The sequence below is a fragment of the Streptomyces humidus genome (assembly GCF_014649655.1).
Taxonomy (GTDB): Bacteria; Actinomycetota; Actinomycetes; order Streptomycetales; family Streptomycetaceae; genus Streptomyces; species Streptomyces humidus.
Genome location: NZ_BMTL01000034.1, coordinates 1 through 57,413, shown reverse-complemented (window position 1 = coordinate 57,413; position 57,413 = coordinate 1). Strand labels below are relative to the sequence as shown.

Here is a 57,413-nt window from a genome sequence, read left to right as displayed (position 1 = left end):
GACGCCCACCTGGTGCACCGGATGCCGTCGGCCGCCCTCGTCCTGCTCGCCCTCACGCTGGTGTACGCCGGATGGGAGCGGCCCGGCTGGCACTCCGACGGCCGCCTGCCGGGCGACGCCGCCTTCGGCGCGCTCGCCCTCGCGCAGGGTGCGCTGGTCGTCGCGCTCGCGGTCGTCGCCCGCCTGCTGCACCGCTGCCCGCAGGAGCGCGCGACCGCGGCGCGCCGCGGTCCGGCGACCGCCCCCGGAACACCCGCTGCCGGTGCGGACGCCCCGGAAGGGACCGGCGTCGGCCTGCGCGGGGTGTCCCTGTCCCGTGACCCCGGCCCGCTCGCCGTCGTCCTGCGAGAGGCCGCGGCGCCCCGCGAGGCGGGCCCGGCCGCGGCCGGCCCGCCCGAAGGGGCACGGCCCGCCGACCCGGAACCGCCCGGCGACGACGCCGCGGGGCGGAACGTGGCGGGCCCCGAAGGGAGCGCCGTCGCCTGGCTGGAGCGCTGCGCGCTGCACGGGCTCGGCGGGCCCGCCGTCGCGATGCTGGCCTGCGCGCTGGGCGGGGTGATGTCCGGAGGCGTCGCTCAGCGGGTGTCGGACTGGCTGGACGGCACCGGGACCGGCCTCGACGGCCCCCCGGTGGTGCTGACCTGGCAGGCGTCCGTGATCCCCGTGCTGCTCGTCGTCCTGCTGGTGCTGTGCGGACTGCTCGGCCGGCAGACCTGGCTGCTCACCCGGGCGGAGCAGGCCCAGGTGCTCCAGGACTACGGGCTGGAGCACGGCGACCCCGCCCGAACCCGCCGGATCGCCCGGGCCCGCGCCATGGCCGCCCTCACCGACCGCTGCCCGCTCCTCGTCGCCGTCGTCTCCACCGCGACGCTGCTGCTCGGCGCGGGAGCCGTCGTCGGCGCCCTCGGCACCGGCAGGACACCGGCCCGGGCGGCGGAATCGGCGCAGCCCTTCGTGCACGGCGCGGCGCAGGCCGCGCAGGCGCTGGGATCCTGGCTCATCGGACTCGGCTTCGTCCTGTTCGTCACCTGGGGCCGGCGCGCCTACAAGGACGCCTCGGCACGGCGCACCATCGGCATCCTCTGGGACGTCGGCACCTTCTGGCCCCGGGCCGCGCACCCGTTCGCCCCGCCCTGCTACGCCGAGCGCGCGGTGCCCGACCTGACGTGGCGGGTGGCCACCTGGACCCGTGCCACCGGCGGCCGCCTGGTCATCTCCGGCCACTCCCAGGGCAGCGTCCTCGCGGCCGCCGCGGCCTGGCAGCTCAAGCCCTCCGACCGCAAGCGGGTCGCCCTGCTCACCTACGGCTCCCCGATCGAGCGCCTCTACGGCCGCTGGTTCCCGGCCCACTTCGGCCCGGCCGCGCTCGCGGCGCTGCACGAGGACATCGCCTGCTGGCGCAATCTCCACCGGCTCACCGACCCCATCGGCGGCCCGGTCCGGCTGTCCGGTGAACATCGCGGACCGCAGGTCGACCGTCCGCCCCTCGCGGACCCGCTGGCGTACGGCCGGGACGCCGGACACCCGTTGCCCGCCCCCGTCCTCGGCCACTCCGACTACCAGGCGGACCCCGCGTTCGCGGAGGAACGCGAGCTGCTGCTGGGGCGGTTGCGGTCCCAGGTCCCGGTGCAGCGCGCGTGAACGGGGCGAGGCGAGCCGGTCAGGGCAGCTCGGGCAGGTCCTCCGCGTACAGCAGCGTCAGGTCGTCCTTGGTCGGCTCGGTCACCTGCGCGACCCGGCTCGCGTGCCGCTCCACCATCGCCTCGAAGGTCTGGCGCGCGGTGCGTCCGTTGCCGAAGGCCGGGCCCTTCGGGAGCTCCGTGAAGTACTTCAGCAGGGCGTCCGCGGTGCTCGGGCCGAGCCGGTACTCGTGCTCCTCCGCCTGCTGCTCCACGATCCGCAGCAGTTCGCCGGGACCGTAGTCGCCGAAGGTGATCGTCCGTGAGAAACGGGACGCCACACCGGGGTTGACCGACAGGAACCGCTCCATCTCCGCCGTGTACCCCGCCACGATCACGACGACGGAGTCCCGGTGGTCCTCCATCAGCTTGACGAGGGTGTCGATGGCCTCCTTGCCGAAGTCCCGGCCGGCGTCCTCCGGCGACAGCGCGTACGCCTCGTCGATGAACAGCACCCCGCCGTGCGCCCGTTGGAAGGCCTCCTGGGTGCGGATCGCCGTGGAGCCGATGTGCTCGCCGACCAGGTCGACGCGGGACACCTCGACCAGGTGTCCCTTCTCCAGGACGTCGAGCGCGGCGAGGATCTCGCCGTAGAGACGCGCGACCGTCGTCTTGCCGGTGCCCGGGGAGCCCGTGAAGACGAGATGCCGCTTGACGGACGCGGCCTTGAGCCCCGCCTGCTGACGGCGCCGGCCCACCTCGATCATGTCGATGAGCGCCCGCACCTCCCGCTTCACGCTCTCCAGGCCCACCAGCGCGTCCAGTTCGCCGAGCACGTCCTGGGAGTCCCGCACCGACGTGCCCGGTCCGCCCTCGAGCTGCTGCGGCTCCGGCGCGGTGGCCCGCTGCTCGGGGATCATGCCGAGGAGCCCCGGCGACTGGGCGGTCGTCTGCACAGCCGCCTCCAACGCCGCCGGCAGGCCCGGGGTGCGCACGCCCGCGCTCTCGTCGCTGCTGCAGTCCTCGACCACGGGCCCGGAACCGGACGCGGCGTCCGCGCCGGCGTCCGCGAACTCGTAGCCGCCTCGCGCGCAGCGCTCTGTACGGCACTTGCGCAGCGTCGTGCGACTGCCGTCTATCACGTGGAAACCGTAGCCGCCGCTGTTGGTCACCCGGCAGTTCAGGAAGCTGCCCCGGCCGCCGGCCGACACATAGAACCCGGCCTCGGCGGGGGAGTCGACCGTGCAGCGCTCCACGGTGGGGTCGGCGCCCTTGGTGACGATCACGCCGGTCTGCGTGGCGTCCACGGTGCAGTTGGCGAGGGTGCCGCCGCTGCCGTGGTCGCGGAACCACGCGCCCGTCGCCGCGTCCCGGATGCGGCAGTCGTCGAGCTGGGCCGTCGCTCCGTCGCTCACCGACACGGCCGTGTTGCGCACCTGGAAGAGGTCGCTGTCGACGACGTCCGCGCGCGAGCCGCGGTCCAGGACGAAGAGAGCGTCCGGCACGTCGTGCACCCGGCAGGAGTCCAGCACGGCCGTGGCGCCGTCGCTGACCCAGACGGCCGGGTAGTCGCCGGTGCTGTCGAAGATCTCGCACTGGTTGGCGTCCACGCGCGTGCCCGGGTCCCACACCGACAGCCCGTTGCGGCCGAACTGACGCACCGTCGTGCGCGTCAGCGTCAGCACGGAGCGTGAGCGCAGGTCGACCGCGTTCTCCGGGATCTCGTGGATACGGCAGTCGGCAAGGGTGAGCACGGCGTCCGTGTCGAGGGTGACGCCGTCGGCGGTCGTGCGGTGCACGTCGCAGTCGGTGAGGTGCGCGGTGGCCCGGGAGGTGACCTGGACCCCGCTTCCCCGGATCTCGTAGATCTCGCAGCCCACCGCCTCCAGCGCCGAGTTGTCGCCGGTCGCGCTCAGTCCCGCGCCCGAGGCGTGGTGCACCCGGCAGCGCTCCAGCCGGGGATGGGCGCCCCCGCGCACGGCCACGCCGGCCTGCCCGGCAGCGACGATCTCGCACTCCTCGAAGACACCGCCGCCGCCGTCGACCACGGCGATGCCGATGCCGGCCGGATTGTCGACCGTGCACCGCCGCACCGTCGGGCGGGCGCCGCCGCGCACCTCGACCCCGGCCGAGGACCGCGTGACGATCCGCAGGTCCAGCAGCTCCGGGGCGCCCTCCTCGACGAGCACCGCGGGCGACGCGGCGTCCTGGCCCTCCACGTGCAGGTCCTGGATCACCGCCGAGGCGCGCACGGTCAGCGGCACGCCGTCCGCGGGAGCCAGGCGGACCGAGCCGGGGGAGCCCTCGGGGCCGCGCAGGGTCACCGACCGCTCCACGACGAGGTTCTCCCGGTAGGTGCCGGGAGCGATGGTGAGGACGTCGCCCTCGGCCGCGGCCTCCAGGGCGGCGGCGAGCGATGCGTACTCACCCGTGCGGCGCCGCCACCGCGATGTGCCGGTGTGCGTCACCTGGACCGTGCCCTGTGCCATGGCGTTGCTGTGCCCCCACCTCGTGGTACGCGCTGTGATGCCGAATGGTTCGGCCGGACCACCGTAGCGTGCGCGCGGGTGCTGGGTTGACCAGAGCGGGAAGGCCGTCAACTACCGGCGCCTGTGCGCCCCCAGTCCGGACCTGCCCGGTCCCAGGCCTGGTCCCAACGGGCGTACCGGCGGCGGACCATGCGCCACACGATCACCCGCCGTCCGCCCTCGACGGCGCCCGCGGTCAGCAGGGCCGCGCCGAGACCGGCCAGCACGGCGTGCGTCGTCGCCCTGACGGAGTCCAGCGGGCGGGGCACCGGACGGCCGTGTACGTCCGTCCATATCCCGAAACGGTCGCCGCCGTGCGGGGAGTTGAGGCCGGACAGGACGGTGCCGTGCCGCGCGGTGCCGTCCGGGGCCGTCCAGGCCGCGACGACTCTGGTGCGTGCCTCGCGGCCGGTGTCCGTCTCGGGATCGGCCTCCAGCGACGAGCCGGCCGCTCGACGCACCACCGTGGCCGTCACCTCGTGGCGGGACTCGTGCTGCTCGCGGACCGACTGCTGCAGGACGCCCTGCGCCGCGCCGCCGACGAGGGAGCCCACCACGGGCGCGACGAGGCAGATCAGGAGCAGGGCGGACAGTGCCACCCAGGCCTCCGCCAGATCCGTTCGCCGGCGCAGCGGGTTGTGCCGCCAGCGCCAGACTCCGCCGATCGCTCGCACCGTCCCCACCCCCTTCCCGCTCCGTGGCAACTCCCGTCGGAGTGAGTTCACGCGTGGGCGCGGTGAAGGAGAGCGACGTCACCACGGCCCCGGGACCTCTCATGAACTTCTCACGCAATGCCAACGCTCCGCAGCCGTGCGGTGGTTCCCGAGGGCCGCCCCGGTCGCCGGCCGCGGCGGGAACTACGCGAGGACGCGCACCGGATCGCCGACCCTGACCGTGCCGCGGGAAAGGGGGACCAGGTTCTGCCCGAAGACCAGCTTGCCGCCGAGGCGCCGGTGCCGGCCCAGGGTGGCCAGGGGCTCCCTGCCGCGGCCTGCGGTGTCCTGGTCGGTGGTGGTCACCACACACCGGCCGCAGGGCTTGGCCACCCGGAACCCGACGTCGCCCACGAGCAGGCGTGACCAGTCGTCCTCGGCCCAGGGTTCGGTGCCCGTCACGACCAGGCTGGGCCGGAAACGGTTCATCGGCAGCGGTCCCTCCCCGGGGTGGTCACCCTGTTCGATCAGGGAGTTGAGGGCGTCGAGGGAGGCGGCCGAGACGACCAGCAGCGGATAGCCGTCGGCGAAGGAGACGGTCTCGCCAGGCAGGGCGTACTCAGGATCGACCGGCCTGCGGACCGACGGGTCGTCCATGTGCACCAGTCGCACGTCCGCGCCGACGTGGGCACTGCACCAGCGGTGCGCCTCGGCGTCGGCGAGGACCGCCTCCACCTTGTCGCCGAAGAGCTCCATGGACACGGTGGCGACGGGCTCGGGAACCGGCACGGTCAGCGGTTCGAGACCGGGCGCGGACAGACGAACGCCGCCGCCGGGCGCGAGCTCGGCGGCGGCCAGTGCGAGGCGCGGCTGCCGGCGTTGGGTGACGACCTTTCCCCCGTCGTCGATCAGCGCCCATCGTCGGTCTCCGGCCAGCCCCCAGGGCTCCACGAGGGCCTCACGGGGCGCCTGTCCCCGCAACGCCTTGACCGGATGGACGTGTATCGACAGCAGTTCCGCATTCCCCATGGAGTCATCCTGCCAGGCGGCGAAGACCCCGGGGCGGTTCAGTAACCCCCGGCGGTTCAGTAACCCCGGTACTGCTGGTTGTTGTACGGGTCCTGGTACTGGGGTGCGGCCGGGCGGGGCGCGGCGGGCCGCATCGCCTCGTAGCCGGAGGGGGCGGCGGGGCGCATCTGCTGCTGCGCCTGCGGACCCGGGTAGCCGCGCGGAGGGCCGGCCTGCGGCGGGATGTACGCCGCCGGGGCCTGCTGCAGCGGTGAGGGCTGCTGGGCCTGCGGATAGCCGTAGGAGACCTGGGACGGGCCCGCCGGGAGCGCGGGGAGGGCCGAGGGGAGCGCGGGGAGATGGCTCGCGCCCATGTCGTACGCGGCGGGAACCCGGATCGGGGCGATCTGCGGGGTGCCCCGCTCGGCGACGAGCGAGTCGTAGATCGGGGTGTCCGGGAAGGAGGCGGAGTAGTAGCCGCCGCCATAGGTGGAGCGGGGGGAGGTCATGGCACATAAGTTAAGCCCACGATGTGCTGGTTGGGGAGACCGATAAGAGGGTTGATTTCCGTGTCGGCAGTGCCCTTGGATCCTCAATGCGACTGAACTTGGGAGAAAAGGGCGGCAAACGCTACGTAGATCGTGTAAAGCCCGAGTTCCGAGCGGGTTACCCGCGGTCCGCCGGGGCCGTTCCCGCGCTCCCGGTGGGCGTGAGTCGTGCCGCGCAATAGGTTGACGGGTAGACAACCCGAGAAGTGCCGGCGCGCCGCCCGGCGCACCGACTGACGATGGGGGCCTACATGCCCATGCCGAAGGGCTCCAATGCTCCGGTGCCGACCACGGCACTGCGGGTCGAGCTGGGCTGGCGCCAGGGACCCGGCGTTCCGGACGTGGACGCGTCGGCACTGGTCCTCGTGGGGGGAAAGGTCCGTTCCGACTCCGACTTCGTCTTCTACAACCAGCCCGCCCATTCCTCCGGCGCGGTCCGCCACGAGGGCAAGCGCGACGCCGGCGGACGGACGACCGACAGCCTGCTCGTCGACCTCGCGCGCGTGGAGCCCGCCGTCGAGACCGTCGTCGTGGCCGCTTCGGCGGACGGCGGCTCGTTCGGCCGGGTCCCCGACCTCTACATCGAGGTGCGGGACGCCGCGCAGGACACCGTCGTGGCACGGTTCGACAGCACCGGCGCCACGGTCGAGACGGCCTTCGTGCTGGGCGAGTTCTACCGACGCCAGGGCGCCTGGAAGTTCCGGGCCGTCGGCCAGGGGTACGGCAGCGGCCTCGAGGGACTCGCCACGGACTTCGGCATCACCGTCGACGAGCCGCAACGCACCGCGACCCCCGCCCCGCCCGCAGCGCCTCCCGCGGCGACGCCTCCGCCCCCGTCGCCGACGCTGCCCGCCTTCCCGGCCACGGTCCCCCCGCCCGTCCACCAGACCCCGCCTCCGCCGCCGGCCCCGCCCGCCGCTCCGGTGCGGCTGACCAAGGTGACGCTCACCAAGGCCGCCCCCTCCGTGTCGCTGACCAAGCAGGGCGGCACCTCCGGCACCCTGGGCGTCAACCTCAACTGGGAGGTGCGCAAGCAGTTCTCGGGGTGGGGCGGCAAGCGCGGCCGCGCGGTCGCCCTGCACAACGACCTCGACCTCGACCTGTGCGCCCTGTTCGAACTCGCCGACGGCCGCAAGGGCGTCGTCCAGGCCCTCGGCAACGCCTTCGGCTCCTTGCACCAGCCGCCGTACATCCATCTCGACGGCGACGACCGCACGGGAGCGGTGTCGAGCGGCGAGAACCTCACCGTCAACCTCGACCGCAGGAACGACCTCCGGCGCATCCTGGTGTTCGTCACCATCTACGAGGGCGCCCGCTCCTTCGCCGACCTGCACGCCACGGTCACGCTCCGACCCCAGTACGGCGCGCCGATCGACTTCTCGCTGGACGAGTGCACGGTTCCCTCCACCGTCTGCGCGCTCGCGCTCATCACCAACCACGGCGGCGACCTCGTCGTCCAGCGCGAGGCCCGCTACCTCGTGCCGGAGCGCGGCGTGAGTCCGCAGCGGACCGTCGACCACGCCTACGGGTGGGGCATGAACTGGACACCGGGCCGTAAGTAGGACCGGCCCCGCGCCCGCGAGGGCCCGAGACGGCCCGCGAAGGCTCAGCTCTCGTCGGCGACGGCGTCCGGACGCGCGTAGGTGCGACCCTTCCAGGCCGCACCGCGCCCCCGGTAGTGCTGCACCGCGGAGTCGACCGTCATCAGCAGGTAGAGGAACGCGGTCAACGGCAGCAGAGGAGCGAGCCACGCCGGCTGCCGGTAGTAGCGGAGCATCGGCATGTACGTCCCCGTCATGACCAGCCACGCCAGACCGCCGCACACCGCGGCCGGCGCGCTGCCGACGGCGAGCCCGCACAGGAGGGCGAGCGGCGGTACCAGGTACACCAGGACCAGGCCGAGCACCGTGCCGGCCAGCAGGAGCGGTCGGTGCCGCAGCTGCGCGTAGGCGCTGCGCGAGACCATCCGCCAGAGGTCGTGCAGCCGGGGGTACGGGCGCACGCTGTCCACGTGGACGGCCAGTCCCAGCCAGATGTGACCGCCGCCGCCCTTCACGGCCCGCGCGAGCGCCACGTCGTCGATGACGGCGTGCCGGATCGCGTCGGGGATCCGCGCCCGCTCGGCCGCGTCGCCGCGCAGCAGCACGCAGCCGCCCGCCGCGGCCGCCGTGCGCGAACCGCGCCGGCCGATCCGGCGGAAGGGGTAGAGCTGCGCGAAGAAGTAGACGAAGGCCGGCACCACCAGCCGCTCCCACCGGCTCGACACCCGCAGCCGTGCCATCTGGGAGACGACGTCGAAACCGCCGGTGTGCGCGGCCGCCACCAGCTCGCGCAGACTGCCGGGCGCATGCGCGATGTCGGCGTCCGTGAGGAGGAGGTACTCGGGCTCACGCGCGCGTGCCAGCGCGATCCCCTGACGGACCGCCCACAGCTTCCCGGTCCAGCCCGCGGGCGGCTCGCCGGGCGAGGCCACGGTGAGCGGGAGTCCGCCCTGCCGGCGGGCGAGGGCCCTCGCCACGTCCGCCGTGCCGTCGCCGCTGCCGTCGTCGACGAGGAAGATCTCCGCCCGGCCCGGATAGTCCTGCGCGAGCAGGGTGGGCAGGCTCGCGGGCAGCACGGCGGCCTCGTCGCGCGCGGGCACGACGACGCAGACCGAGGGCCATCGGCGGGGCGCCGTGCGCGGGGGCAGCCTGACGTCCGTGCGCCAGAAGAAGCCCTGACAGAGCAAGAGCCACAGCCAGGCGGCCAGGGAAACGGCGGCGATCCACACGACGGCGCTCACGCGCGCAGTCTGCCCCACCCGGCCGTGCCGTACGGGCACATCGTCTATGGTGGCCGGGTGAAGATCGCGCTCATGGACTCCGGAATCGGCCTGCTGGCAGCCACCGCCGCGGTACGACGCCTGCGGCCCGACGCCGATCTCGTGCTCTCCCTCGACCCCGACGGCATGCCCTGGGGACCGCGCACCCCGCAGGACCTCACCGAGCGGGCCGTGGCCGTCGCCGAGGCCGCCGCGGCCCACCGGCCCGACGCCCTGATCGTCGGCTGCAACACGGCCAGCGTGCACGCCCTGCCGGCCCTGCGGGCACTCCTCGAACCAGCTGTCCCGGTGATCGGGACCGTCCCCGCGATCAAGCCCGCCGCGGCCGGCGGCGGCCCCGTCGCCATCTGGGCCACGCCCGCCACCACGGGCAGCCCCTACCAGCGGGGCCTGATCGAGGACTTCGCCGACGGCGTCGCCGTCGCCGAGGTGCCCTGCCGGGGGCTGGCCGAGGCGGTGGAGCACGCGGACGAGGCGGCGATCGACGCCGCGGTCGCCGCGGCCGCCGCGCTCACCCCCGACGAGGTGACGACGGTCGTCCTGGGCTGCACCCACTACGAGCTGGTCGCCGACCGCATCCGTGCCGCCGTGCGCGCTCCCGGGCGTCCCGCGCCGGTCCTGCACGGGTCCGCCGGCGCCGTGGCCGCGCAGGCGCTGCGCAGGACAGGCGCCCGTCCCGAACCCGAGACGGCGACGCTCGGCACCGTGACGGTCATCCTCAGCGGCCGCCTGGGCGACCTCCCCGCGTCCGCCCTGGCCTACGCCGAAGGCCGCCTGCTCCAGGCCGTCGCCCCCGTCAGGTGATCGATCCTCCCGTCCGCTGATCGAAGCGTCCCGGGCGGCCCGCCGGGCGGAGCAGTCACCCTGCGCCACGTGCTACCGGCGCAGCGAAACCTGAGTAACCTCGTGGATATGAGGGACCACCCCCACGACGAGAGCACCCCGCCTCCCGACGTCCCGCATAGCGACGTACACCATCCCGACATCTGGACCGGCCGGGCCACCAACCGCGTCCAATGGCTGCTCGCCCTCGTCGGGGCCGCCTTCATGGCGCTCGGCGTGGAGCTCGCCGTCGACTCCGCGTGGACGTCCGGCACCGCTCCTCTCGCCATGTCCGTCGTGGGCTGCATCGCCGCCGGTCTGCTGGTCCTCTTCGGCACGCTCGCCTTCGTCCACGTCGACCTGAAACTCGACGGGGAGTGCCTCGAAGTGCGCTGCGGCCACATCGGCCTCCCGCGCCGCCGTATCCCGCTGGCCCATGTCGCCGGCGCCGACTTCGAGCCCCTCGTCACCCCACGCCACTGGGGCGGCTGGGGCTATCGCTGGCGGCCGGAGAAGGGGACCGCGGTCGTCGTGCGCCGGGGCGAGGGCGTGGTGCTGAGGCTCTGGGACGGACACACCTTCACGATCACCGTGGACGACGCGGAGTCGGCCGTCCGCGTCATCAGGGACCGGCTGCGCACGGCCGCCGCGGGCGCGGCACACTGACGGCCCGCGCGCGGCGCGTCCTCGGGCGGCCTGGCGACGGGAGGTCCGCCCCTCAGACCGCGCTGTCGGCCAAAAGGTCGCCCGCCGTACACTCCCGGAGTGACCGTCACCGCAACTTCCGTGGGCCAGCCGGACCAGCTGGAGCCCCCGACCGCGCCCGTCTCCCGCGGCGCGCGGCTCCTGCGTCTCGTCCCGGCCGCCGCCGCGGCGCTCTCCGGAGTGCTGCTCTACGTCAGCTTCCCGCCGCGCACCCTGTGGTGGCTGGCGCTGCCGGCCTTCGCCGTCCTCGGCTGGGTACTGCGCGGGCGCGGCTGGAAGGCGGCCTTCGGCCTCGGCTACCTCTTCGGCCTCGGATTCCTGCTGCCGCTGCTGGTGTGGACCGGTGTGGAGGTCGGCCCCGGCCCCTGGCTCGCCCTGGTGGCCATCGAGGCGGTCTTCGTCGCGCTGGTCGGCGTGGGCGTCGCCGCCGTCTCCAGGCTCCCGGCCTGGCCGGTGTGGGCGGCGGCGCTCTGGATCACCGGCGAGGCGGCACGCGCGCGGGCGCCGTTCGGCGGCTTCCCCTGGGGCAAGATCGCCTTCGGCCAGGCGGACGGCGTCTTCCTGCCCCTCGCCGCGCTCGGCGGCACCCCCGTGCTCGGCTTCGCGGTCGTCCTGTGCGGGTTCGGCCTCTGCGAGCTCGTGCGTCTGATCCTGATCCGGCGGCGCTCGGGCGAGGTGCGGCGGTCGGCGGCCGCGGTCGCCCTGCTCAGCATGGCCGTCCCCGTCGTCGCGGCCGTGGCCTCCCGCACCCTGGTCAGCGACAAGGCCGAGGACGGCACCGCGACGGTCGCCGTCATTCAGGGCAACGTCCCCCGGCTCGGCCTGGAGTTCAACGCACAGCGCCGGGCCGTGCTCGACTACCACGCGCGCGAGACCGAGCGGCTGGCCGCCGAGGTCGAGGCGGGCAAGAAGGCCCGGCCCGACTTCGTGCTGTGGCCCGAGAACTCCTCCGACATCGACCCCTTCGCCAACGCCGACGCCGCCGTCGTCATCGACCGGGCGGCCAAGGCGATCGGCGTGCCCATCTCGGTCGGCGGAGTCGTCCGACGCGACGGCAGGCTCTACAACGAGCAGATTCTGTGGGACCCGGCGAAGGGACCCACCCAGACCTACGACAAACGCCAGGTGCAGCCGTTCGGCGAGTACCTTCCGCTGCGTTCCCTCATCGGAGCGATCAACAGCGACTGGACGTCGATGGTCCGCCAGGACTTCAGCCGGGGCACCAAGCCGGGCGTGTTCGCCATGGACCCGGCCAAGGTCGGCCTGGTCACCTGCTACGAGGCCGCCTTCGACTGGGCCGTGCGCTCCGAGGTCACCGACGGCGCACAGCTGATCTCGGTGCCCAGCAACAACGCCACCTTCGACCGCAGCGAGATGACCTACCAGCAGCTCGCCATGTCCCGCGTCCGCGCGGTCGAGCACAGCCGGACCGTCACGGTGCCCGTGACCAGCGGGGTCAGCGCGATCATCATGCCGGACGGCGAGATCACCCAGAAGACCGGCATGTTCGTTGCGGACTCCCTGGTGCAGAAGGTGCCCCTGCGCTCCTCGGAGACGCCTGCCACGAAGCTGGGGATCCTGCCCGAGATGCTCCTGGTGCTCGTCGCGGCGGCCGGTGCGGGATGGGCGACCGGCGTCGCGGTGCGGGCCCGGCGGAACACCACGAGCTGATCAGCGCGCCAGGTCGCCCGTTAGGCTCGGGCCATGCCGACTCCTGACTTCATCACCGAGATCCGGGCCTCTGCCGGGCACCACCTGCTCTGGCTTCCCGGCGTCAGCGCCGTCGTCTTCGACGACCTGGGGCGGGTGCTGCTGGGACAGCGCGCGGACAACCGTCAGTGGACCGTGATCAGCGGCATCCCGGACCCCGGCGAACAACCCGCCGACTGCGCGGTGCGGGAGGTCTACGAGGAGGCGGGCGTGCACTGCGTTCCCGAGCGCGTCGTCCTGGTGCGCGCGGGAAGGCGGGTGGAGTACCCGAACGGCGACCGCTGCCAGTTCATGGACGTCACCTTCCGCTGCCGGGCCGTCGGCGGCGAGGCGCGGGTCAACGACGACGAGTCCGTCGCCGTCGGCTGGTTCGCGCTGGACGCCCTGCCGCCGATGCACGAGCGGCAGGTGTTCCGCATCAAGCAGGCGCTCTCCGACGAACCCACATGGTTCGAGACCACCGCTTCCGAGCCGACTATGGGCGACGACCACATGGGGCCGGGGTCCGGCTCTGCCTAGGGTCGAGGCATGACTTCGTCCCAGGTCACCGCCTTCGGCCCCGCCGCCCCCTCACTCGACCTCGGAGGCCGCACCGCCCTCGTCACCGGCGCCGCCGGCGGCATCGGACGCGCCTGTGCGCTGCGGCTCGCGGCGGCCGGAGCCAAGGTCCGGGCCGTCGACCGGGACGAGGCCGGTCTGACGACGCTCACCGAGAGCGCCGTCGGACTGCCCGGATCGGTCGAGCCGTACGCCCTGGACCTCACCGACCTGGACGCCGCCGAGCAGGCCGCCGCCGGGACCGACGTCCTGGTCAACAACGCCGGACTGCAACGGGTGGCTCCCCTGGAGGACTTCCCGCCCGACGTCTTCCACACGGTGCTCACCGTGATGCTGGAGGCGCCCTTCCGGCTCATCCGCGGCGCCCTGCCCCACATGTACGGACAGGGCTGGGGCCGCATCGTCAACGTGTCGTCCGTCCACGGGCTGCGGGCCTCCGCCTACAAGTCGGCGTACGTGGCGGCAAAGCACGGACTCGAAGGACTGTCCAAGACCGCCGCCCTCGAAGGCGCGCCCCACGGCGTGACCTCCAACTGCGTCAACCCCGCCTATGTACGCACCCCGCTCGTCGAACGCCAGCTCGCCGACCAGGCGCGGACGCACGGCATTCCCGAGGAGCGTGTGCTGGCCGAGGTCCTGCTGCGCGACAGCGCCGTCAAACGGCTCATCGAACCGGAGGAGGTCGCCGAGGCCGTCGCCTACCTGTGCGGCCCCCAGGCCTCCTTCGTGACGGGGGCCTCGCTCGTCCTCGACGGCGGCTGGACCGCCCACTGAACGGCCCGGCCGACGCCGCAGGCAAAGTTGTCCACAGGGCTGACGGGCCGGCCGGGCGATGAGGAATCCTGTGCACATGTCCCGCGATCACCTGCACGGCGCCGTCACGGCCCCCGGCGTCACCGCCCACGACGCCGACGCGCCGTTCCTCGAACTGCTCGCCCGCGGCGCGGCCGCCGAGGCCTACGACCGGCCGGTGCTGCTCGCCCGCGCCGAGAGGGCGCCGGACGAACGGATCGCGGCGCTCGAACACGCCCGGCTGCTCGCGCTGCGGGTCCGCGCGGAACTGGAGGGCCGGCGTCGCCGCGAGGCCGAGCTGTCGGCGCTGTTCGAGACGGCCCACGACCTCGCCGGCCTACGCGACGTGGACGCCGTGCTGCAGGCGATCGTGCAACGGGCCCGCTCCCTGCTCGGCACCGACGTGGCCTACCTGAGCCTCAACGACCCCGCCAGGGGCGACACCTACATGCGGGTCACCGAAGGCTCCGTCGCCGCCCGCTTCCAGCAACTGCGCCTCGGGATGGGCGAGGGGCTCGGCGGTCTGGTCGCCCAGACCGCCCGTCCGTACGTCACCGACGACTACTTCCGAGACGACCGCTTCCGGCACACGGCGGCCATCGACGCCGGAGTGCGCGACGAAGGGCTGGTGGCGATCCTCGGAGTGCCCCTGACGCTGGGACCGAACGTCATCGGGGTGCTGTTCGCCGCCGACCGGCGCGCCCGGGTGTTCGAACGGGAACAGATCGCCCTGCTGGGATCCTTCGCGGCGCTCGCCGCGGCCGCCATCGACACCGCCAACCTGCTCACCGAGACCCGTTCGGTCCTGGCCGGTCTGGAGCGCGCCAACGAGATCATCCGGGACCGCAGCGCGGTCATCGAGCGTGCCTCCGACGTCCATGACCGGCTGGCCGAACTGGTGCTGCGCGGTGGCGGGGTCCAGGACGTGGCCGCTGCGGTGTCCCACGTACTCGACGGAGCCGTGGAGTTCACGGACACCGCGCCCGCCGACGCCCTGGAGGCTTCCCGCGGGGAGGGCCACGCCGTACGCCATGGGGACGACTGGGTCGCGGCCGTGACGGCGGGCGGGGAACTGCTGGGCGCCCTGGTGCTGCACGGCCACCCGGGACTCGATCCGGTCGACCAGCTGACGCTGGAACGCGCCGCGATGGTGACCTCCCTGTTGCTGCTGGCCAGACGCTCCGCGGCCGAGGCCGAACACCGTGTGCGCGGCGAACTCCTCGACGACCTGCTCGACGCACGCGACCGCGACCCGCGCCTGCTGCGCGAACGCGCCGCCCGGCTGAGCGCCGACCTCGACGCCACCCACGTCGTGCTCGCCGCCCGGCTCGACGCCGTCGCGCCCGACGCCGGCCACGAGGCGCCCGCCCGCCGCCGCCTGTGGGCCGCCGCCTCCCATCTGGCCGCCACCGGGCACGGCCTTGCGGCGGTCCGCGACGGGGGCACCGTCCTGCTGCTGCCCCTGGAACCCGGTGACAGCGCGACGGAACTGGCCCGCCGTACCGCCCTGCATCTGGGCGGCGCCGTCCACGAGGCGGTCACCGTCGGCGCGTCCGGCCCGGTGCGCGACCTCGCCGGGACGCCGGACGCGGTGGTCGCAGGGTACGAGGAGAGCCGCCGGTGCCTGGACGCGCTGAGACTGCTGGGCCGCCGCGGTGACGGGGCGGCCGCGGAGGACTTCGGCTTCCTGGGACTGCTGCTGGCCGGCGAGCGGGATGTGACGGGCTTCGTGACCCGCACCATAGGCAAGGTCGTCGCCTACGACGAACGGCGTGGCACCGACCTGCTGCACACCCTGGACGCGTACTTCGCCTCCGGCATGAGCCCGGCCCGCACCAAGAACGCACTCCACGTCCATGTGAACACGGTGGCCCAGCGTCTGGAGCGGGTCGGCCGCCTCCTGGGCGACGACTGGCAGAGCCCGGCCCGCGCGCTGGAGATCCAGCTGGCCCTTCGGCTGAACCGGTTGGCGGATCCGCCCCGGCACTGACCGCCTGCGGAGGCGACCGCGACAAGGGAACGAGCAGACGCGCTCCCGCCCCTGCGCGGCGTCCGCCCCTCCGTAGTTCCCCTCCCGGGAGTTCCCGCCCCTGCCCCTCTGCCCCCTGCCCCTCCCGGTCCGCTCGCTGCCCCTGCACGCTGAAGTCGCGTACGGGGGCAGGAGGAAGGGCGCAAGGGCGGGATCGGAGGCGGGGAGGGAAGGGGGGAGAAGAGGAGGGGAGAGAAGAAGGGAGGGAAGAGGGGAGCGTGGAGCAGGCGCACGCCGGACGAGGGGCCGTTCGGTGTCAGACGGTGCGCGCGTCCGCGGCGGGAGCCGGCTCGGCCTCCCGGTCCGTGGCGGGTTCGACGTCGGCCAGGTCGCGGTGCCGGGTCTCCTGGGCGACTCCCACGGCAAGGACCGTCAACAGCGCCGCGGCGATCACGTACAGGGCGATCGGAGTGGAACTGCCGTAGTCGGCGAGCAGGGCGGTGGCGATGAGCGGAGCCGGCGCGCCCGCCGCGACCGAGGCGAACTGGGCGCCGATGGAGGCCCCGGAATAGCGCATCCGGGTCGCGAACATCTCGGAGAAGAACGCGGCCTGGGGCGCGTACATCGCCCCGTGCAGCACCAGGCCCACGGTCACGGCGAGCACGAGGCCCCCGAATTCGCCGGTGTCGACGAGAGAGAAGAAGGGGAACATCCAGAGCCCGATGCCGACCGCCCCGAGCAGGTACACGGGCCGCCGCCCGATCCTGTCGGACAGCGCACCCCACGCGGGGATCACCGCGAAGTGCACGGCGGACGCGACGAGCACGGCGTTGAGCGCGGTCTGCCTGGAGACGCCGGCCGAGGTGGTCGCGTACACGAGGATGAACGCGGTGATGACGTAGTAGGAGATGTTCTCCGCCATGCGCGCGCCCATCGCGACCAGTACGTCTCGCCAGTGGTGCCGCAGCACGGACACCAGCGGCAGCTGCTCGGAGTCGGCCGTCCGCGCCGTCCTGCGGGCCTCGGCCCGCGCCAGTGCCTGCCGGAAGACGGGTGATTCGTCGACGGACAGCCGGATCCACAGGCCGACGACCACGAGCACCCCGGACAGCAGGAACGGGATCCGCCAGCCCCACGACGCGAACGCGGAGTCCGAGAGCAGGGCGGTGAGCAGGGAGAGCACGCCGGTGGCGAGCAACTGCCCGGCGGGCGCGCCGGTCTGGGGCCACGAAGCCCAGAATCCCCGCCGCCGCGCGTCTCCGTGCTCGGACACCAGCAGAACGGCTCCGCCCCACTCGCCGCCGAGCGCGAAGCCCTGGACCAGCCGCAGCGTGGTCAGCAGTACCGGCGCGGCGGTTCCGACGGTCGCATGGGTGGGCAGCAGCCCGATGGCGAAGGTCGCCCCGCCCATCAACAGCAGGCTCAGGACCAGGAGTTTCTTCCGCCCGAGCCGGTCCCCGTAGTGCCCGAAGACAAGCGCCCCGAGCGGCCGCGCGGCGAACCCGACGGCGTAGGTCAGGAACGACAGGAGCGTGCCGACGAGCGGATCGGAGTCCGGAAAGAACAGCTTGTTGAAGACGAGGGCGGCGGCGGAGCCGTAGAGGAAGAAGTCGTACCACTCGATGGTGGTGCCGATGAGGCTGGCGGCGACGATGCGCTTGAGACTGGCGGGGGTGCCGGGCGTCGGTGGAGCGGATGCTGCGGAGGCCATGTGCGCCACTTCCTCGTGTGCGATGGGGACGGGTACGTGTCGGCACACCGTAGGAAGAGGCAGGTCAGGCGGACATGTGGTGGGACTACATAGTTCGGGGGTGGAGTGTGCGTGCGCCCCCTATGCCTCCACTTCGAAGTCCGAGTGAGGAGTCTTGAACCCATCACATAGCGTCACGACGGTACTGGGCAGACCTGGGCTTTGTGGGCGGCCGGCCTTTGTTCAGGCGTCGTACGCGTAGAAGCCGCGGCCGTTCTTACGGCCGAGGTGGCCTGCGGCGACCATGCGGCGCAGCAGTGCCGGCGGGGCGTACAGCGGTTCCTTGAACTCCTCGTACATCGACTCGGCGACGGCTTGGGCGGTGTCCAGACCGATCAGGTCGAGCAGGCGGAGCGGGCCCATGGGGTGGGCGCAGCCGAGTTCCATGCCTTGGTCGATGTCCTGGGGCCGGGCGCCGCCGGACTCCACCATCCGGACCGCGCTGAGCAGGTAGGGCACGAGGAGGGCGTTGACGACGAAGCCGGAGCGGTCGGGTGCCTGGATGGGCTGCTTGCCGAGTTGCGTGGCCAGGTCGCGGGTGCGCTGCACGGTGTCCGGGCTGGTGGTGAGGGCGGGAACGAGCTCGACCAACCTCTGCACTGGAACGGGGTTGAAGAAGTGCATGCCGATGACCTGGCCGGGCCGCTCGGTGGCGACGGCGAGATCGACGACGGGGATGGAGGAGGTGTTGGTGGCCAGGATCGCCGAGGAGTCTTCGACCGCCTTGTCCAGGGTGCGCAGGACGTCGGTCTTGATCTCGCGGTTCTCGGCGACGGCCTCGACGACGAATTGACGGTCGGACAGGTCACTGAGGTCGTGGGTGAACGAGAGCCGGGCGCGGGCCTGGTCGCGCTGTTCCTCGGTGATCTTGCCGCGCTGCACGCCTCGGTCGAGGGAGGCGGTGACTCGACGGCGGCCTGCCTCGACGGCGTCGGGGGTGGCTTCGGCGACACGGACGTCGAGGCCGCCCAGGGCGGCGACTTCGGCGATGCCGGAGCCCATGAGGCCGCAGCCGACGACGCCGAGACGGGTGACGGAGTCCATGTGATGTCCAATCCGGTCAGTGGTGGTCAGACGTTGCGGCGGTATTGGCCGCCGACCTCGAAGAAGGCGTCGGTGATCTGCTGCAGCGAGCAGACGCGGGCGGCGTCCATGAGGACGGCGAAGACGTTGTCGCCGCCCACCGCCGCGTCCTTGAGGGCAGCCAGGGCGGCGTGGGCCGGCTCCTGGTGTCGGGCCTGGAAGTCCTGTACGCGCGCCAGTTGGGAGTGCTTCTCCTCCTCGGTGGCGCGGGCGAGTTCGATGACGCCGGGCTCGGCGAAGCCGGCGTGGGGGGTGCGGAAAGTGTTGACGCCGATGAGGGGCAGGGTGCCGTCGTGCTTGCGCTGTTCGTAGAGCATCGACTCGTCCTGGATGCGGCCGCGCTGGTAGCCGGTCTCCATCGCGCCGAGCACACCGCCGCGCTCGCTGATCCGCTCGAACTCCTCCAGGACGGCTTCCTCGACCAGGTCGGTGAGTTCGTCGATGATGAACGAGCCCTGGAGGGGGTTCTCGTTCATGGCCAGGCCCCATTCCCGGTTGATGATCAACTGGATGGCCAGGGCACGGCGGACGGACTCCTCAGTGGGGGTGGTGACGGCCTCGTCGTAGGCGTTGGTGTGCAGGCTGTTGCAGTTGTCGTAGATCGCGATGAGCGCCTGCAGGGTGGTGCGGATGTCGTTGAAGTCCATCTCCTGGGCGTGCAGCGAGCGGCCCGAGGTCTGGACGTGGTACTTCAGCTTCTGACTGCGCTCGCCCGCGCCGTACTTCTCCTTCATCGCGACCGCCCAGATACGGCGGGCCACGCGGCCGAGGACGGAGTACTCGGGGTCCATGCCGTTGGAGAAGAAGAAAGACAGGTTCGGGGCGAATGCGTCGATGTGCATGCCCCGGGCGAGGTAGGCCTCGACGTAGGTGAAGCCGTTGGCCAGGGTGAAGGCGAGCTGGCTGATGGGGTTCGCGCCGGCTTCGGCGATGTGGTAGCCGGAGATGGACACCGAGTAGAAGTTGCGGACCTTCTGTTCGATGAACCACTCTTGGATGTCGGCCATCATCCGCAAGGAGAACTCGGTCGAGAACAGGCAGGTGTTCTGGCCCTGATCCTCCTTGAGGATGTCGGCCTGGACTGTGCCGCGCACGTTCGCCAGCGCGTCCGCCCGCAGCTCGGCCGTCTCCTCGGGCGACGGTTCGCGGCCCTCGGTGGCCCGGAAGCGGTCGAGTCGCTGGTCGACGGCGGTGTTGAGGAAGAAGGCCAGGATGGTCGGCGCGGGCCCGTTGATCGTCATCGACACCGACGTCGTCGGGGCGACCAGGTCGAAGCCGTCATAGAGCGCCTTCATGTCCTCCAGCGTGGCCACCGAGACGCCGGAGGTGCCGACCTTGCCGTAGATGTCGGGGCGTTCGTCGGGGTCGCGGCCGTAGAGGGTGACGGAGTCGAAGGCGGTGGACAGGCGGGTGGCGGGCTGGCCCTCGGAGAGCAGCTTGAAGCGGCGGTTGGTGCGGAACGGGTCGCCCTCGCCGGCGAACATCCGCGCCGGGTCCTCACCGTCACGCTTGAAGGGGAACACCCCGGCGGTGAAGGGGAAGCGGCCGGGCAGGTTCTCCCCGCGCCAGAACCGCACCAGCTCCCCGTGATCCGTGAATCGGGGCAGGGCGACGCGGGGGATCCTGTTGCCGGAGAGCGACTCGCGGGTCAGCTTGGTGCGGATCTCCTTGTCACGGACCTTCACGACCTGCTCGTCGCCGGAGTACGACGCCACCACGGCGGGCCAGTTCTCGATCTGCTCGCTGATGTCGTGCGGCAACTGCCTGCGGGCCTTGTCGAGCAGCGACTGCACGTTCTCGGCGTCGGAGCCGGCCTCGACGAGCTCGCCCCGGACCGCGCCCAGGCGCTGCACCCGCCGTGCCGCCTCGGCCAGTTGGGCGGTCTCGCCGTGGTAGGCGCGAACGGTGTCGGTGATCTCGGCGAGGTAGCGCACCCGGTCCGCGGGAACCACCTGCCGGATGCCGGAGGAGTGGCGAATGCCGACCGGTGCCAGCGTGCCTTCGGACAGCGGCAGTCCCTTCTCGGCCAGGGCGGTCTTCAGATGCTGATGCAGCGCGGTGACCCCGTCGTCGTTGAAGGTGGCCGCCGAGGTGCCGTACAGCGGCATGTCCTCGGGCCGCATGCCGAACACCTCGCGATTACGGACCAGTTGGCGGCCCACGTCGCGCAGCGCGTCCTTGGCGCCGCGCCGCTCGAACTTGTTGATCGCCACCACGTCGGCGAAGTCGAGCATGTCGATCTTCTCCAGCTGCGAGGCGGCACCGAACTCCGGCGTCATCACGTACAGCGAGGTGTCGACGAACGGCACGATCGCCGCGTCGCCCTGGCCGATGCCCGGCGTCTCCACGATCACCAGGTCGAAGCCGGCGGCCTTGACCACGTCGATCACGTCGGACAGATGCTCGGGCAGCTCGCGGCTGCCTCGGGTGGCCAGGCTGCGGAAGAAGACCCGGCTGCCGTCCAGGGAGTTCATCCGGATCCGGTCACCGAGCAGGGCGCCACCGCCGCGGCGACGGGTCGGGTCGACCGCGATCACTGCGATCCGCAGCTTGTCCTGCTGGTCGACACGGAACCGGCGCACCAACTCGTCGGTCAGCGAGGACTTCCCCGAACCACCGGTGCCGGTGATGCCGAGCACCGGAACCGAGCCGGCGGCAGCCGTGGCACGCAGCTGTGCGAGGAACTCCGGGGGCAATTTGCCGAGTTCCGCACCGGTGACGGCGCGGGCGATCGCGAACCGGTCACCGGCCAGTACGGCGGCCGCGTCGGCCGGCTTGCCGTCCCAGAGGTCGAAGTCGCAGTCCCGCACCACCGAGTTGACCATCCCGGCCAGGCCCATCCGCTGGCCGTCCTCCGGGGAGAAGATGATCACCCCGCTGTTGCGCAGCCGGGCTATCTCGTCGGGAACGATGACGCCCCCTCCGCCGCCCACCACGCGGATGTGGCCGGCGCCCTGCGCACGCAGCGACTCGACCAGGTACTCGAAGTACTCGACGTGCCCGCCCTGGTAGGACGAGACGGCCACGCCGTGCGCGTCCTCCTCCAGCGCCGCGTCCACGACCTCCCGCACCGAGCGGTTGTGGCCCAGGTGGATCACCTCGGCACCCTGGGACTGGAAGATCCGCCGCATGATGTTGATCGACGCGTCGTGCCCGTCGAACAGAGCTGAAGCGGTGACCAGGCGAACAGGGTGCACGGGCCGGTGCAGATCGCTCATGAGGGCCTTCCCGGACGGAGCGGGGGTATTGCTGACGCCAGAGATACTAGGACGTCCTAGTAAATTGCTGGAGGTGATCGCCGTCACAGGTCGAGGACCAGGCGAGGCCCGCACGAGCGGGAGACACAGATGAGCATGGTGTCGCCGGCGGCCCGCTCGTCCTCGTTCAGCAGCGAGTCGCGATGGTCGGGTTTGCCGTCCAGTACGTCCGTCTCACAGGTGCCGCACGTGCCTTCCCGGCACGAGAAGTCCACCGCGACGCCTGCCTCCTCGACGGTTTCGAGTACCGAGCGGTCCGACGGCACGGTGAGGGTGAGCCCGGAACGAGCGAGCTCCAGCTCGAAGGCCTCGGCCGGGCCGGACCCGTTTGGCTGCGCCGGGGCGAACCGCTCGACGCCCAGCGTGCCGGGGGGCCAGCCCGCGCACTGCTCCTGCACCGCCAGCAGCAGGGGTTCGGGCCCGCAGGCGTGCACCAGGGTGCCCTCCTCGGGTACGCCGAGGTGGGCGGCGAGGTCAAGCAGGCCGTACTCGTCCTGCGGACGGATGAGCACGCGGTCCCCGTGCGGGGCGAGGCGGTCGAGGAACGCCATGGAAGTGCGGGTGCGGCCGCCGTACAGCAGAAGCCAGTCGTCTCCCGCGGCCTCGGCGGCCTCGACCATGGGAAGTATGGGTGTGATGCCGACGCCGCCGGCGATGAACAGATGGCGTGCGGCGGGCCGCAACGGGAAGTTGTTCCGCGGTCCGCGGACCCGCACGGTGGTGCCTTCGCGCAGATGGTCGTGGACGTACGCGGAACCGCCCCGGCCCCGCGGCTCGCGCAGCACGGCGATCTGCCAGGCCGCACGCTCGGCCGGCCGGCCGCACAGGGAGTACTGACGGATCAGGCCTCCCTCTCCACCGTCGTCGCCGTCCAGGAGTACGTCGATGTGGGCGCCCGGCGTCCAGGCGGGAAGCACACCGCCGTCGGGACGGCGCAGGGTGAGGGAGACGACGCCGTCGGCGGCGGGGGTGCGGGTCGTCACGGTGAGGGTCGTCCAGGCGGGCAGTTGGTCGTTCATGGTGGGTCAGCTCCGGGGTTCAGGCCTGCGTCGGCACATGAAGCAGCAGCGCGTCGCCCTGGCCGCCGCCCCCGCACAGGGCCGCTGCTCCGCTGCCGCCTCCGCGCCGTCGCAGTTCGGTCGCGAGGGTCAGCACCAGCCGGGCTCCGGTCATGCCGACCGGGTGCCCGAGCGCGATCGCGCCGCCGTTGACGTTCACCTTGTCCAGGGGGATGTCCAGCTCCCGTACGGAAGCCAGGGCCACCGAGGCGAACGCCTCGTTGATCTCGAGCAGGTCCAGATCGGCGCACTTCAGCCGGCCGTACCGGGACAGGGCGTCGCGGACCGCGCCGGCCGGCTGGACGAGCAGTGAGGGGTCGGGGCCCGCGACCGTGCCATAGGCGCCGATCTCGGCGAGCGGGGTCAGGCCCTCCCGGCGGGCGAGCTCCGCGCTCATCACGACGACGGCTGCGGCGCCGTCGGAGAGCTGTGACGAGTTGCCCGCGGTGATGGTGCCCGCGCCGGAGAAGGCCGGCTTGAGCCGGCCCAGGCTCTCTGCGGTGCTCCCCGGCCGTACCCCCTCGTCGGTGTCGACCACTGTCTCGCCCCGGCGTCCGGCCACGGTGACGGGGATGATCTCCTCGCGCAGCGCACCCGACTCCTGCGCCTGGGCGGCCCGTTGATGGGACAGCGCGCTGTACTCGTCCTGCTCCTCGCGCGTCAGGGCGTACGGCTGCTGATGGCGCTCGGTGGCCGCACCCATGGACTCGTCGTCGAAGGCGCAGACGAGGGCGTCACGGTCGAGGGCGTCCTCCACCGCGGTCGAGCCGTACTTCCACCCGGTGCGTGATCCGCGCAGCAGGTGCGGGGCGCCCGACATGGACTCCATGCCACCGGCGACGACCACCTCGTGCCGGCCGGAGGCGATCATGAGGTCGGCCAGGGCGATGGCGTGCAGACCGGACAGGCAGAGCTTGTTGACGGTGCTCGCGGGGACGGAGAACGGAATGCCGGCGCGGATCGCGGCCTGCCGTGCCGGGTTGGGGCCGGCCCCGGCCTGCACGACATGGCCCATGACGACGGCTTCCACGGCTGCCGGGTCCAGGTGCACGGCGGCCAGCGCCGCGCCGATGGCATGGGCGCCGAGGTCGACGGCGGACACCGTGCTCAGGGCGCCCATGAGTCTGCCGATGGGCGTCCTTGCTCCGGCGACGATGACGGATCCGGGCATGGCCGGGACCTCCTGGGGAGTGGGACGGGGTCAGGCGGCCGCGTCGACGGCACGTCGGGCGATCATGTGGGCCGTTTCGTTCACCGAGTGCAGAACGATCCGGCCGCCGGGCATGCGCCGCACCCGGCTGACGGACGTGTAGCCGGGATGGAACCAGAACATCGTCGGCAGGCCGAGCACCGTCGCCAGGTAGGTGTTGGTGATCCCGCCGTGGCACACGACCGCGACCCGCCCGCCGGGATGGGCGTCGAAAATGGTGTCCATGGCCCGTACGGCTCGCGCACGGAAGGCGTCCCAGTCCAGATCGGGCACGAAGTCCTCGTAGCGTCCCTCGGCGAGTGCCGCCCCGCGGGGGTCCTCCGCGCCGATCTGCTCCGGTGGCATGTAGGGGTGGGAGACGTCGGTGTCCCACTCGCGCAGGTCGTCGAGGACGGTGGCGGTCATGCCGGTGAGCCGTTCCAGGGGAGCCACCGTCTCGCGGGCACGCAGGAACGGGCTGGTGTACATGGCGTCGACGTCCTCGTGCACGAGCCAGGCGGCGAGACGCTCCGCCTGGGCGCTGCCCTCCGGCGACAGCCCGGGGTCGAACACGCCCGCCAGGGGGAGGCCGTGCCGGACGAGGAGGAGTTCGGTCATGGGTGATCCTTCGTACGCGTGAGGGACAGGCGGGTCGGCTCAGCCGGCGATGGTCCGTTCCGAGCTCCAATAGGGGCGCCGCATCGCACGCTTGTCGAGCTTGCCCATCGCGTTGCGCAGCAGCTCGGGGACGAACTCGTACGACTTCGGGCACTTGTAGGCGGCGAGGCGGTCGCGGCAGAACCGGTCCAGGTCCTCGGTCGGCGGCTCGTCGGCCGCGGCCACGACCAGCGCCCGCAGCGACTCGCCGAGGTCCGGGTCGGGCACGCCGATGACGGCGATCTCGGCGACCGCCGGGTGCTGCCGAAGGACCGCCTCGCTCTCGGCCGGGTACAGGTTCACGCCGCCGGAGACCACGACGTCCGCGGCCCGGTCGGTGATGAAGATGTAGCCGTTCGCGTCGACGTAGCCGATGTCGCCGAGCGTGAAGACGCCGGGGGAGAGATAGGCGGACCTGGTCTTGTCCGGATCTGCGTGGTAGCGGACGCCCTGGTCCTCCGGGGCCCGGAAGGCCAGCAGTCCTTGTTCGCCGGGCGGCAGTTGCCGCCCGGCGTCGTCGGTGACCAGGACCTCGAACGGGGGCCGGACACGCCCGACCGAGCCCGGGTGCGCCAGCCACTCGGTGCTGTTGATGCGGGCGACGGTTCCCGCTTCGCTGGCGCCGTACGACTCCGTCAGCACCGGGCCGAACCACTCGATCATGGCTCGCTTCACGTCCGGCGGGCACGCGGAGCCGGTGTGCGAGACCTGCCGCAGGCTGGAGACGTCGTAGCGGCCGCGGACCTCTTCCGGGAGGGCGAGCAGCCGTTGGAAGTGGGTGGGCACCATCACCGTCGAGGAGACCCGCCACCTGTGCACACGGCTGAGGAACGTCTCCGCGTCGTACCTGCCGAGGACGATGACCGGCTGACCGGCCGTCAGATGCCGCAGCGAGGTCAGCGGCGCGTTGTGCTGCAGCGGGCCGCACACCAGGTGCGGTCCCGGCGGGAATCCCGGCCGGGCGGCCATCGCGGCGAGGTAGGCGGAGCTGTCGGCGACCGGGCCGCTCACCCAGCGCACCTCGGTGCCCCGCGCCCGTCCGGTGGTTCCCGAGGTGTAGACGAGCGGAGGCCGGGCGGGCCGGTCCGCCGGGACGGTGCGCCCGGCGGGCGCGGCCGCGAGCCACGCGTCCCAGGCGAAGGCGTGCCCGACCGCCGGGGTTCCGTGCATCACGACCGGAAGGCCCAGTTCCCGGGCCGCGTCGAGGGCGGCACCGGCGCCCACCGGTCCGGCGATGATTCCGGTCACGCCCGCGTCGATGATCTGGTCGACGAGTTCGCCCGACGTGAGATTCCGGGATGTGGCCACGGTCCCCACTCCGGCACGCAGGCCCGCCAGATGGGCCACCAGCGTTGGGGTCGCGTTGTCGCCCAGGACTGCGACCCGGTCGTCGGGGCCGGGCGCGAGCTCCAGCAGCCGTGCCGTCGCCCGCGCCACCTGGTCGGCGAGGCCCGACCAGGACAGCACGCCCAGGTCGTCCGCCAGGGCGGGCTCGTCGGGTGTCTCCTGGGCGCGACGGTCGAGTGGCAGCAGCGACATGGCTCCTCCGGCGGCTCCTGGGCCTCTCCCGATTCGCAGGGAGAGGAGATGCTGAGACTGTAGCGTTTATCAAGAAAGTACGGAACACTCTGGTTCCAGGTGGAGTCATTTCCCCAAGTTTGAGAGGTGGGGGCGGTGTACTCCCGATCATTGTTACTCAAACTGCCGTCTGGTAAGTATTCGAGGAGGAGCCATGTCCCAGCCCGATCCGGACGCATGGCGCACACAGGTCCGGCAGTGGCTGGCCGGCGTGCTCGAACCGGCGCGGACGCCGCAGTCCGCCACAGAGGCGGCCGACCTCGCCGTGTTCCACAACCTCTCGGAGGACGAGGAACGCCTGCTCCTGGAGCGCTGCCGCGTCTACCAGCGCGCCCGTTTCGACGCCGGGTACCAGGCACTGACCCTCCCCGAGGACAAGGGCGGCGCGGGCCTGACCGCCGCCCATGCGGCGGCCTTCGCCGAGGAGGAGTCGGCCTTCGAGGTGCCGCCGTCGACCGAGCTGATCAGCGTCACGGTGCGCCTTGTCGGCATGGCGGTCTCCCTGTTCGGGACGGCCGAGCAGCGTGACACGTACGCGCGCGAGTTCCTGCGCACCGACCTGCTGGCCTGTCAGCTCTTCAGCGAACCCGGTGCCGGATCCGACCTCGCGGCCCTGCGCACCCGTGCCCGCCAGGAAGGCGACGAGTGGGTGATCGACGGTCAGAAGGTGTGGACCTCGGGCGCCCAGTTCGCCGACCACGGTCTGCTGCTCGCCCGCACCGACCCGGACGTGGTCAAACAGGCCGGCATCACCGCCTTCCTGGTCCCGATGGACGCCACCGGCGTGGAGGTGCGCCCCATCCGTCAGATGAGCGGCGGCGCCTCCTTCAACGAGGTCTTCCTCAGCGGCGTCCGTGTTCCGGACCGGCTGCGGATCGGGCGACCGGGCCAGGGATGGGAGGTCGCCACCGCCACCCTCGCCTTCGAGCGGACCGCCTCCGGCGGCGGCAACCGCCGCAAGGGCGGCACGTTCGCGGACGTCCTCGCACTCGCCCGCTCCCTCGGCCGCACCGAAGACCCGCTGGTCCGCCAGCGCCTCGCCGACCTGTACGTGCGCGCCGCCCTGCGCGCGGCCACCGTGGACCGCGTCGCCAGGACGAGCGCCGCCGGCGGCCGGCCGGGCCCGGAGGCGTCGCTGACCAAACTCATGGCCTCCGACCTGCTCACCCGCACAGGACAGGTCGCGGCAGAGCTGATGGGCGCGCGGATCAGCGCCGACACCGGGGAGGCGGGCACCTTCGCCTGGGCGCAACACCTGCTCGGCGCCCCCGGCTACCGGCTGGCCGGAGGCACCGACCAGATCCAGCGCAACCTGATCGGTGAACGCGTGCTGAAGCTGCCGCCGGAGCCGCGGGTCGACCGGATGCCGTTCTCGCAGCTTCCCGGCAACTGAGGCACCGGGATCTTTTCGGCAGTCGCATTCGGCAGTCGCATTCGGCAATCACAAAGGAGTGACATCGATGGATCTGGGACTGACAGGCGCGAAGGCGCTGGTGACCGGCGCGAGCCGGGGCATCGGCCGGGCGATCGCCACCACCTTGGCGGCCGAGGGCTGTGCCCTGGCGCTGTGCGCCCGGGGCGAAGAAGGACTGGCCAAGACCGCCGCCGAACTGCGCGGCGAGGGCGCCACGGTGTTCGTGGAGCCGGTCGACGTCACCGACCCGGCCTCGCTCGCGGCCTTCGTGCAGCGCGCGGCCGGTGAACTCGGCGGCCTGGACCTGCTGGTGTCCAACGTGTCGGCGGGCAACGTGAAGGGCCCCGAGTCCTGGGAGGCCAGCCTGCGCGGCGACCTGATCCCGTTCGCGGGACTCGTCGAGGCGGCCCTTCCGTACCTGGAGGCCTCCGACCGGGCCGCCGTCGTCGCCATCGGCACCACGAACGCCTCCGACACCGCGCGCCCGGCCGGAGCGAACTCGTACTCCGCGCTCAAGGCAGCCGTGGTCCAGCACGCCTCGGCCCTCGCGCACGCCCTCGCGCCGAAGGGCATCCGCGTCAACACCGTCTCGCCCGGCCCGATCGACTTCCCCGGCGGCGCCTGGGAGACCATCCGCGCCAGCCGCCCGGAGGTGTACGAGGAGGTGCTCGCCAAGCTTCCGATCGGCCGTTACGGCACCGCGGAGGACGTGGCAGCGGCGGTGGCGTTCCTGCTCGGGCGGACCGGCTCCTTCTGCGTCGGGGTCAACCTCGTGGTGGACGGCGGGCTGCTCACCCGCGTCCAGTACTGAGCCGTGGCGGGCCCGGCCGGCCGCCTGGACGCCGTGTTGGTCTGCGGCGGCCGCTGGCACGACTTCGACTACGCGCGGCTCCGGCTGCTGGAGCTGCTCGGTGAACATCCACAGGTGCGCACGAGCGTGTATCAGGACTACGACTGCGTGGCCGCGCTCGAGAAGGCCGACCTGCTGGTCACCTACACCTGTGACGTCCGGCCCCGCCCGGCACAGCGGGCCGCGCTGGCACGGTTCGTCGAGCGGGGCGGGCGCTGGCTCGCCCTGCACGGCACCAACTCGGTGATCGAGCCGTCGGCGAGTGACGGACCGCGGGTGTTCACGACCCCGCGGCTCCTGGGGGAACTGGCGCCGGTGCTCGGCAGCCAGTTCCTGGCCCATCCGCCGATCGAGCCGTACGAGGTTCGGGTGACCCGGCCCGAGCATCCGCTGGTCGCCGGGGTCGGCCCGTTCACGGTCACCGACGAGCTGTATGTGTGCGAGTTGCACGGGGAGTTGGAGGTGTTGCTGCACGCCGAGTACACGGGACCGTGCCGCGGTTTCGCGGAGGGCGACACGGCGGCCCTCGACGCCGCGCCCCGGCCGGTGCTGTATCTCAAGCGGCACGGCCTCGGTGAGGTCTGCTACTTCACCCTCGGGCACTGCAGGGGCCGTTACGACGTACAGGACCTGGGCGTGGACGACACCGGCCGGGTGGATCGTGGGCCGTGGGAAACGCCGGAGTTCATGACGGTGCTGCGGCGGTGTGTGGCGCGGACGGTGAGTGGGCGAAACCCGGCAGAGGAGCGGGCCGGCACCTGAGCGGGGCTCGGGCGCCGGCCCTGCACGGGTCGCGGCTCAACCGTGCGGCAGTACTACCGCGCGGCCGTTGATGTCGCCGGCGTGCAGACGCTCGTAGGCCGTCGGCGCCTCGTCGAGTGTGAAGGTCTCGACGTGGGAGGAGACCAGCCCCTGTCGCGCCAGCTCGACGACCTCCATGAGTTCCGGGCGAGTGCCCCAGTAGGGGAACGAGGCGGCGACCTCGAACGGCAGCCCGCCGCCGAAGCCGACCGCCAGGGTGCCGCCGCCGATGCCGACGATCGTCACGTCGCCCGCCACCGCCACCGATGCCGCGGCCACCGCGAGCGTCGCCTCTGCTCCCACGAAGTCCAGCACCACGTCCGCTCCCGTCCCGCCGGTGAGCTCCCGCACCCGTGCGGCCGCCGCGCCGTCGGAGAGGAGCGTCTCGTGGGCGCCGACGGTGCGTGCCAGCTCGAGCTTCTCCTTGCTCACGTCCAGGGCGACCACCCTGGCCGGTGTCAGAGCGCGGAGCAGCTGTACGGCGAGGTGACCCAGGCCGCCGACCCCGATCACCACCGCCGTGCTGCCCGGGACCAGTTTGGGCAGTGACCTCCTGATCGCGTGATAGGGCGTCAGCCCCGCGTCGGTGAGCGGGGCGGCCTGAACCGGGTCCAGTCCGTTCAGCGGCATCAGGTGGCGGGGCGAGTCCACCAGCATGTACTCGGCGAGCGCACCGGGGTAGCCGAGTCCCGGCGGCAGGATGCCGAGCCCGGCAGCACGCGGGCAGCAGTTCTCCTTGCCCTGGGCGCAGTTGCGGCAGTGCCCGCAGCCCCACGGGCCGTACACCGCCACGTCGTCGCCTTCCGCCACTGCGGTGACACCGCTGCCCACGGCCGCGACCGTGCCGACACCCTCGTGGCCGAGCGTCATCGGCAGCGGGTAGGGGAACTGCTCTTCGGGCCAGCCCATGACCGCGAGGTCGGAGTGGCACAGCCCCGCCGCCGTCACCTTCAACAGCACCTGGCCCGGGCCCGGTCCGGGCACGGGAACGTCGACGACCTCGGGGGCGTGTCCCACCCTCCGGTATTGCACAGCCTTCATTGTCAGGTCTCCTTGCCGGTGACAGGCGGGGTGCCGCTCTCCGCGGGAGTCCCGGCGCCGGCAGTCGAGGGGATTCCCTTGCGGCGGCGCAGCACGGCAGGCAGGGCGATCCGGCCACCCGTGAGGACCAGCGCCACGATGAGGACCGAGCCGGTGAACAGGCTCGCGGCCCACTGCGCGCTGGTGGCGAGCCCGAGTCCGGTGATGCCCGTGCCGAGCAGGAGGACCGCGAGCACCGTGCCCCAGGCGTTGAAGCGGCCCGCGCGCAACTGGGTCGCCCCGACGAAGGCGGCGGCGTAGGCCGACAGCAGATACGGGGTGCCCGCGGTCGGTGAGCCTGATCCGACCGAGGACGCGAAGACGATGCCGGCGAAACCGGAGAGCAGCGCGGAGGCCACCAGGGTCAGAAAGCGCAGCCGGTCGGTGCGCACGCCCTGCAGTCGGGCCGCGTCGGCGTTGAAGCCGGTCGCGTACAACCGGCGCCCGGTGGCGGTGTGTTCCAGCAGGAACCAGATGGCGAGCGCGGCGAGCAGCAAGTACAGCACCGGCAGGGTGATGCCGTCCGCGTCCAGCTGGGCGATGCTCGCGAACGGTGTGGCGAGCAGCTGCACACCGGTGATGGAGCTGTCGTTGGTGACCATGGTGATCAGTGACTGGATCAGCGCGCCGGTGGCCAGGGTGGCGATGAACGAGTCGACGCGCAGGACCACCACCACGATCCCGTTGACGACTCCGATCAGCAGTGCGGCGGCCATCGCCAGGGTGATCGCCGCGCCGGGACCGAGCCCGGCGGAGACCAGGAAGCGCGCGGTCAGCACGCTGGTGAGCGACATGGTGTAGGCGACCGAGAGGTCGAAGACGCGTGCGGCCAGTGGCGGTACGACGCTGAGTGCCACCAGGCCGGCCACGGCGTTGCCGTTCAGTACCTGCTTGACCGTGATGATGGTCGGGAACGTGTCCGGCGCCCACACGGAGAAGAGCACGACGATGACCAGCCACACGTATACGGCGCCGATGTTCCGGAACGACAGGGCGGCCACCGCCCGCCGGCCCAGTGCGCCGGGGACGAACACCGCGGACCTGTGCGGTGCGGACGGCGGTAGCTCCGCCGCCCGGGTCGGTGTGGATGTCATGTCAGAGGGTCCCTTCCAAGACTCATGTCACTCGGTTCCTTCCATGGCGTGCACGAGCGCGGGCTCGGTGATGTCCCGGCCACTGATCTCCCGTGCGATCCGGCCGTCGCGCACCACCAGGACACGGGTGCACAGCGCGAGCAGGTCCTGCGTGTCGGAGGAGCACACGATGACGCCCATGCCCTCGTCTGCCTGACGCTCTATCAGGTCGTACAGCTGCAGACGGGTTGCGACGTCCACGCCCGCCGTGGGTTCGCACAGAGCCAGCACCGGCGGCCGCTGTGCCAGACAGCGGGCCATGACGACCTTCTGCTGGTTGCCGCCGCTCAGGGTGGTGATCCGCGCCCCTGGTCCGGCCGTGCGCACCCCGACCCGCCTGATCCAGTCCTCCGCCAGGGCGGACTCGCGACGCCGGTGCAGTCGCCCGGCCCGGGCGCGCAGTCGGTGCAGGAGCGGGAGGGTGAGGTTCTCGCCGACCGAGAAGTCGCCGATCACCCCCTCGCCCGCCCGGTCCGCCGGGACCAGGGGAAGGCCCAGGGCGCCGGCGTCACGCGCCTCGGTCCACCGCTCGGAGCGTTCCGGCAGCCGCAGCCTGCCGCTCACCGGCCCGGCATGGGCCCCGCACGCGACGTACGGCACGACCTCGTGGCCGGAGCCGACCAGACCGGTGATGCCCAGACGCTCGCCCCTGGCCAGGTCGAGGTCGACTCCCCGCAAGGGGCCGGCCCACAGGTCACGGACCTCCAGCACGGGGTCGGCGGCACCGGCGGAGGGCGCCGGGCGGTGGTCGGTCTCCGTCTCCTCGCCCGCCATCAGTTCCGCCAGCGAGCGCGGAGTGAGCTCGGCGACCCGGCGTGTGGCGATCCGGCGTCCGCCGCGGATGACGGTGACCCGGTCGGCGAGCGCGAAGATCTCGTCCATCCGGTGCGAGACGTACAGGACGCTCGCACCGGCGTCGCGGAGCTCCCGCACGATGTCGAAGAGGCGGGCCACCTCGCCGGGCGGCAGCACGGCGGTGGGCTCGTCGAGCACCAGGACACCGCGGCCGCCCTCCCAGCCCTGCAGCGCGGCGGCGATGGCCACCACCGCGCGCTGCACGGGGGTCGCCGTCACCAGGGGACGGCGTACGTCGATGCCGAGACCGAACCGTTCGACGAGGGCGGTCGTCCGTCTCTCCATCTCCGGCCAGCGGATGTTGCCGAACGCCGTGCGGGCGAAGCCGTGACTGAGCGCCAGGTTGTCGATGGCGCTCAACTCGCCCACCAGCCCCAGCTCCTGGTGGACGAAGCGGAGCCGGTCGTGGCGGGAGGCTGTGACATGGCCGAGGTCGAAGGGCTCACCGTCGAGTTCGGCCACCGCACCCGGCTCCGCGTGGTGGAAGCCGGCGAGGATCTTGATGAGGGTGGACTTGCCGGAGCCGTTGGGCCCGATGAGGGCATGGATCTCGCCGGACGCGACCTCGAGATCCACGTCCCTCAGTGCCTGGGTGCCGCCGAATCGCTTCGACAGGGCGGCCACCCGCAGTGCCGGCCCGGTCAACTCAGGCCCCAGAGCGCCTTGAACTGCTTCTGGTAGCTCTCGACGATCGGGAAGTCGCCGTCGACGGAAGGCAGGTTGTCCTTGGTGACGAGCATGTTGGGCAGCGCCGCCTTCTGGTCCACGGCCATGGACTGGCCGGTGAAGTGCCGGGCCAGCGCGTCGACCTGGAGCCAGGCCGTCTCATGGGAGTTCAGTGCCATCGCGCCGTCGGTGAGACCGCTCTGGATGTACTGGTAGTTCTGCGCGTCACCGACGTTGACCACGATGTGCCTGCCGGTGAGGCCGGCCGTCTTCAGCGCGGAGGGCACGCCCACGTTGAGCAGGCCCAGGGAGAAGACCACATGGGTCACCTTCGGGTGTGAGCGGAGATACGACACCACGCGGTCCGGCATGTCCTTGCCCACCGCGGTGATCGGGACGTCGACGTTGTCCAGCGCGCAACCGGCGCACCACTCCTTGTAGTTGGCCGCGAAGGAGTCCTTGACGGGCTTGAGGATCGTGTACGCCGGCAGATCGAAGTACACGGTGTTCGCCTGGGCGCCGCTGTTCGACACCACCCACGAGGCGAGCATCCGGCCCTGGACGCCGACGTCCTTCGGCCCGTTCTTCAGCAGGGAGATGCCGTCGCCCACCACGTCGTCGGCGTTCGACTGGATGACGGGGATACCGGCCGCCGTCAGTTGTGCCAGCTGCTTGGCGTAGACGGCACGGGGGAAACCGGAGGCGACGACGGCGTCCGGCTTGTCGCGTACGGCCTGTTCGTAGGCGGCCTGGACGGACTCCGGCGTGCCCTGGGTGGCGATCTGCTTCACCTTCCAGCCGAGTTGTCCCGCGGCGCCGGTGAAGAAGTCGGCGAGGTCCTTGCAGGACTGGACGCCGCACAGGATGAAGTCGATCTGCTTTCCCTTGGGAATCTTCTTGCCGACCGGCTGGGTGACGGAGATCGCGGCGGGGCGCTGCGCATACGTCTTCAGAGCCGCGCGGGCCGCCGTCAGGCCGGGCGATCCGGGCGCCGCCGCCTGCGAGGAGTCGGCGGCCGGGGTCGTGCCGCTGCCGCACGCCGTCAGGGTGAGCAGGGCGGTGACAGGAACGATCGCGGTGAGGGCGCGGCGGACCGCGCGACCGGGTCTGGAACTCATCGTTGAGTACTCCCGTGGTGTGGCGCACGCAAGAGGTGCTGGGGGATGCAGGGCTGCGTCGATCGCCGGAGTGGGGCACGGCGGGGGCCACCGGGGTGAGAGCCCCGGGGCGCTGGGGCCGGGACGGGTGGAAGACCGTTCCGGAGCGGAGAAACTTATGAGGCACTACAGCCTCAAGTGGGTCGGAGTGTGACATGCCCCGGCGTGCTTGGGGAGAGGGTCGCCGCGAGAAAATCCAGGATCTGAAGCTGATTCCTTGATGACCTCGGGAAATACGGGCGCGTTCACCGTCGCGAGTGTTGCTCCGGACCGCAACCGGTAACTACACTCACTCTAAAGTTTCTGCCGGAGGAGAGATGATGGACGAAACATCGGAGCTGGGCACGGCGCGGTGCCCCGGGCCCAGCGTCCAGGAATACCTCGACCAGGACAGCCGCCCTGTTCCCCCCGCCCTGAGGTACGAGCGGAACGACCACCTCGGCAGCGAGGACATCGACACCTCCCGCTTCACCTCCCGTGAATGGGCCGAACGCGAGATGCGGCAGGTGTGGCGCCGTGTCTGGCAGTTCGCCTGCCTGGAGAGCGAGATTCCCGAGGTCGGCGACCACGAGGTCTACGAGATCGGCGACGACTCGCTCATCGTCGTGCGTACGGCCCCCGACGAGATCCGCGCCTTCGTCAACGTCTGCCTGCACCGCGGACGCAAACTGCGCACCGGCGGCGGCAATGTCAGCGAGTTCCGCTGCTCGTTCCACGGCTTCGCTTGGAATCTCGACGGCACGATGCAGACCCCGCCCTGTGCCTGGGACTTCCCACACGTCACCCCGGAGAAGTTCGCCCTCCCCGAGGCCCGGGTGGCCACCTGGCGCGGCTTCGTCTTCATCAACATGGACCCGTACGCGGAGTCATTCGACTCCTACCGCGGCACCTTCGACGACTACTACATCTGGCCACTGGAGAACCGCTACAAGTCGCTGCACATCGCCAAGGTGCTGCCCTGCAACTGGAAGATCGCACAGGACGCCTTCATCGAGTCCTTCCATGTGATCGCCACCCACCCGCAGATGCTGCCGTGGCTAGCCGACGCCAACTCCCAGTACGACGTCATGGCGGACCAGCCGAACTGGAACCGGATGATCAACATCCAGGGCGCGCCCAGCCCGCACGTGGCGGAGTCCGTCACGGAGGAGGACGTCCTCGAAACGTTCTACGACTCGCGTGCGTTCTACGCCGCGGCCCAGGGCCGTGACCTGGTGATGCAGGAGGGCGATGAAATGCCGGCGATCCCGCCGGGCGGCACCGCCCGCCAGGTCCTCGCCGAGCGGATGCGTGCGCAACTGGCGGCCACCTCGCAGCAGGACTTCTCGCAGACGGCCGACACCGAACTGCTGGACGCCATCAACTACTTGCTGTTCCCCAACTTCAACCCCTGGGGTGGCGCCAAGTCCAACATCATCTACCGGTTCCGGCCCAACGGCCTGGACCCGGACTCCTGCACCGCGGAGATCATCTTCATGTCCTCCCCGAAGCAGCCCGGCGAGATGCCGCCCCCGGTGAAGATCCGCTGGGTGCCGGAGGACATGCTCTTCGCCGACATCCCCGAACTCGGCGTGCTCGGCCCCGTCTTCGACCAGGACTGCGAAAACCTCCCCTACGTCCAGCAGGGCCTCAAGGCGATGCGCAAGCCGGGCATCACCCTGGCCAACTACCAGGAGAGCCGCATCCGCCACTTCAACCGGACGCTCGACCAGTGGATGGACCAGTGACCCACTCCGTGGCGGTCAGACCCCTGGGCGTCGAGCTCGAAGTCCTCGACGGCGAGGACCTGTTCACCGCCGCCCAGCGGCTCGGTTACCGCTGGCCCACCGTCTGCGGCGGCAAGGGCACCTGCCGTACCTGCTTCGTCCAGGTGGAGGACGGCGCAGAGAACTGTTCCCCCGTGGGCCCGTTGGAGCGCGAGGGCATCGAGGCCCTGCCCAGGCCGGTGGACGGCCTGACCCGGCTCGCCTGCCGGCTCAGGGTCGAGGGCCCGGTGACCGTGACCAAGCGCGGCGTCCGCCGCCGAGTGCAGGAGTGAGGCCCCCATGTCCAAGCAAGTGATCCACCCGCTGACCGGGCATGTCTACCGGCTCACCGAGGACGGACTCGTCGAGGTGACCGACCCCAGGACCGGGGCACAGGGCGTCTTCGACTTCCAGGCCCGGTGGCAGTCGGGCGAACTGCGCCACGCCGACCTTCAGATGGCCGGCTGGGTCGGCCGCCTCGCACAGCGGCGCACCCCGCCTCGGCCGGAGGGGTGACGCCGTGTCCCCGCGCACCACCCGCGTGGTCTGTCTGGTACGCCGCCCCGAAAAGGAGCCGGCCCCCGGTGACTTCACCGTCGAGGAACGCCCTCTGCCGCCCCTCGGTGAGGGCCAACTCCTCGTCCGCAACCTCTACATGAGCGTCGACCCGTCCATGCGCGGGCGGCTGGAGAGCACCGAGAAGCACTACACGCACAACTTCACCCCCGGATCACCGCTCGACGGCCGGGCCCTGGGTGTCGTGGAGGAGAGCCGCTGTCCCGGCGTGCCGCCCGGTGTCTATGTCCGCCACCAACTCGGCTGGCGGGAGCGGGCCGTGCTGAACGCGGCGGACACCGACGGAGCCGATCGTATCGACCCGCAACTCGCCCCGCTGCCGACTTGGTTGGGGCTGCTCGGCCAGACCGGATTCACCGCGTACGTGGGCCTGACCCGGGTCGCGGCGCTGCGCCCCGGCGACACCGTCTTCGTGTCGGCGGCGGCCGGGGCCGTCGGCACCGCCGCCGGCCAGTTCGCGCGCCTGCTGGGCGCGGACCGAGTGGTCGGCACCGCCGGCGGACCGGACAAGTGCGCCCTGCTGGTCAAGGAGTTCGGCTACGACGCCGCCGCGGACTACCGTGCCGAGCCGGTGCGCGACTCCCTGGCCCGGATGGCACCCGACGGCATCGACGTCTACTTCGACAACGTCGGCGGAGAGCAGCTCGCCGCCGCCCTGCACGCGCTGCGGACCGGTGGCCGGGTCGCCCTGTGCGGCATGATGTCGCAGTTCGGCGGCGCCCGACGGACCGTGGACATCAACCATTTGATCCAGGCGGTCCTCAAGCGGCTGATGCTGTGCGGTTTCATCGTCCGCGACCACGACGACCTGCGGCCGGAGTTCGAGCAGCAGGTCGCGGGCTGGCTCGCCGAGGGCCGGATCACCACGCGCGAGACGGTGGTGGACGGGCTGGAGAACGCCCCGGGGGCGCTGCTGTCCCTGCTCGGCGGCGGAAACGTCGGCAAAATGCTGGTCAGCCTGGGCGATTCCGGCTGAAACGACACCCTTTTCGGCAGGCTGAAACGGCGCCCCCCGCCCCCGGGGGAGCGCCGTTTCAGCGCAGGGGCTGTGACGCGGCGACGGTGTGGGCCGTCAGGGAGACCTCGACTCGGGTCAGCCCCGCCACGGCCGCCCGGAAGTCCTTGATGTGCGTAGTGGAGAAGTGCTCGTCCAGGGCCTGCCGGCAGGTCCAGTGCTCGAACACCCGGATACGTCGCTCGTCGGTGGGATCGGCGGTCATGGCGTAGTCCAGACAGCCGGGTTCCTGCTCGCGGGTATGCCGGCCAAGCTCGACGAGGGCCTTCAGCATGGTGTCGCGGTCGGCGGGCTCGTAGTCCATCCAGCCGGCGACGATGATTTCCTCAGCCACGGGATTCCTTTGACGGTCGTGCCCGCGGCCCGTCGCCCCGGTGCAGGGGAGCGACGGGCCCGCGGTGCTTCAGATGCCGGGCGGCGCCGAGACGCTGTCCACGGTGACGGTGCCCTGGTCACCGTCGACCGTGATCACCATTCCGTCCCGCAGGCGCTGTGTCCCGCCCTCGACGGAGATGACGGCCGGGATGCCCAGTTCGCGGCAGACCACCACGGCGTGGCTGTTGAGCGCTCCCACGTCCACCACGGCCGCTCCGGCGACCAGGAACAGCGGGGTCCAGGCGGCGTCCGTGATCGGCGCGACCAGCACCTCGCCGGGTTCCAGCGCCTCGCACGAGGCAGGGTCGGTGACCACCCGGACCCGGCCCGTGTAGGTGCCGTGGCTGCCGCCGACACCGCCGAGGACGTCACCCTCGACGGCCGCCTGCGCCTGCTCCTCGGAGCGCCGCGGCCAGGTGCCGATGTCGGTCTGCGCGTCCTCCGCGACGAAGAACGGCGGTTCCAGGTCGTGCAGGGCGGCGTACTCCTCGAGCCGCCGCGCGATGACGGGGCCGAAGGACTCCGGGGCGGCGACATAGTCGTCGAGCTCGGTGTCCAGCAGCATCATCACGTCCTCGGGCCGGGCGAAGAGCCCCGCCTCGACACCGCGGCGACCGAGCTCCCGCACGGCCATGCGGATCTCGTTGACGACGGTGACGCAGTTCGCCTTGGTGCGCTCGCGGGCCGGGATCCACACCTGGGAGGCGTGCATGCCGGCGTCGAACATGGGCTGTGTCTCCTCGGGCAGCACGGCCCGGATCTCCTGCGCCGTCCGCTCGCGCCGTTCGGTCAGCCGTGTCCGGCGGGCGGCCGGGGAGTCGTCGTCGGGACTGTGGCGGATACGGTCGACCAGGGCCAGTGCCTGGACGGGCGCCGCCTCCCAGGACAGCGCGTGGATGTCCCACTCGTTGGGGCCGCGGTCGCCGGACTCGGCCAGGAACTCCTCAAAGGCGTCGCGGAAGGTCTTCACATCGCCGGTCGCCCCGTCGAGGGCCTGCTCCACGGCGCCCGGTCCCCGGTCGAACAGCGCGCTCAGCTCGGCCGAGGCCGCCACCTGGCGGGACAGCGTCCACAGCCCGGTCGAGGGGGAGGCGGAGTCGACATCGCCGAGACCAGCGATCAGGTCGAGCATGGCGCCGGGGCGGTCCACGCTCGCGCACAGCGGGCCGAGGATCGCCGGTCCGACGGACGCGGGCAGCGAGGACTCGACGTGTCGCTGGAAGGTCGTCTCCACCTCGTCCAGCAACGACCGTGCGTACGCCACCAGTTCGGCCTCCGACAGCCGCGTCAGGTCGGGACGCGAGCGGCGCAGTGCGCGCAGACGCTGCCGGTCGGCGTCGGCCTCCGGGAAGCCGCTCTGGCCGAGCATCCGCTGAAGCGTCCCGCCCGCCTTGGCGGTCAGGTCCTCGTCCTGGTCGTCCGGATGCGCCAGGTACACCGGCGTGTCGGAACGCTGTCCGACGAAGGCCGCGTCGATCTGGTCCGCCGTCTGGCCCATACGGATGCCGAACAGCCGCATGTGGGAAAGGTTGAGGTAGAAGTGGCCGCCGAACATGCCGACGAACGGCGGTCGGGGGCCGGCCACCTCCTCCTCGCGGTAGATGCCGAAGCCGACGAAGCCGCGACGCCAGCCTTGCAGGCCCTGCCCCCACACCAGGGTCCAGCCCAGCGGGCTGGCGGGTTCCGGCAGGGTCTCGCCCGCGTTGGCGCGGGTGTAGTGGGGCAGCCGCTCACTGCGCTGCCAGTCCGTGATCCAGCTCTTCATGGCCGAGGTCTCCCGCTGTCCGTACCCGCGCCTACCACTGCGCCGTTCCGCCGTCGACACTGATCAGTGCGCCGGTGATTCCTGCCCCGGCCTCGCTCGCGAGCAGCGAGGCGACCGCCGCGATCTGCTCCACCGTGGTGATCTTCTTGGTGGCGGCGTGCTCGGCGAAGCGGCTCAGCCACTCCTCGTAGCTGACGCCCTCGGCCTCGGCAGCGGCCGGCCCTGCGGCGCGCATCAGGTCGGTGTCGACGGCGCCGGGGCAGATGGCGTTACAGGTGATGCCCTGGGTGCCGTACTCGAAGGCGGTCGCCTTGGTGAGGCCGTGGATCGCGTGCTTGTTGGTGATGTAGTGGCTGATCCCCGGCTTGTTGGCCTGCTTGCCCTCGACGGAGGAGATGTTGATGACGCGGCCCCAGCCGTGCTCCAGCATCTTCGGCAGCGCCCGGCGGGTGCCGTAGAAGTAGCCGTTGACGTTCAGCTTGAGGGCGTCGTGCCACGCGTCATCGCTGAGCTGGTGGATGGGGGCGAAGCCGGAGCTGCCGCCGACGTTGTTGACCCAGATGTCGAGCCGGCCGAAGCGTTCGGCGGCGAAGTCGGCGAGGCCCTCGATGTCCTCCTGGCTGTTGGCGTCGCAGGGGTGGAAGACGGCCCGGTCCCCGGCGCCCATCTCCTCCAGGGCCTGCTTGCCCTTGATCTCGGAACGGCCGCTGATGACGACCGTGGCGCCGTCGGCCAGGAAGGCCTCGGCGATGGCGCGGCCGATGCTGCGCGTGCTGCCCGTGATCACTGCGACACGTCCGTCGAGGCTGCCCGTAGCCACCATGCTGTTCTCCCGCGAGTGTTGTTGGTCCGTCACCTGGTGGCTCTGGCGGCTTGGGGGCCGTCTTCCAGGTGCTGGTGGATGGTGCGGTGCAAGTGCTGGAGTCCGGGCTCGTTGCGTCCGAAGACGAAATCGGTCCCGTCGAGGGCCTTGAGACCCTGCTGGACTCCGTAGGTGGTCGCGTAGTCCTCGTCGCGGACCACCTCGTGGAACCACTCGCCGAATTGGTCGGCGGCCTGGCGCTCCTCCTCGGTGACCGCCGGTTCCCGCAGCAGGATGATCTGCTGGGTCACCGACTCGGTGGCCGTCCGGGGGAGCACCAGGGAGACGGCGATCTTCTGGCGCCAGCCGCCGGCGATCGCGAGGCCCGGGAAGAGCCAGTAGATGGGCCCGACGCAGTCGCCCGGATCGCGCTGGTCCGGGGACAGTTCGACCGCCTGCGCGATGGGGCGCAGGGCCGGTGCGATGCGCTGGTGGGGGCCCCAGGTGTCGTGGGCCATCATGTTGGAGAGGTTCGTCTCGAACACCGTCTTCGGGTGCAGCGAGGCGAAGTGGTACGTCTCCAGATATCCGTCGAGGGTGACCTTCCAGTTGGGACTGGTCAGCTCGCTGGTGGCGTAGTGGTGGCACTCCGCCAGCCGCATACCCTCGAGGAGCGGCTGCAGATCGCCCAGCCAGGCGTCCAGGTCGGGCTCGGCCGCCGAATCCAGCGAGACGAAGACGATCCCCGCCCGCTCCCCGGCCGGAAGCCTGACCAGGCTGCGCCCCTCGCGCGGAACGTCGCCGAAGGTCTTCTCGGCGTAGACGCCCCGCAGTTCGCCGGCCAGGTCGTACGACCACGAGTGGTAAGGGCAGGTGAGCCGCCTCTGCACCCCGCAGCCGGGTTCGAGGAGCTTGGCTCCCCGGTGCCGGCACGCGTTGATCATCGCGTGTACGGCGCCCTGGCGGTCCCGGGTGATCAGCACGGGGATGCCGAGCACGTCGATCGCCTTGTAGGTGTTCGGACCGGGCAGCTCGCAGGACATGGCGAGCGGCAGTGGGACGCTCCGGTGGACGGCGTCCGTCTCGCGTTGCCAGCGGTCGGCGTCGAGGTAGTTGGCGACGGGTTCCGTCCACTGGCCGTCCGCCTCGTGCGTCGTGTTGGCGCGGTAGTGCGCCATCACGCGCTCGACGAGTTCGGCGGCTTCCCGCCGCATCGTCAGGGATGCGGCGTCGGTGGACCGGTCCTGGCTGATCCACGAGGAGTATGCGGGGGCCGAGGGCGGGTTGCGGTCGGCGTCTGTCTCCCGGATCTCCGGCGAACTGGTCTGGACCACGATGTCCTCACAATCCTCCCAGCCGCGAGCCGGTGACCGGCTTCGGAATGCGACAGCTGGGTTGTGTCCGAAACTGCAACAGGACTTAGTGTGGTCTGTCAATAGAAAGTGGCGAAGTTGCGGCTCGATCTCCCGTAGGGGTGGGTGCGATGGTCATGGTCCGACCGTTCGAGGTGGGCCTGGTGGTACGGGACTTGGGGCCGATGGAGCGCTTCTACTGCGACGTGATCGGTTGTCGCCCCGTGCGCCGCTCGCGCGTACCGGTGGCCGTCGGCGGCCCGGCCGGACTGGGCGGCGAGCTGGACGTCGTCCGGCTGCAGGTGCCCTCCGGAGGGTGCGTCAAGCTGATTCTTCCCTCGTCGCCCGCGGTGCCGGCCCTCGTGGCGCATCCGCTGGCCGGACGTGCGGGGCTGTCGTATCTCACCTTCTGCGTCGACAACGTGGACCCCGTGGTGGCCGCACTGGGGGCCGCGGGCGCCAAGCCCTGTCGGGACCCGGTGGTCGTCCGTGCGCACGGTCGGCGGATCACCTTCTGGGCGGATCCGGAGGGCAATGCGGTGGAGCTGGTGGACGACCGGGGCGAGGAGTCGGGTCCGGGGCGTAGTAATTAGAGAACCTGTTCAGTAAGGTGCGTGGTGCTGGTTACTGTAGAGCAACACTAGAAAGTCCACTTCCGTGGCACACCTCCCTCGGGCGAAGGGGCGGACGATGGCTCAGAAGAAGTCGGCCGATGCGGCCGCACACCAGGTATCCGCGCAGGTCATCAGGGATCTGCACGAGCGCATGGTGCGCATCCGGCTGTTCGAGACCGAGGCGGGCAAACTCATGGAGGCCGGCAAGCTGCCCGGCTTCCTGCACCTGTATGTCGGCCAGGAAGCCGTGGCCGCCGGCGTGATGGCGGCCCTGCGCGACGACGACCAGATCACCTCCACCCACCGGGGCCACGGGCACGCCGTGGCCAAGGGCGTCGGCCTCCGCGAGATGTACGCCGAGCTGTACGGGCGCGTCACCGGCGCCTGCCTCGGCCGCGGCGGCAGCATGCACATCAACGACCTCACCCGCGGCATGCTCGGCGCCAACGGCATCGTCGGGGCTGGCGTCCCGATCGCCGTGGGTGCCGCCTTCGCCGCCCGCTACAAGGGCGAGGACAGCGTCGCCGTGACCTTCTTCGGCGACGGCGCCACCAACATCGGTGCCTTCCACGAGGGCGCCAACATGGCAGCGATCCTCGGCCTGCCCGTCGTCTTCGTGTGCGAGAACAACGGCTACGCCGAATTCACGCCACAGTCGAAGCACATGTTGATCAACGACGTGGCCGAGCGGGCCGCCGCCTACGGCATGCCCAGCGTGATCGTCGACGGCATGGACGCGCTCGCCGTCCATCGCGCCGCCACCGACGCCGTCGAACGGGCCCGGTCGGGCGCGGGCCCGATGATGATCGAGGCCAAGACCTACCGCTTCTTCGACCACCAGGGCGTCAAGGGCCTGCGGCACCCCTACCGCTCGGACGAGGAGGTCGCCGAGTGGAAGGCCCGCGACCCCATCGACCTGCTGGAGACCCGGGCCGTCGCCGACGGCACCGCGACCCGCGCGGAGCTGGACGACGTATGGCAGCGCACCCGCGACGAGATCGCCGAGGCCATCGCGTACGCCGAGACGAGCCCGCTGCCCGACCCCGCCGATCTGCTGCTCAACGTCTACTCAGGGTGACCGCCATGACCACCACCACCGAAGCACCGGCCGTCGTCCCGAACGCCGCGGCCCGCAAACTGACCTACGTCAAGGCCTTCAACGAGGGACTCGCCCAGGCCATGCGCGAGGACGAGAACGTCTTCGTCGCCGGCGAGGACGTGGCCGGATACGGCGGCGTCTTCCGCATGTTCGACAACCTGCTCGACGAGTTCGGCCCCCGCCGCATGATCGACACCCCGATCTCCGAAGCCGCCCTCGTCGGCCTCGGCGTGGGCGCCGCCGCCCGGGGCCTGCGCCCCGTCGTCGACCTCATGTTCATGGACTTCATCGGCGTCTGCCTCGACCAGATCGTCAACCAGGCAGCCAAGATGAAGTACATGTTCGGCGGCGCGCTGTCCGTGCCGCTCACCATCACCACCGCCTCCGGAGCCGGCCTCGGCGCCGCGGCCCAGCACAGCCAGAGCCTGGAGGCCTGGCTGGCCCACGTGCCCGGCCTCAAGGTCGTCATGCCGTGCGACGCGTACACCGCCAAGGGCCTCACGGTCTCGGCCATCCGGGACGACAACCCGGTCGTCGTCATGCTCAACAAGGTCCTGCTCGGCAGCACCGGCGAGGTGCCCGAGGAGATCTACGGCATCCCGCTGGGTCAGGCGCACACCGCGCGCCAGGGCAGCGACGTCACCGTGATCGCCCTGGGCCGCATGGTGGGCGAGGCCCTCGCGGCGGCCGACGAACTCGCGGCCGAAGGTGTGGAGATCGAGGTGATCGACCCGCGCACCGTGCAGCCCCTGGACACCGAGACGATGTTCGCCTCCGTCCGCCGCACCAACCGGGTGCTCGTGGTGCACGAGGCCGTCACCTTCGGCGGGCTCGGCGCGGAGATCGCCGCCCAGATCCAGGACGCCGCCTTCGACCATCTGGACGCGCCGGTGCTGCGCATCGGCGCCCCCTTTTCGCCCGTCCCCTTCTCCCCGGTCCTGGAGAAGGCCTACGTGCCCGACCGCGCCCGGATCGTCCAGGGCTGCCGGCGTCTCCTCGAAAGGTCGTGACCGACGTGGCGGTCGAGGTTCTGCTGCCGAAGATCGGCCTGACCATGCAGGAAGGCACGATCGACGAATGGCTCGTGCCCACCGGAGCCGCCGTCGCGGAGGGCGACGCCCTGCTGCGGCTGGCCACCGACAAGGTCGACGTGGACGTCGAGGCGGAGGCCGGGGGACTGTTCCACCCGGTGGTCGCGGCCGGGGCCACCGTCCCGGCCGGGGCCCTCATCGGCTGGCTGCTGGCCGAGGGCGAACAGCCACCGGACCCGGCGGGCACGCCCACGCCGGTCGGGTCGGGGACCACTGCGCCCGCCCCCGACGCCGGCGCGGCGCCCTCCGTGAACAGCACGGGTGAGAAGGGCATCGGTGACCGGCTTCTGTCCTCACCGAACGCCCGGAGGGTCGCCGCGGCTGCCGACGTCGACCTCACCGCCGTACGGGGCACCGGTCCCGGCGGACGGATCGTCTCCGAGGACGTGGAGGACTTCCTCGCGGCCGTGCCCGGCGCCCTCGTCCCGTCGGGCGACACCCCCACCTCACCGCTGGTCCGCAAGCTGGCGAAGGAGCGGGGCATCGATCTCTCCGAGGTGAACGGCACCGGGCCCGGCGGCCGGATCCGCAGGGCGGATCTGGATGGCGTCACTCCGGCGCCCGAAGCCACTCCCGCTCGTCCCAGTGAGGTCATCCCACTCACGGGGATGCGCGGCACCATCGCCCGCAGGATGCACGCCAGCCTCCAGGAGATGGCGCAGCTGACGCACGGCTACGAGGTGCGGATGGACGCCGTGGTGTCCCTGCGGGACCGCCTCAAGGTGGAGTGGGCCGACAGCGACCTGCCGGTGCCCAGCATCAACGACTTCCTGCTGAAGGCCGCGGCCCTGGCCCTGCGCGAGCACCCGCTGCTCAACGCGACGGTGCGGGAGGACGCCATCCATCTCCTCGACGAGATCCACCTGGGCTTCGCGGTGGCGGTTCCGGGCGGCCTGATGGTCCCCGTGATCGAGGACGCGGTGGCGCTGCCGCTGCCCGAGATCGCCCGCCGGTCGAGGTCCCTGGCCCAGGCCGCACGCGAGGGACGGATCTCGCCCGCGCAGCTGGAAGGGGCCACCTTCACGGTCACCTCGCTCGGCGGATACGGCGTCGACTTCTTCACCCCCGTGATCAACCCCGGCAACGTCGCGATCCTCGGGGTGGGCAGGCTCAGGGACGGCGTCGAGTGGGTGGACGACCGGCCGCTGCGCACACGGTTGCTCACCCTCAGCCTCACCTTCGACCACCGTGCCGTCGACGGGGCACCCGCCGCCGAATATCTGCGCACCGTAGGTGAGTTGCTGAGCAAGCCCCTCCGCCTGCTGGTGTGATCCGTGGCCTATGTGGCCGGGTCGGCGATCCGCTCCGCGAGGTTGCCGACCTCGCGGACGAAGGAGCGGTGCCCCAGCGACCGGTAGACGTCGTCACCCCGGACCTGCGAGATCGCCGCGGTCTCCAGCAGCGCCAGCAGGCCCAGGCCGATCACCGCCGCCTCGGCGTCGGAGACCGGCCCGCGCGCCTTGCGGATCAGCCGTACCAGTTCGTCCAGCAGTTCGGTACGGCTCTCCTGGCGCAGTGCCTCCGCATCCTGGCTCATGCCGGCCGACGACACGAAGAAGACGGTGGCGGCGGACCGGTGTTCGCCCAGCCAGGCCAGCAGCGAGGTGATCGCCGCGCCGATGTCCGAACCGGGTTCGTGGGTCTGAGTGAGTGCCTGCAACTGCTCGCGCAGCGCGGCGGCGAACACCCGCATCCCCTCCGCCAGGACCTGGTCCTTGGAGGAGAAGTGGTAGTACACCGCTGCCGAGGTCATCTCCGCACGAGCGGCGATGTCGGCCACCGTCACCTCGTCCGGCGGCTGGGTGGCGAACAGCTCCGTGGCTGCGTCGATCACCCACTGCTTGCGCGACGGACGATGAGCGGCGCGGGTTCCGGAGGTCGTCATGGTGTCAAGTATGCCGGGAGTCAGGTGCTCCGGAGGCACATGCGCAGCAGGAATTATGCCGTCGGGCGGGAGGAGTTACTGGATACAATGGTCAGTACGCAGGGCCCACGGACGCGGGTTCACGGCAGTCGGCAGGGAGCATGATGGCCACCACGAAGAACGGCAAGCAGCCCGCCCACCGGCCCTCGCGGCGGCAGCACATCATCTCCGCCGCCGTGCGGGTGTTCGGCCGCAACGGATTCGCGGAGACCAGCATCCAGGACATCGCGGACGAGGCGCAGGTGGTGCCCACCGCCGTCTACTACCACTTCGACGGCAAAGAGGAGTTGCTCGAACTCGCGATGCGACGGGTCTTCGACCAGCTGAACGCGGTCGTGGAGGCGGCGCGTCCGGAGTCCGAGCCGGGTGATGCGGAGGGCCTGGTCCGCGTCATCGACGCGGTGTGGGACTGGGTGGAGCAGAACCCCGACGAGGCCCGTCTCTACCAGGTCCAGGTGGCCTCCGCCAACGGCAGTGTCAAGGTGCTGCGGGACGAGTTCGAGCAGCGGCACATCCAGCGTGGCTACGACTATCTGCCCGAGGGCGCCACTCGCAGCCCCCGGGCGGCGAAGGCCCGGCACGCGGGGCAGGCGCTCGCGGTCCGCACACTGATCAGCACGACCATGCTCGTCACGGCGCTGCGGGCGGAGGGAGGACCGTTGTCCCAGCTGCCCTCCCGGTCCGTGCTGGAGGCGGTCAGGGCGCTGGCGCTGCGCATCGTCGGCGCCGAGGAGAAGCCGGCCCCGTCCCGGCCCTGAGACGGTTCACCAGGGCAGCGGCCTGCGGTCGGCGAACAGCCTGCCCGTCGTCTCGTCGCCCTCGGGAAGGGTCGCCAGCCAGACCGGCGTGTCGGCCCCCTCGGCCGGACCGCGCGGAGCGGACGGCCCGCCCATGCCGCTGCGTGTCCAGCCGGGGTCGGCGGCGTTGACCAGCACACCCGTGCCGGACAGCTCGGCGGCGAGCATACGGGTCAGGGCATTGAGCGACGCCTTGGAGATCCGGTAGGCGGGGTGCCGCCCGGAGTCCATCAGCGCCAGCGAACCGTAGGAGCTGGTGACGTTCACGACCCGCCCGTAGCCGGCTTCCACCATGCCCGGGACGACGACCTCCGCCATCCGCCAGGCGCCGGTGAGGTTCGTGTCCAGGGTCGCCCGCAGGATGTCCTCGTCGACATATGGGGGCCGCAGTTCCCGGTCCAGGGACACGCCCGCGTTGTTCACCAGCACGTCGATCCCACCGGTCAGCCCCGTCGCTTCTCGGACCGCTTCCGTGACGCTCTTCGCGGACGTCACGTCCAGGGCCAGCGGCAGTGCCGCCGGGCCGATAGCGCGGCACGCCTCCTCGGCGGCCTCCCGTCCTCGCGCCCCGACCAGGACCCGCAGCCCCTGGGCCGCTAGCTGTCGGCACATCTCCAGGCCGATCCCACGTGCCCCGCCGGTCACCAGCGCTGTTCTCCCGCCGTGCCGCATGCTTCGCCCGCCGCCTCTCACACCGTCAGGACCGAGCACGCGCTGATCCCGGGCGCCCCGTACACATGGGTGAAGCCCACCCGGGGAGCGCCCGGCACCTGCACACCGGGCGCCCGGCCCTGCAACTGCCGTACGACTTCATGGAACTGCCGCAGTCCGGAGGCGCCGACGGGCTCTCCGCAGGCCAGGCAGCCGCCGTCGGTGTTGACCGGTATCCGGCCCGTCGGATCGGTCTCCCCGGCGGACAGCAGTTCCTCCTGCTCGCCGTGACCGCACAGCCCGGTCTCCGCCAGGTGGATCAGCTCCGAGCCGCTGTCGGTGTCCTGCAACTGGGCGACCTGCACGTCCGCGGGCCGCACCCCTGCCCCGCGGAAGGCAGCCTCCGCGGCGTCGACGCTGGGGCTGTGGTGCGGTCCCGGCGGCAGCCAGGGCGAGAACACCTCGAAAGAACCGAACCGCCGGGTCCGGAAGGCCAACGACGCCAGCCTGACCGGTTGTTCACACAGGTCGAAGGCGCGGTCGCCGCGCGCCAGCACCAGCGCCGCCGCGCCCTGTCCGGGGGAACAGAACATGTACTGGGTGAGCGGGGGACTGACCTCGGCCGAGTCCAGGATCTCCTGCTCCGTCAGCGGCTTGCGCCGCCAGGCCAGCGGGTGGTCGGAGCCGTTGCGGAAGGCCCGCGCGGCGACCATCGCCAGCGCCCGCTCCGAGATCCCGTGCTCGTACAGGTACCGCTGGGTCTTGAGGGCGAAGAACTGGGTGGTGAGCATCATGCCGGTCTCGGCGTACCAGTCGCCCAGACCGTAGCGGGCCGCGGAGACGTGGAACGCGCCCCGCTCGTGCTTGTCGAACCCGACTGCCAGTCCAAGGGAGGCCTCGCCCGCGCGCAGCGCGTTGGCCACCGCGAGCACGGTGGAGGCACCGGTCGCGCAGCCGTTCTGCACATTGACGAAGGGCACACCGGTCAGGCCCAGCCGGCCCACCAGTGTGTCGGGCTTTCCGGACACGTCGGAGCCGCCGGCCGCGTAGCCGATGTCCTCCCAGGCGACACCGGCGTCGGCCAGCGCCTCGCGTATCGCCCGCTCGGCCATGTCCATGCCGGTGACGCTCTCGTCGCGGCCGAAGGGATGCATCCCGCACCCGACCACGTACACCTCGTCGGTCCCGCTCATCGCTCCCCGTCCAGGTCCGGACGGAACGCGAAGGTCACGACCTCGGTTCCGTCCTCGTCCCGGTACGCGGGCACCGTGGTGAGCCGGACCGGCAGACCGATCCGTATCTCCGCGCGGGGAACCGCCAGCAGCGCCTCGACCAGCACCTCACCGAGGTCCACATAGCCCACGTGGTAGGGCCGGTGGCCGCCGGACGGCGGGCGGTACGGCGGCTTCGGCGCAAAGGCCTGGAGCGTCCACGACCACACGCGCCCGCTCACCGGCAGCACATGCGCGGACATGGCTCCGTCGGAACACTTGGGGCACGAGTCCTGCCGGGGAAAGACGACGGTGCCGCATCCGGAGCAGCGCGCGCCCGCGAGACGCGGTGGGTCCCCGTCGTCGAACAGCACCTCGTCGATGAGTCTGGTGGTCATGCCGTTCCGCCTTCCACGTCACCAGCCCAGCAGCCCGGCCAGCCGTTCCCGATGGTGTGCGGCGCCGCCCAGCAGGACGGCGTCGGACTGGGCGCGCCGGAAGTACAGGTGTGCGTCGTGCTCCCAGGTGAAGCCCATGCCGCCGTGCAGCTGCACGCACTCGGCGGCGACGGACACGAACGCCTCGCCGCACCACGCCTGCGCCACCGCCGCCGCCTCGGCCAGCGCCTCTGGCGAGCCGGCCGCCCGCACCGCGCGCACCACGGCCGACCGTGCGGCCTCGACCTGGAGCAGCATGTCGGCACAGGTGTGCTTGACCGCCTGGAAGCCGCCGATCGCCCTGCCGAACTGGGTACGGTCGCGCACATGGGCCACCGTCATGTCCAACGCGGCCTGCGCTCCGCCCAGTTGCTCGGCGGCCAGAGCCACCAGCGCCACATCCAGGGCGCGGGAGACGACGTCCGCCCCCTCGCCGCCGGCGGTCAGTGCCCGGGCCCGGGCACCGGAGAAGGTGACCACCGCCTGGCCCCGGCTGAGGTCCAGGGTCGGTACCCGGCGCACCGTGACCCCCGCCTCGCGCGGGTCGGCGAGGTAGAGGTCCACGCCGTCGGCGCCGGCCGCGGCCACCACCAGCGTTTCGGCGTCGGCGCCGTCGAGGACGAACGGCGCGGTGCCGTCGAGCAGCGGCACGCTGCCCTGCCAGGAGACGGCCACCGGCACGGCCTCGGACCGCCACGCTCCGTCGGGGGCCGCCACCGCCAGGGCGTGCACCGTGCCCTCGGCCAATTCGGCCAGTGCCCTGTCGGCGGTGCCGCAGCCGGCCAGCACCTGGCCGGCGAGCACGGTGGAGGACAGCAGCGGTACTGGCGCCAGCGCCCTGCCCAACTCCTCGCAGACCACAGCGATCTCGGCGAGCCCGCCCATGCCGCCAGCCGACTCGGACAGCCCGAGGGCCGCGAGGCCGACCTGCCGGCCGAGGGTGTCCCACAACTCGGCGTCGACGCCGGGGGTGTGCTCGGACATGCGGCGTACGGAGGCGGTCCCGCCGGCGTCCGCGCACACCGACCGAACGGTCTCGCGCAGGTCGTCCAGTTCGGTGTCCGACAGGGCGGCGCCGTCCGTCACGGTGCTCGTCATCGTGTGCTCCCGCTCTCGTCGCGCCGCTCCCGCAGGGCACTGTGCGCGGCCGCCATTCGGGCCACCGGCACGCGGTGCGCGGAACAGGAGACGTAGTCGAGGCCGAGGTCGTCGCAGAACGCGATCGACTCCGGGTCCCCGCCGTGCTCACCGCACACGCCTAGCTTGATGCCGGGCCGTACGCTCCGCGCCCGCTGCGCCGCCAGGTCGATCAGGGAGCCCACCCCGTGCGGGTCGAGCCGGGCGAACGGGCTGGCGGTCAGGAACCCGCGCTCCTGGTAGTTGGCGAGCACCTGGCGCTCGACGTCGTCCCGCGAGAATCCGTAGGTGAGCTGAGTGAGGTCGTTGGTGCCGAAGGAGAAGAACTCGGCGTGCTCGGCGAGTTCGCCGGCCAGCAGCGCGGCCCGCGGGGTCTCGATCATCGTGCCGAGCCGGTACGGGACCTCCACTCCGGTCCGGGCGGCGACCGCGTCGGCGGCACCGCGCACGTACGCGGCCGCGGCGGCCAGTTCCTCCGGCAGGCTGACGAGCGGGATCATCACCTCCAGCTCCGGGCGGACCCCGGTGGCGGCGACATCGGCCCAGGCGGTGAAGAGTGCCTCGGCCTGCGCCGGGTAGAGCCGCTCGTGCAGCAGCGCCAGCCGCACCCCGCGCAGCCCGAGCATCGGGTTCGCCTCGCGCAGTGCGGCGGCCCGCTGCTCCTCGGCGGCGTCCAGGGCCTCTCCGGGGGCGGGCAGGAACTCGTGCAGCGGGGCGTCCAGCAGGCGCACGGTCACCGGGCGGTTTCCGACCGCCGCCAGCAGAGCCCTGAAGTCCTCGTGCTGGGCGTGCTCCAGCGCCAGCAGTGCCTCGTCGCGGGCCGTCGGGTCGGCGGCCAGGATCACCCGGCGGATCAGCGGCAGCCGCTCGCCGAGGAACTGGTGCTCCGTACGGCACAGGCCGACACCCTCAGCGCCCAGGGCGACGGCGGTGCTCACCTCCGCGGCCGTGTCGGCGTTGACCCGCACACCAAGCCGTCGTATGCCGTCCGCCCACTGCAGCAGGGTGGACAGTTCGGGCGGCGGTCCGGCGACACTGACGCTCAGCGTCCCCGCGTAGACGGCGCCGGTGCGGCCGTCCAGAGAGACGGTGTCGCCCTCGCGCAGCACCCGGTCCCCGATCCGCACCGTCCCGGCTGACCGGTCCACGCGCAGCCCCTCGGCACCGCACACCGCGGGCTTGCCGGCGCCCCGCGCCACCACGGCGGCGTGCGAGGCGATGCCTCCGCTGCCGGTCAGCACGGCGACGGAGGCCAGCATCCCGGGGACGTCCGCCGGGTTCGTCTCGGCAGCCACGAGCACGACCCGAGTGCCGTCCGCGGCCAGTTCGAGGGCACGCTCGCTGGACAGCGCGACCGCTCCGGTCGCCGCCCCCGGGGATGCGGGCAGCCCCTTCACCAGGAGCTCCTCCCCGCCGGTCAGCCGGAGTTGGGGGTGCAGCAGTTCCTGCACCTGCGCGGGGGTGATGCGCCGTACGGCCTGCTCGCGGCCCAGCGCCCCGTCCCGAGCCAGGTCCGCGGCCAGGCACACCGACGCCCGAAGCGGCGGGCGCAGTTGCGCCGAGGCGGCGAGCAGGGAGATCTCGTCGTCGCGTACCTCGAATTCGACGGACACCGGCGCGTGCAGATGACGCTCAAGGGTGAGCAGGGAGTGCTCCAGCAGCGCGGTTCCGCCCGCGAGCCCCTCCAGCGGTTCACCGGTGTGGGGCGGCGGGGCGCTGCGGCGCACTCCACGGAAGAAGGAACCCTGCGGGGAGAGGCGCCCGGTCTCGGGGTGGCGGCTGACCGCCGTGCCGTGGCCCGAGTGGTCCGCTGGGCCGATGCGCAGTGCCTGCACGTGCAGGGCGACGGCGAGATCGGCGGGGAGTCGCTGGGCCCGGCGGGACCTTCTCGCGCGCGGCGAGTCCCATCGGCCGAGGAGGGCGCGGGCGGCCAGTGCGAGCTGCTGTGCCGGGTCGTCGGGGAAGGGCCCGGAACCGTGCTGCGCCACCAGAGCCAGCAGTGCTTCGACCCGTTCCCGCGGCTCGGGCGTGTCGAGGAGGGCGTCGTCGAGCACCGCCCCCGGGACGTCCAGGGCGTACTCGGCGATCATCCGCACGGTGGCGGCCCACACCTCGTGCAGTGCCTCCGCGCGACCGATGACGGCGCACAGGTCGCTTGCATTGCCGGGCGTCACGCCGAGACACGCAAGGTCGGGCGGCAGCCCGGCGATCTCGGTCGGAGCACTCGCCGACAGGCGCAGCAGCAGCGGCCGGGTCGGGTCGCCGATCCGCCGTCCCGAGAGCTGTTCGACCAGATCGACGGCGGATCTCGCGGTGTCGGGTTCGCACAGGGACGCGGAGGCGTCGGCGGGCACGGTGAGGCCCGGCACGACCGGCAGCCCGAGGGCCACCAGCCGGTCCATTGCTGCGCCGTGCGCGCCCAGTTCAGCGGCGTCGAGGCCCCGGATCCGTCCCTGCCCGTAGGGCACCAGGCTCAGGCCGGGGGTCTCGGAAGGTGTACGGGAGGCCTCGGACTGTGCCGGCGGGCCCGCCTCGCGGTCGGTGACGCTCAATCCCGGCTCCTTGTGACCAGCTCTTCTTCGCGGGCCTCGTCCTGGGCCCGGCTGATGCCGAGCACCAGCAGTAGTTCCTGGTGCAGCCGCATCCACACGGTGTGGTACGAGTCGCACAGCGGCGAGGCCAGCCACTCCAGCGAGCCCTCGTCGAAGTGGTCGAGGGCTTCCTCGAGGGCCGTGAGGTAGCGCCCGCTGCCCGCGAGCACCCGTTCCAGCCTGCGCAGCACGGGCTGGATGGCCTCGTGCACGTCTTCCAGCGACTCGCGCACCCCGGCGTCGTAGCCGCTGTCGGTGTGGTCGTTGACGGTTCCGTCGGGGCGGCACTGCCAGGCCGTGCACACGTCGCGGATCTTCCGGTTGACCGGCAGGAAGGCCTCGTACGCCGCGGTGATCCGCTCCTCCTGCTCGGATCCCGCGGCTACCCGCAGGATCCGCGAGGCGGTGGCCTTGGCACGCTCGGTCGGCAGCACCACCGGCCCCTTCACCATCGCCAGCCCCGCGTCGACCAGGGGGCGGTGCTCGGACTCGGGCCGGCCGCGCCACATGCCACGCAGAACGAGGTCGACGACGGCTTCGGTGAGAGTCTCGTCGGGAGCGTCCGGAAGGTCCACGGCAGCAGATTGCATCGCCACACCTTTTCCCCGGTTCAGTGGTGACCGGTTCCTCGGTTCTGTGTTGCCCGGAGGTTACGCTCCGGGCGGGGTGTTAGTGAAGAGGGATTCAAGAAACGCTTTCGGGTTCCCTGGCCCCGGTCCCGCTGTCACCCGCCTTCGAGCGGCCCCGGGCGGCGAGGAAGGACGCCATGCGGTCCTGTGCCTCCCTGCCGTCCGCCAGCAAGGCGATCAGCCGCGCCTCTTCGGCGAGGTGACGGCGCAGCTCTTCACCGGCACCGGCGCGCAGCAGACCCTTCGCGGCGCGCAGCGCGCCACCGGCGCCGGCAGCCAGACCTGCGGCGGTCCGGTGCGCCGCGTCGTCCAGTTCCACCTCGTCCACGGACCGGGAGACCAGGCCCAACCGTTCGGCGTCGTCGCCGGTCAGGACCCGATTGGTGAGGATCAGGTCCGCCGCCAGGCGGGGACCCGCCAGGCGCGGCAGGAACCACGAGGCCCCGCAGTCCGGCGTGAGCCCGATCGCCGTGTACGCCAGCCGGAAGCGCGCGGACCGCGCCGCCAGGACGATGTCACCCACCAGGGCGAGACCGATCCCGCCGCCCGCGGCCGCGCCGCGCACGGCGGTCACCACGGGCACCGGCAGGTCGTGCAGGGCCTGTATCGCGGTGTGCGCGGCGGTCGCCACGGCGTGCACATAGGCACCGGTCTCCGTGCCGCGACCGGCGAAGGCGCGCAGGTCACCGCCCACGCAGAAGCTGCCGCCCGCCGCCCGCAGCAGGACCGCGCCACCCGGGTCCGCCGCCACCTGGGCGGTCGTGTCCCGCAGTGCCTCCGCGGTCCTGAGGTCCAGGGCGTTGCCCCGCCCGGGATCGTCCAGTCTCACCTCGACGACACCGTCGGGGTGGCGCACGATCCGGACCGGCTCGGCGCTCGCGGGGAGGCTCATGGCTTTCTCCTGTCGTCTTCCCGTCGCCGGGTGCCTCCCGGCAAGATACTGAAGACGCTGTACAGTTTCTAGGACGCGACGGGCGCCGATGCCTGTACGCCTGTCAGCGGGAGGTCCCGTGCCCATCCAGTTCGATGTAGATCCGCCTGTTGCCCAACTCGTCGCGTCCACCGCTGAGTTCGTACGCGAGGTGGTGATCCCGGCCGAGCGCGAGTGCGGCGGGTCCGTGCACGACGCTCCAGAGGCCCTGCGGCAAGCCCTGCAGAAAGGTGCGCGTGAGGCGGGTGTGTTCGCTCCGCATGTGCCGACGTCGTGGGGCGGCCACGGGCTCGACCTGCGCGGACAGGCTGTGGTGTTCGAAGCGGCGGGCTACTCGCTGCTCGGACCACTGGCGCTGAACTGCGCGGCCCCGGACGAGGGCAACATGCACCTGCTGGAGAAGGTGGCCACAGAAGAGCAGAAGCAGAAGTACCTGCGGCCGCTCGCCGCGGGCGAGACACGATCCTGCTTCGCCATGACCGAACCGGCGCCCGGGGCGGGTGCCGATCCCCGCTCCTTGCGGACCACCGCGACCCGGGTCCCCGGTGGCTGGCGCATCGACGGCCGCAAGTGGTTCATCACCGGGGCCGACGGGGCCGGCTTCGCCATCGTCATGGCCCGCACCTCCGGCAGTCCCGGCGACCCGGGTGGCGCCACCATGTTCCTGGTCGACGCCGACACCCCCGGCATGCGCATCGTCCGGACCATCGAGACGCTGGACGAGTCGCTCTTCGCGGGGCACAGCGAGATCGTCTTCGAGGAGTGCGTGGTGGGGGAGGAGCAGGTGCTCGGCGCGGTGGACCGCGGTTTCGACGGCGCCCAGGTCCGGCTCGGTCCCGCCCGGCTGACCCACTGCATGCGCTGGCTGGGAGCCGCGCGCCGCGCCCAGGAAGTGGCACTGGAGCGGGCGGGCAGCCGGACCGCGTTCGGCTCGGTGTTGGGTGACCTCGGCATGGTCCAGCAGATGCTGGCCGACTCCGAGATCGACATCGAGGCGAGCCGCGCGCTGATCCTGCGTACCGCCTGGGAGTTGGACACCGGCTCCGCCGCCGCCGTGCAACTCACCTCCGTGTCGAAGACTTTCGTGGCGGAGGCGGTGAACCGGGTGGTGGACCGGGCGGTGCAGATCTGCGGAGCGCTCGGCATCTCGGCAGCCGACGCCCCGCTGGCCCGTCTGCTCAGGGAGGTGCGGCCGTTCCGGATCTACGACGGCCCTTCGGAGACGCACCGATTCGCCATTGCGCGCCGCGCGGTGCGGCCCTACCGACAGCCGCGAACCGGTGCCGCCGACGGCTCATGACGGCGTCGCCGTGGGAGGCGTTCCGGGCCTGTCCCGCCCGGGATGATCCATGGGTCAGGCGATGTCCCGCGGCGCAGCCCGGACCGCGTGATTCTGTGCGCCGGACGGGCCGTCGACTTCTCGCGACCACGTCGACTGTGAAGCCGTGAGTCGGCGCGGTTCGGTGGCGGTGCTGGTCTGGTGCTGACTTTCAGGCTGCCCGGGAGGCAAATCCGCAGGTCCTAGCTCCGATCGGATGAGTCGTCGTACCACTCGACGGTGGTGCCGATGAGGCTGGCGGCGACGATGCGCTTGAGGTTGTTCGGGGCCGGTGGAGCGGTTGCGGGCGACGACATCGGCACCACTTCCTGGGGTGTGACGGGGACGTTTGCGTGTCGCCACACCGTAGGAATCCGCAGGTCAGGCGCACATGTGGCGGGGCGACATAGTTCGGGGGCCAGCTATGCGTGCGGCCACCATGCCGGCTCGTGGAAAGGCGGTTCAGGGGAGCGACGGTGGTCGAAACGAGTGCCGTCCGGGACGCGCAGTCCAGGGTGATTTGACGGTGCGGTGCTGACTCCCGTGTTGGTTTGGTGCTGACTAAAAGCCCACGTCATCACCTGTGCTCACCCCTCCCGTGCTGACTTGGTGCTGACTACGGTCCGTTGAACTCGGACGTCTTGGGGCTGATCGGATCAGCGCCGTTGCGCGATAGGCGACCGGACCTTGACCCCGGATCCTGAACACGGGATATGAGGCTGGTGCCAGCGCAGTTGGTGTGTGCTGGAGGGCGTTCTCGTAGGCGATCGGTGATCGTTGTCCGAGGCGTGAGTGTCGGCGTCGGGTGTTGTAGCGGTGGAGCCATCTGAAGGCGTCGAGTCGGGCAAGCTCTTTTGCCCTTGCAGGGTCTCCTGTTTGAAGGTCGCGTCGAAGGACTCGGCGAGGGCGTTGTCGGCGCTGGACCCGAACGCGCTCATGCTCCGCCGAACCCCTGCTGACGTGCAGGCTTCGGCGAAAGTCCTGCTCGTGTACTGGGCGGATTCAATCGGTCGTCGCAACACCTTCGTGAGCTGGGGGTTTGTGATGGGTGTAGGGAATCGGCAGCGGGCGGTGCGGGAGTATCGCGGGCAG

The 57,413-nt window shown here is 71.7% G+C and carries 50 protein-coding genes (1 of these 50 running past the window's edge); 22 read left to right on the top strand and 28 right to left on the bottom strand.

The window, feature by feature from the left end; all coding sequences use genetic code 11:
- Nucleotides 1-1,641 carry the 3' portion of a hypothetical protein gene (locus tag IE239_RS42540; RefSeq protein ID WP_229878481.1) on the top strand. It extends 849 nt beyond the left edge of the window, so the window shows 1,641 of its 2,490 coding nt (coding positions 850-2,490); the start codon falls outside the window, past its left edge; its stop codon occupies nt 1,639-1,641.
- 19 nt (nt 1,642-1,660) lie between these two features.
- On the opposite strand, the gene IE239_RS32335 is transcribed toward IE239_RS42540, so the two are convergent.
- The 4 genes from IE239_RS32335 to IE239_RS32320 form a co-directional block, all read right to left on the bottom strand.
- Complete coding sequence (locus IE239_RS32335) at nt 1,661-4,108, bottom strand: right-handed parallel beta-helix repeat-containing protein (protein ID WP_190153005.1); 2,448 nt, start codon at nt 4,106-4,108, stop codon at nt 1,661-1,663.
- 107 nt (nt 4,109-4,215) lie between these two features.
- On the bottom strand, nt 4,216-4,821 hold the full coding sequence (locus IE239_RS32330; protein WP_190153057.1) for an Rv1733c family protein: 606 nt from the start codon (nt 4,819-4,821) through the stop codon (nt 4,216-4,218).
- 183 nt (nt 4,822-5,004) lie between these two features.
- Nucleotides 5,005-5,829, bottom strand: a complete 825-nt coding sequence (locus IE239_RS32325; protein WP_190153004.1) for an MOSC domain-containing protein — start codon at nt 5,827-5,829, stop codon at nt 5,005-5,007.
- Between the two features lie 56 nt (nt 5,830-5,885).
- On the bottom strand, nt 5,886-6,317 hold the full coding sequence (locus tag IE239_RS32320) for a DUF6643 family protein (RefSeq protein WP_190153003.1): 432 nt from the start codon (nt 6,315-6,317) through the stop codon (nt 5,886-5,888).
- Nucleotides 6,318-6,613: 296 nt separating this feature from the next.
- Here IE239_RS32320 and IE239_RS32315 point away from each other — a divergent pair, with 296 nt between their 5' ends.
- Nucleotides 6,614-7,918, top strand: coding sequence for a TerD family protein (locus IE239_RS32315; protein ID WP_190153056.1), 1,305 nt, complete (start codon nt 6,614-6,616; stop codon nt 7,916-7,918).
- Nucleotides 7,919-7,962: 44 nt separating this feature from the next.
- Here the strand turns inward: IE239_RS32315 and IE239_RS32310 are convergent, their stop codons facing one another.
- The gene (locus tag IE239_RS32310; protein WP_229878470.1) at nt 7,963-9,138 is read right to left on the bottom strand and encodes a glycosyltransferase; all 1,176 of its coding nucleotides are present in this window, start codon (nt 9,136-9,138) and stop codon (nt 7,963-7,965) included.
- Between the two features lie 57 nt (nt 9,139-9,195).
- On the opposite strand from IE239_RS32310, the gene IE239_RS32305 reads away from it, so the two are divergent.
- The 6 genes from IE239_RS32305 to IE239_RS32280 all read left to right on the top strand — a co-directional run bounded on the left by IE239_RS32305 (nt 9,196) and on the right by IE239_RS32280 (nt 15,754).
- Nucleotides 9,196-9,981 carry a glutamate racemase gene (locus tag IE239_RS32305; protein ID WP_229878468.1) on the top strand — a complete coding sequence of 262 codons (786 nt, stop codon included), beginning with the start codon at nt 9,196-9,198 and terminating at the stop codon, nt 9,979-9,981.
- Between the two features lie 108 nt (nt 9,982-10,089).
- A complete protein-coding gene (locus IE239_RS32300; RefSeq protein ID WP_190153002.1) occupies nt 10,090-10,665 on the top strand; it encodes a hypothetical protein in 576 nt (191 codons plus the stop codon).
- 99 nt (nt 10,666-10,764) lie between these two features.
- Nucleotides 10,765-12,375 (top strand): apolipoprotein N-acyltransferase, encoded by a 1,611-nt coding sequence (gene lnt / locus IE239_RS32295; RefSeq protein ID WP_190153001.1) that lies wholly within the window; start codon nt 10,765-10,767, stop codon nt 12,373-12,375.
- A 33-nt stretch (nt 12,376-12,408) separates the two neighbouring features.
- Nucleotides 12,409-12,933: an NUDIX hydrolase gene (locus IE239_RS32290; RefSeq protein ID WP_190153000.1), complete on the top strand. Its 525-nt coding sequence runs from the start codon at nt 12,409-12,411 to the stop codon at nt 12,931-12,933.
- Nucleotides 12,934-12,942: 9 nt separating this feature from the next.
- On the top strand, nt 12,943-13,746 hold the full coding sequence (locus IE239_RS32285) for a 3-hydroxybutyrate dehydrogenase (protein ID WP_190152999.1): 804 nt from the start codon (nt 12,943-12,945) through the stop codon (nt 13,744-13,746).
- Nucleotides 13,747-13,822: 76 nt separating this feature from the next.
- On the top strand, nt 13,823-15,754 hold the full coding sequence (locus tag IE239_RS32280; RefSeq protein WP_190152998.1) for a helix-turn-helix domain-containing protein: 1,932 nt from the start codon (nt 13,823-13,825) through the stop codon (nt 15,752-15,754).
- A 295-nt stretch (nt 15,755-16,049) separates the two neighbouring features.
- Here the strand turns inward: IE239_RS32280 and IE239_RS32275 are convergent, their stop codons facing one another.
- From IE239_RS32275 to IE239_RS32245, 7 genes are all read right to left on the bottom strand, one after another.
- A complete protein-coding gene (locus IE239_RS32275) occupies nt 16,050-17,444 on the bottom strand; it encodes an MFS transporter (protein WP_190152997.1) in 1,395 nt (464 codons plus the stop codon).
- 222 nt (nt 17,445-17,666) lie between these two features.
- Nucleotides 17,667-18,527 carry a 3-hydroxybutyryl-CoA dehydrogenase gene (locus IE239_RS32270; RefSeq protein ID WP_190152996.1) on the bottom strand — a complete coding sequence of 287 codons (861 nt, stop codon included), beginning with the start codon at nt 18,525-18,527 and terminating at the stop codon, nt 17,667-17,669.
- A gap of 26 nt (nt 18,528-18,553) precedes the next feature.
- Entirely contained in the window at nt 18,554-21,784 is a 3,231-nt protein-coding gene (gene icmF, locus IE239_RS32265; protein WP_190152995.1) for a fused isobutyryl-CoA mutase/GTPase IcmF, read from the bottom strand.
- Between the two features lie 83 nt (nt 21,785-21,867).
- Nucleotides 21,868-22,842 (bottom strand): PDR/VanB family oxidoreductase, encoded by a 975-nt coding sequence (locus IE239_RS32260; protein WP_190152994.1) that lies wholly within the window; start codon nt 22,840-22,842, stop codon nt 21,868-21,870.
- A gap of 19 nt (nt 22,843-22,861) precedes the next feature.
- Entirely contained in the window at nt 22,862-24,052 is a 1,191-nt protein-coding gene (locus IE239_RS32255; RefSeq protein WP_190152993.1) for an acetyl-CoA C-acyltransferase, read from the bottom strand.
- Between the two features lie 30 nt (nt 24,053-24,082).
- Entirely contained in the window at nt 24,083-24,688 is a 606-nt protein-coding gene (locus tag IE239_RS32250) for a histidine phosphatase family protein (RefSeq protein ID WP_190152992.1), read from the bottom strand.
- Between the two features lie 39 nt (nt 24,689-24,727).
- Complete coding sequence (locus tag IE239_RS32245) at nt 24,728-26,266, bottom strand: AMP-binding protein (protein ID WP_190152991.1); 1,539 nt, start codon at nt 26,264-26,266, stop codon at nt 24,728-24,730.
- A gap of 193 nt (nt 26,267-26,459) precedes the next feature.
- Here IE239_RS32245 and IE239_RS32240 point away from each other — a divergent pair, with 193 nt between their 5' ends.
- The 3 genes from IE239_RS32240 (at nt 26,460) to IE239_RS32230 (ending at nt 29,331) form a co-directional block, all read left to right on the top strand.
- Nucleotides 26,460-27,698 (top strand): acyl-CoA dehydrogenase family protein, encoded by a 1,239-nt coding sequence (locus tag IE239_RS32240; RefSeq protein ID WP_190152990.1) that lies wholly within the window; start codon nt 26,460-26,462, stop codon nt 27,696-27,698.
- Between the two features lie 67 nt (nt 27,699-27,765).
- Nucleotides 27,766-28,530, top strand: coding sequence for an SDR family NAD(P)-dependent oxidoreductase (locus IE239_RS32235; RefSeq protein WP_190152989.1), 765 nt, complete (start codon nt 27,766-27,768; stop codon nt 28,528-28,530).
- A gap of 3 nt (nt 28,531-28,533) precedes the next feature.
- A complete protein-coding gene (locus tag IE239_RS32230; protein ID WP_190152988.1) occupies nt 28,534-29,331 on the top strand; it encodes a ThuA domain-containing protein in 798 nt (265 codons plus the stop codon).
- Between the two features lie 36 nt (nt 29,332-29,367).
- On the opposite strand, the gene IE239_RS32225 is transcribed toward IE239_RS32230, so the two are convergent.
- Genes IE239_RS32225 through IE239_RS32210 form a run of 4 tightly spaced genes read right to left on the bottom strand, consistent with a single transcriptional unit; the run spans nt 29,368 to nt 34,222 of the window.
- Nucleotides 29,368-30,411 (bottom strand): NAD(P)-dependent alcohol dehydrogenase, encoded by a 1,044-nt coding sequence (locus IE239_RS32225; RefSeq protein ID WP_190152987.1) that lies wholly within the window; start codon nt 30,409-30,411, stop codon nt 29,368-29,370.
- A gap of 2 nt (nt 30,412-30,413) precedes the next feature.
- Nucleotides 30,414-31,544, bottom strand: a complete 1,131-nt coding sequence (locus tag IE239_RS32220; RefSeq protein ID WP_190152986.1) for an ABC transporter permease — start codon at nt 31,542-31,544, stop codon at nt 30,414-30,416.
- A gap of 27 nt (nt 31,545-31,571) precedes the next feature.
- A complete protein-coding gene (locus IE239_RS32215) occupies nt 31,572-33,083 on the bottom strand; it encodes a sugar ABC transporter ATP-binding protein (RefSeq protein WP_190152985.1) in 1,512 nt (503 codons plus the stop codon).
- Nucleotides 33,080-34,222: a sugar ABC transporter substrate-binding protein gene (locus IE239_RS32210; protein ID WP_190152984.1), complete on the bottom strand. Its 1,143-nt coding sequence runs from the start codon at nt 34,220-34,222 to the stop codon at nt 33,080-33,082. The genes IE239_RS32215 and IE239_RS32210 overlap by 4 nt, the downstream gene beginning before the upstream one ends.
- Nucleotides 34,223-34,581: 359 nt before the next feature.
- On the opposite strand from IE239_RS32210, the gene IE239_RS32205 reads away from it, so the two are divergent.
- Genes IE239_RS32205 through IE239_RS32190 form a run of 4 tightly spaced genes read left to right on the top strand, consistent with a single transcriptional unit; the run spans nt 34,582 to nt 37,558 of the window.
- A complete protein-coding gene (locus IE239_RS32205; protein WP_229878466.1) occupies nt 34,582-35,988 on the top strand; it encodes an aromatic ring-hydroxylating oxygenase subunit alpha in 1,407 nt (468 codons plus the stop codon).
- Nucleotides 35,989-35,996: 8 nt separating this feature from the next.
- On the top strand, nt 35,997-36,299 hold the full coding sequence (locus tag IE239_RS32200) for a 2Fe-2S iron-sulfur cluster-binding protein (RefSeq protein ID WP_229878464.1): 303 nt from the start codon (nt 35,997-35,999) through the stop codon (nt 36,297-36,299).
- A 7-nt stretch (nt 36,300-36,306) separates the two neighbouring features.
- Nucleotides 36,307-36,522, top strand: a complete 216-nt coding sequence (locus IE239_RS32195; protein WP_190152981.1) for a transposase — start codon at nt 36,307-36,309, stop codon at nt 36,520-36,522.
- A 4-nt stretch (nt 36,523-36,526) separates the two neighbouring features.
- Nucleotides 36,527-37,558, top strand: coding sequence for an NADP-dependent oxidoreductase (locus IE239_RS32190; protein WP_190152980.1), 1,032 nt, complete (start codon nt 36,527-36,529; stop codon nt 37,556-37,558).
- Nucleotides 37,559-37,616: 58 nt separating this feature from the next.
- Here IE239_RS32190 and IE239_RS32185 read toward each other — a convergent pair whose 3' ends face one another.
- From IE239_RS32185 to IE239_RS32170, 4 genes are all read right to left on the bottom strand, one after another.
- Nucleotides 37,617-37,931, bottom strand: a complete 315-nt coding sequence (locus IE239_RS32185; protein WP_190152979.1) for a putative quinol monooxygenase — start codon at nt 37,929-37,931, stop codon at nt 37,617-37,619.
- Nucleotides 37,932-38,000: 69 nt separating this feature from the next.
- Nucleotides 38,001-39,737, bottom strand: a complete 1,737-nt coding sequence (locus IE239_RS32180) for a PEP-utilizing enzyme (RefSeq protein ID WP_190152978.1) — start codon at nt 39,735-39,737, stop codon at nt 38,001-38,003.
- A 31-nt stretch (nt 39,738-39,768) separates the two neighbouring features.
- Entirely contained in the window at nt 39,769-40,593 is an 825-nt protein-coding gene (locus IE239_RS32175) for an SDR family NAD(P)-dependent oxidoreductase (RefSeq protein ID WP_229878462.1), read from the bottom strand.
- Nucleotides 40,590-41,873 (bottom strand): aromatic ring-hydroxylating oxygenase subunit alpha, encoded by a 1,284-nt coding sequence (locus IE239_RS32170; RefSeq protein WP_190152977.1) that lies wholly within the window; start codon nt 41,871-41,873, stop codon nt 40,590-40,592. Before IE239_RS32170 ends, IE239_RS32175 begins: the two co-directional genes overlap by 4 nt.
- Nucleotides 41,874-42,028: 155 nt before the next feature.
- Here IE239_RS32170 and IE239_RS32165 point away from each other — a divergent pair, with 155 nt between their 5' ends.
- The 4 genes from IE239_RS32165 to IE239_RS32150 all read left to right on the top strand — a co-directional run bounded on the left by IE239_RS32165 (nt 42,029) and on the right by IE239_RS32150 (nt 45,966).
- Nucleotides 42,029-42,484, top strand: coding sequence for a VOC family protein (locus IE239_RS32165; protein WP_229878460.1), 456 nt, complete (start codon nt 42,029-42,031; stop codon nt 42,482-42,484).
- A 97-nt stretch (nt 42,485-42,581) separates the two neighbouring features.
- Nucleotides 42,582-43,583 carry a thiamine pyrophosphate-dependent dehydrogenase E1 component subunit alpha gene (locus tag IE239_RS32160; RefSeq protein WP_229878459.1) on the top strand — a complete coding sequence of 334 codons (1,002 nt, stop codon included), beginning with the start codon at nt 42,582-42,584 and terminating at the stop codon, nt 43,581-43,583.
- 5 nt (nt 43,584-43,588) lie between these two features.
- Nucleotides 43,589-44,614 carry an alpha-ketoacid dehydrogenase subunit beta gene (locus tag IE239_RS32155; protein ID WP_190152975.1) on the top strand — a complete coding sequence of 342 codons (1,026 nt, stop codon included), beginning with the start codon at nt 43,589-43,591 and terminating at the stop codon, nt 44,612-44,614.
- A gap of 5 nt (nt 44,615-44,619) precedes the next feature.
- Nucleotides 44,620-45,966 (top strand): dihydrolipoamide acetyltransferase family protein, encoded by a 1,347-nt coding sequence (locus tag IE239_RS32150; protein WP_190152974.1) that lies wholly within the window; start codon nt 44,620-44,622, stop codon nt 45,964-45,966.
- Between the two features lie 8 nt (nt 45,967-45,974).
- Here the strand turns inward: IE239_RS32150 and IE239_RS32145 are convergent, their stop codons facing one another.
- A complete protein-coding gene (locus tag IE239_RS32145) occupies nt 45,975-46,580 on the bottom strand; it encodes a TetR/AcrR family transcriptional regulator (protein ID WP_190152973.1) in 606 nt (201 codons plus the stop codon).
- Between the two features lie 143 nt (nt 46,581-46,723).
- On the opposite strand from IE239_RS32145, the gene IE239_RS32140 reads away from it, so the two are divergent.
- Nucleotides 46,724-47,377 carry a TetR/AcrR family transcriptional regulator gene (locus IE239_RS32140; RefSeq protein ID WP_229878457.1) on the top strand — a complete coding sequence of 218 codons (654 nt, stop codon included), beginning with the start codon at nt 46,724-46,726 and terminating at the stop codon, nt 47,375-47,377.
- Nucleotides 47,378-47,383: 6 nt separating this feature from the next.
- Here IE239_RS32140 and IE239_RS32135 read toward each other — a convergent pair whose 3' ends face one another.
- The 7 genes from IE239_RS32135 to IE239_RS32105 form a co-directional block, all read right to left on the bottom strand.
- Nucleotides 47,384-48,088, bottom strand: coding sequence for an SDR family NAD(P)-dependent oxidoreductase (locus IE239_RS32135; RefSeq protein WP_190152971.1), 705 nt, complete (start codon nt 48,086-48,088; stop codon nt 47,384-47,386).
- A 17-nt stretch (nt 48,089-48,105) separates the two neighbouring features.
- Entirely contained in the window at nt 48,106-49,260 is a 1,155-nt protein-coding gene (locus tag IE239_RS32130) for a thiolase family protein (protein ID WP_190152970.1), read from the bottom strand.
- Nucleotides 49,257-49,676, bottom strand: a complete 420-nt coding sequence (locus IE239_RS32125; RefSeq protein WP_190152969.1) for a Zn-ribbon domain-containing OB-fold protein — start codon at nt 49,674-49,676, stop codon at nt 49,257-49,259. Before IE239_RS32125 ends, IE239_RS32130 begins: the two co-directional genes overlap by 4 nt.
- Before the next feature lie 18 nt (nt 49,677-49,694).
- Nucleotides 49,695-50,813, bottom strand: a complete 1,119-nt coding sequence (locus tag IE239_RS32120; protein ID WP_190152968.1) for an acyl-CoA dehydrogenase family protein — start codon at nt 50,811-50,813, stop codon at nt 49,695-49,697.
- Nucleotides 50,810-53,404 (bottom strand): putative PEP-binding protein, encoded by a 2,595-nt coding sequence (locus tag IE239_RS32115; RefSeq protein WP_190152967.1) that lies wholly within the window; start codon nt 53,402-53,404, stop codon nt 50,810-50,812. Before IE239_RS32115 ends, IE239_RS32120 begins: the two co-directional genes overlap by 4 nt.
- Nucleotides 53,401-54,033, bottom strand: a complete 633-nt coding sequence (locus tag IE239_RS32110; protein ID WP_229878453.1) for a hypothetical protein — start codon at nt 54,031-54,033, stop codon at nt 53,401-53,403. The genes IE239_RS32115 and IE239_RS32110 overlap by 4 nt, the downstream gene beginning before the upstream one ends.
- A 94-nt stretch (nt 54,034-54,127) precedes the next feature.
- Nucleotides 54,128-54,964, bottom strand: a complete 837-nt coding sequence (locus tag IE239_RS32105; protein ID WP_190152966.1) for an enoyl-CoA hydratase/isomerase family protein — start codon at nt 54,962-54,964, stop codon at nt 54,128-54,130.
- Nucleotides 54,965-55,082: 118 nt separating this feature from the next.
- Between IE239_RS32105 and IE239_RS32100 the strand changes: the two genes are divergently transcribed.
- Together IE239_RS32100 and IE239_RS43355 are read left to right on the top strand one after the other, a co-directional pair.
- Nucleotides 55,083-56,303: an acyl-CoA dehydrogenase family protein gene (locus tag IE239_RS32100; RefSeq protein ID WP_190152965.1), complete on the top strand. Its 1,221-nt coding sequence runs from the start codon at nt 55,083-55,085 to the stop codon at nt 56,301-56,303.
- Between the two features lie 894 nt (nt 56,304-57,197).
- The coding region (locus IE239_RS43355; RefSeq protein WP_373308178.1) for a hypothetical protein at nt 57,198-57,413 on the top strand (216 nt) is incomplete at its 3' end.

Bases quoted from the DNA above. Each gene is read 5' to 3' on its own strand.
- IE239_RS32260 (WP_190152994.1), bottom strand. From the start codon at position 22,842: ATGAACGACCAACTGCCCGCCTGGACGACCCTCACCGTGACGACCCGC.
- IE239_RS32145 (WP_190152973.1), bottom strand. From the start codon at position 46,580: ATGACGACCTCCGGAACCCGCGCCGCTCATCGTCCGTCGCGCAAGCAG.
- IE239_RS32300 (WP_190153002.1), top strand. From the start codon at position 10,090: ATGAGGGACCACCCCCACGACGAGAGCACCCCGCCTCCCGACGTCCCG.
- icmF (WP_190152995.1), bottom strand. From the start codon at position 21,784: ATGAGCGATCTGCACCGGCCCGTGCACCCTGTTCGCCTGGTCACCGCT.
- IE239_RS32335 (WP_190153005.1), bottom strand. From the start codon at position 4,108: ATGGCACAGGGCACGGTCCAGGTGACGCACACCGGCACATCGCGGTGG.
- IE239_RS32225 (WP_190152987.1), bottom strand. From the start codon at position 30,411: ATGAAGGCTGTGCAATACCGGAGGGTGGGACACGCCCCCGAGGTCGTC.
- IE239_RS32325 (WP_190153004.1), bottom strand. From the start codon at position 5,829: ATGGGGAATGCGGAACTGCTGTCGATACACGTCCATCCGGTCAAGGCG.
- IE239_RS32195 (WP_190152981.1), top strand. From the start codon at position 36,307: ATGTCCAAGCAAGTGATCCACCCGCTGACCGGGCATGTCTACCGGCTC.
- IE239_RS32135 (WP_190152971.1), bottom strand. From the start codon at position 48,088: ATGCGGCACGGCGGGAGAACAGCGCTGGTGACCGGCGGGGCACGTGGG.
- IE239_RS32240 (WP_190152990.1), top strand. From the start codon at position 26,460: ATGTCCCAGCCCGATCCGGACGCATGGCGCACACAGGTCCGGCAGTGG.
- IE239_RS32120 (WP_190152968.1), bottom strand. From the start codon at position 50,813: ATGACGAGCACCGTGACGGACGGCGCCGCCCTGTCGGACACCGAACTG.
- IE239_RS32245 (WP_190152991.1), bottom strand. From the start codon at position 26,266: ATGTCGCTGCTGCCACTCGACCGTCGCGCCCAGGAGACACCCGACGAG.
- IE239_RS32140 (WP_229878457.1), top strand. From the start codon at position 46,724: ATGGCCACCACGAAGAACGGCAAGCAGCCCGCCCACCGGCCCTCGCGG.
- IE239_RS32270 (WP_190152996.1), bottom strand. From the start codon at position 18,527: ATGGACTCCGTCACCCGTCTCGGCGTCGTCGGCTGCGGCCTCATGGGC.
- IE239_RS32160 (WP_229878459.1), top strand. From the start codon at position 42,582: ATGGCTCAGAAGAAGTCGGCCGATGCGGCCGCACACCAGGTATCCGCG.
- IE239_RS32255 (WP_190152993.1), bottom strand. From the start codon at position 24,052: ATGCCCGGATCCGTCATCGTCGCCGGAGCAAGGACGCCCATCGGCAGA.
- IE239_RS32315 (WP_190153056.1), top strand. From the start codon at position 6,614: ATGCCGAAGGGCTCCAATGCTCCGGTGCCGACCACGGCACTGCGGGTC.
- IE239_RS32285 (WP_190152999.1), top strand. From the start codon at position 12,943: ATGACTTCGTCCCAGGTCACCGCCTTCGGCCCCGCCGCCCCCTCACTC.
- IE239_RS32130 (WP_190152970.1), bottom strand. From the start codon at position 49,260: ATGAGCGGGACCGACGAGGTGTACGTGGTCGGGTGCGGGATGCATCCC.
- IE239_RS32110 (WP_229878453.1), bottom strand. From the start codon at position 54,033: ATGCAATCTGCTGCCGTGGACCTTCCGGACGCTCCCGACGAGACTCTC.
- IE239_RS32180 (WP_190152978.1), bottom strand. From the start codon at position 39,737: ATGAAGAGCTGGATCACGGACTGGCAGCGCAGTGAGCGGCTGCCCCAC.
- IE239_RS32155 (WP_190152975.1), top strand. From the start codon at position 43,589: ATGACCACCACCACCGAAGCACCGGCCGTCGTCCCGAACGCCGCGGCC.
- IE239_RS32275 (WP_190152997.1), bottom strand. From the start codon at position 17,444: ATGGCCTCCGCAGCATCCGCTCCACCGACGCCCGGCACCCCCGCCAGT.
- IE239_RS32220 (WP_190152986.1), bottom strand. From the start codon at position 31,544: ATGACATCCACACCGACCCGGGCGGCGGAGCTACCGCCGTCCGCACCG.
- IE239_RS32105 (WP_190152966.1), bottom strand. From the start codon at position 54,964: ATGAGCCTCCCCGCGAGCGCCGAGCCGGTCCGGATCGTGCGCCACCCC.
- IE239_RS32205 (WP_229878466.1), top strand. From the start codon at position 34,582: ATGGACGAAACATCGGAGCTGGGCACGGCGCGGTGCCCCGGGCCCAGC.
- IE239_RS32320 (WP_190153003.1), bottom strand. From the start codon at position 6,317: ATGACCTCCCCCCGCTCCACCTATGGCGGCGGCTACTACTCCGCCTCC.
- IE239_RS32165 (WP_229878460.1), top strand. From the start codon at position 42,029: ATGGTCCGACCGTTCGAGGTGGGCCTGGTGGTACGGGACTTGGGGCCG.
- IE239_RS32125 (WP_190152969.1), bottom strand. From the start codon at position 49,676: ATGACCACCAGACTCATCGACGAGGTGCTGTTCGACGACGGGGACCCA.
- IE239_RS32290 (WP_190153000.1), top strand. From the start codon at position 12,409: ATGCCGACTCCTGACTTCATCACCGAGATCCGGGCCTCTGCCGGGCAC.
- IE239_RS32280 (WP_190152998.1), top strand. From the start codon at position 13,823: ATGTCCCGCGATCACCTGCACGGCGCCGTCACGGCCCCCGGCGTCACC.
- IE239_RS32235 (WP_190152989.1), top strand. From the start codon at position 27,766: ATGGATCTGGGACTGACAGGCGCGAAGGCGCTGGTGACCGGCGCGAGC.
- IE239_RS32250 (WP_190152992.1), bottom strand. From the start codon at position 24,688: ATGACCGAACTCCTCCTCGTCCGGCACGGCCTCCCCCTGGCGGGCGTG.
- IE239_RS32210 (WP_190152984.1), bottom strand. From the start codon at position 34,222: ATGAGTTCCAGACCCGGTCGCGCGGTCCGCCGCGCCCTCACCGCGATC.